Source organism: Grimontia sp. SpTr1 (assembly GCF_947387585.1).
GTDB lineage: Bacteria > Pseudomonadota > Gammaproteobacteria > Enterobacterales > Vibrionaceae > Enterovibrio > Enterovibrio indicus.
This window is the reverse complement of the sequence record NZ_CANDOD010000011.1, coordinates 115,343-173,013: the sequence shown is the minus strand read 5'-3', so window position 1 is coordinate 173,013 and position 57,671 is coordinate 115,343. Positions and strand designations below refer to the sequence as shown.

The 57,671-nt window shown below is 46.9% G+C and carries 50 protein-coding genes (2 of these 50 running past the window's edge); 22 read left to right on the top strand and 28 right to left on the bottom strand.

Going from position 1 to position 57,671, the window contains the following annotated elements; translation table 11 throughout:
* The 4 genes from thrS to rplT form a co-directional block, all read left to right on the top strand.
* A protein-coding gene (thrS, locus tag QL223_RS16315) for a threonine--tRNA ligase (protein WP_281545323.1) crosses the window boundary here: on the top strand, positions 1–821 show its 3' portion. Its footprint begins 1,108 nt before the window's first position; 821 of the gene's 1,929 nt are visible here — the last part of the coding sequence; its start codon lies beyond the left edge, outside the window; it ends in the stop codon at positions 819–821.
* Between the two features lie 3 nt (positions 822–824).
* Positions 825–1,370 carry a translation initiation factor IF-3 gene (infC, locus tag QL223_RS16310; protein WP_082111321.1) on the top strand — a complete coding sequence of 182 codons (546 nt, stop codon included), beginning with the start codon at positions 825–827 and terminating at the stop codon, positions 1,368–1,370.
* A 100-nt stretch (positions 1,371–1,470) separates the two neighbouring features.
* The gene (gene rpmI, locus QL223_RS16305) at positions 1,471–1,665 is read left to right on the top strand and encodes a 50S ribosomal protein L35 (protein WP_002540100.1); all 195 of its coding nucleotides are present in this window, start codon (positions 1,471–1,473) and stop codon (positions 1,663–1,665) included.
* 41 nt (positions 1,666–1,706) lie between these two features.
* Complete coding sequence (rplT, locus tag QL223_RS16300; protein WP_002540099.1) at positions 1,707–2,060, top strand: 50S ribosomal protein L20; 354 nt, start codon at positions 1,707–1,709, stop codon at positions 2,058–2,060.
* Between the two features lie 69 nt (positions 2,061–2,129).
* Here the strand turns inward: rplT and QL223_RS16295 are convergent, their stop codons facing one another.
* Complete coding sequence (locus QL223_RS16295) at positions 2,130–3,470, bottom strand: polysaccharide deacetylase family protein (protein ID WP_281545322.1); 1,341 nt, start codon at positions 3,468–3,470, stop codon at positions 2,130–2,132.
* A 496-nt stretch (positions 3,471–3,966) separates the two neighbouring features.
* Here QL223_RS16295 and pheS point away from each other — a divergent pair, with 496 nt between their 5' ends.
* The 6 genes from pheS to btuD all read left to right on the top strand — a co-directional run bounded on the left by pheS (position 3,967) and on the right by btuD (position 11,117).
* Positions 3,967–4,950 (top strand): phenylalanine--tRNA ligase subunit alpha, encoded by a 984-nt coding sequence (pheS, locus tag QL223_RS16290; RefSeq protein ID WP_046302616.1) that lies wholly within the window; start codon positions 3,967–3,969, stop codon positions 4,948–4,950.
* A 19-nt stretch (positions 4,951–4,969) separates the two neighbouring features.
* Positions 4,970–7,360 carry a phenylalanine--tRNA ligase subunit beta gene (gene pheT / locus QL223_RS16285; protein ID WP_281545321.1) on the top strand — a complete coding sequence of 797 codons (2,391 nt, stop codon included), beginning with the start codon at positions 4,970–4,972 and terminating at the stop codon, positions 7,358–7,360.
* A gap of 410 nt (positions 7,361–7,770) precedes the next feature.
* Positions 7,771–8,067 (top strand): integration host factor subunit alpha, encoded by a 297-nt coding sequence (gene ihfA / locus QL223_RS16280; RefSeq protein ID WP_002540095.1) that lies wholly within the window; start codon positions 7,771–7,773, stop codon positions 8,065–8,067.
* A gap of 198 nt (positions 8,068–8,265) precedes the next feature.
* The gene (locus QL223_RS16275) at positions 8,266–9,315 is read left to right on the top strand and encodes a succinylglutamate desuccinylase (protein WP_281545320.1); all 1,050 of its coding nucleotides are present in this window, start codon (positions 8,266–8,268) and stop codon (positions 9,313–9,315) included.
* A 63-nt stretch (positions 9,316–9,378) separates the two neighbouring features.
* A complete protein-coding gene (btuC, locus tag QL223_RS16270) occupies positions 9,379–10,365 on the top strand; it encodes a vitamin B12 ABC transporter permease BtuC (protein ID WP_002540093.1) in 987 nt (328 codons plus the stop codon).
* The gene (gene btuD / locus QL223_RS16265) at positions 10,362–11,117 is read left to right on the top strand and encodes a vitamin B12 ABC transporter ATP-binding protein BtuD (protein ID WP_281545319.1); all 756 of its coding nucleotides are present in this window, start codon (positions 10,362–10,364) and stop codon (positions 11,115–11,117) included. Before btuC ends, btuD begins: the two co-directional genes overlap by 4 nt.
* 107 nt (positions 11,118–11,224) lie before the next feature.
* On the opposite strand, the gene QL223_RS16260 is transcribed toward btuD, so the two are convergent.
* The 3 genes from QL223_RS16260 to QL223_RS16250 all read right to left on the bottom strand — a co-directional run bounded on the left by QL223_RS16260 (position 11,225) and on the right by QL223_RS16250 (position 13,416).
* Complete coding sequence (locus tag QL223_RS16260) at positions 11,225–11,674, bottom strand: TerB family tellurite resistance protein (RefSeq protein ID WP_281545318.1); 450 nt, start codon at positions 11,672–11,674, stop codon at positions 11,225–11,227.
* Between the two features lie 128 nt (positions 11,675–11,802).
* Complete coding sequence (locus tag QL223_RS16255) at positions 11,803–12,216, bottom strand: OsmC family peroxiredoxin (RefSeq protein WP_002540090.1); 414 nt, start codon at positions 12,214–12,216, stop codon at positions 11,803–11,805.
* 363 nt (positions 12,217–12,579) lie between these two features.
* On the bottom strand, positions 12,580–13,416 hold the full coding sequence (locus QL223_RS16250) for a calcium-binding protein (RefSeq protein ID WP_281545317.1): 837 nt from the start codon (positions 13,414–13,416) through the stop codon (positions 12,580–12,582).
* Between the two features lie 644 nt (positions 13,417–14,060).
* On the opposite strand from QL223_RS16250, the gene QL223_RS16245 reads away from it, so the two are divergent.
* Positions 14,061–15,404 (top strand): endonuclease/exonuclease/phosphatase family protein, encoded by a 1,344-nt coding sequence (locus tag QL223_RS16245; protein ID WP_281545343.1) that lies wholly within the window; start codon positions 14,061–14,063, stop codon positions 15,402–15,404.
* Positions 15,405–15,537: 133 nt separating this feature from the next.
* Here the strand turns inward: QL223_RS16245 and QL223_RS16240 are convergent, their stop codons facing one another.
* The 4 genes from QL223_RS16240 to QL223_RS16225 all read right to left on the bottom strand — a co-directional run bounded on the left by QL223_RS16240 (position 15,538) and on the right by QL223_RS16225 (position 21,069).
* Positions 15,538–15,894 (bottom strand): YibL family ribosome-associated protein, encoded by a 357-nt coding sequence (locus QL223_RS16240; protein ID WP_002537231.1) that lies wholly within the window; start codon positions 15,892–15,894, stop codon positions 15,538–15,540.
* A 124-nt stretch (positions 15,895–16,018) separates the two neighbouring features.
* Positions 16,019–17,695, bottom strand: coding sequence for a GMC oxidoreductase (locus QL223_RS16235; RefSeq protein ID WP_281545316.1), 1,677 nt, complete (start codon positions 17,693–17,695; stop codon positions 16,019–16,021).
* Between the two features lie 239 nt (positions 17,696–17,934).
* On the bottom strand, positions 17,935–20,718 hold the full coding sequence (locus tag QL223_RS16230; protein WP_281545315.1) for an immune inhibitor A domain-containing protein: 2,784 nt from the start codon (positions 20,716–20,718) through the stop codon (positions 17,935–17,937).
* Between the two features lie 81 nt (positions 20,719–20,799).
* Complete coding sequence (locus QL223_RS16225) at positions 20,800–21,069, bottom strand: hypothetical protein (RefSeq protein ID WP_281545314.1); 270 nt, start codon at positions 21,067–21,069, stop codon at positions 20,800–20,802.
* Positions 21,070–21,352: 283 nt separating this feature from the next.
* Between QL223_RS16225 and hrpA the strand changes: the two genes are divergently transcribed.
* The 4 genes from hrpA (at position 21,353) to QL223_RS16205 (ending at position 28,355) form a co-directional block, all read left to right on the top strand.
* Positions 21,353–25,255 carry an ATP-dependent RNA helicase HrpA gene (gene hrpA, locus QL223_RS16220; RefSeq protein ID WP_281545313.1) on the top strand — a complete coding sequence of 1,301 codons (3,903 nt, stop codon included), beginning with the start codon at positions 21,353–21,355 and terminating at the stop codon, positions 25,253–25,255.
* Positions 25,256–25,595: 340 nt separating this feature from the next.
* On the top strand, positions 25,596–26,207 hold the full coding sequence (locus QL223_RS16215; protein WP_046302625.1) for a murein L,D-transpeptidase catalytic domain family protein: 612 nt from the start codon (positions 25,596–25,598) through the stop codon (positions 26,205–26,207).
* Between the two features lie 177 nt (positions 26,208–26,384).
* Positions 26,385–27,242: a DNA ligase gene (locus QL223_RS16210; protein WP_281545312.1), complete on the top strand. Its 858-nt coding sequence runs from the start codon at positions 26,385–26,387 to the stop codon at positions 27,240–27,242.
* Between the two features lie 114 nt (positions 27,243–27,356).
* Positions 27,357–28,355 (top strand): substrate-binding domain-containing protein, encoded by a 999-nt coding sequence (locus tag QL223_RS16205; protein ID WP_281545311.1) that lies wholly within the window; start codon positions 27,357–27,359, stop codon positions 28,353–28,355.
* A 23-nt stretch (positions 28,356–28,378) separates the two neighbouring features.
* Here the strand turns inward: QL223_RS16205 and QL223_RS16200 are convergent, their stop codons facing one another.
* Genes QL223_RS16200 through QL223_RS16175 form a run of 6 tightly spaced genes read right to left on the bottom strand, consistent with a single transcriptional unit; the run spans position 28,379 to position 35,091 of the window.
* Positions 28,379–29,284 carry an SMP-30/gluconolactonase/LRE family protein gene (locus QL223_RS16200; RefSeq protein ID WP_281545310.1) on the bottom strand — a complete coding sequence of 302 codons (906 nt, stop codon included), beginning with the start codon at positions 29,282–29,284 and terminating at the stop codon, positions 28,379–28,381.
* 24 nt (positions 29,285–29,308) lie between these two features.
* Positions 29,309–30,883, bottom strand: a complete 1,575-nt coding sequence (locus tag QL223_RS16195; RefSeq protein WP_281545309.1) for an aldehyde dehydrogenase (NADP(+)) — start codon at positions 30,881–30,883, stop codon at positions 29,309–29,311.
* 2 nt (positions 30,884–30,885) lie between these two features.
* The gene (locus tag QL223_RS16190) at positions 30,886–31,836 is read right to left on the bottom strand and encodes a YncE family protein (RefSeq protein ID WP_281545308.1); all 951 of its coding nucleotides are present in this window, start codon (positions 31,834–31,836) and stop codon (positions 30,886–30,888) included.
* A gap of 11 nt (positions 31,837–31,847) precedes the next feature.
* On the bottom strand, positions 31,848–32,858 hold the full coding sequence (gene araD1 / locus QL223_RS16185) for an AraD1 family protein (protein WP_002537211.1): 1,011 nt from the start codon (positions 32,856–32,858) through the stop codon (positions 31,848–31,850).
* Positions 32,859–32,866: 8 nt separating this feature from the next.
* On the bottom strand, positions 32,867–34,039 hold the full coding sequence (locus QL223_RS16180; protein ID WP_002537208.1) for an L-rhamnonate dehydratase: 1,173 nt from the start codon (positions 34,037–34,039) through the stop codon (positions 32,867–32,869).
* Complete coding sequence (locus tag QL223_RS16175; protein WP_281545307.1) at positions 34,036–35,091, bottom strand: 4-hydroxythreonine-4-phosphate dehydrogenase PdxA; 1,056 nt, start codon at positions 35,089–35,091, stop codon at positions 34,036–34,038. The genes QL223_RS16180 and QL223_RS16175 overlap by 4 nt, the downstream gene beginning before the upstream one ends.
* A gap of 597 nt (positions 35,092–35,688) precedes the next feature.
* Between QL223_RS16175 and ugpC the strand changes: the two genes are divergently transcribed.
* The 6 genes from ugpC (at position 35,689) to QL223_RS16145 (ending at position 42,202) form a co-directional block, all read left to right on the top strand.
* Entirely contained in the window at positions 35,689–36,786 is a 1,098-nt protein-coding gene (gene ugpC / locus QL223_RS16170; RefSeq protein WP_002537204.1) for a sn-glycerol-3-phosphate ABC transporter ATP-binding protein UgpC, read from the top strand.
* 64 nt (positions 36,787–36,850) lie between these two features.
* A complete protein-coding gene (locus QL223_RS16165; RefSeq protein ID WP_039849710.1) occupies positions 36,851–38,194 on the top strand; it encodes an extracellular solute-binding protein in 1,344 nt (447 codons plus the stop codon).
* 53 nt (positions 38,195–38,247) lie between these two features.
* Positions 38,248–39,216, top strand: a complete 969-nt coding sequence (locus tag QL223_RS16160; RefSeq protein ID WP_281545306.1) for a sugar ABC transporter permease — start codon at positions 38,248–38,250, stop codon at positions 39,214–39,216.
* A 12-nt stretch (positions 39,217–39,228) separates the two neighbouring features.
* The gene (locus QL223_RS16155; protein WP_002537198.1) at positions 39,229–40,056 is read left to right on the top strand and encodes a carbohydrate ABC transporter permease; all 828 of its coding nucleotides are present in this window, start codon (positions 39,229–39,231) and stop codon (positions 40,054–40,056) included.
* A 2-nt stretch (positions 40,057–40,058) separates the two neighbouring features.
* Positions 40,059–41,027 (top strand): cytochrome c, encoded by a 969-nt coding sequence (locus QL223_RS16150; RefSeq protein ID WP_002537196.1) that lies wholly within the window; start codon positions 40,059–40,061, stop codon positions 41,025–41,027.
* The gene (locus QL223_RS16145; RefSeq protein ID WP_281545305.1) at positions 41,024–42,202 is read left to right on the top strand and encodes a cytochrome and DOMON domain-containing protein; all 1,179 of its coding nucleotides are present in this window, start codon (positions 41,024–41,026) and stop codon (positions 42,200–42,202) included. Before QL223_RS16150 ends, QL223_RS16145 begins: the two co-directional genes overlap by 4 nt.
* Positions 42,203–42,258: 56 nt before the next feature.
* Here QL223_RS16145 and QL223_RS16140 read toward each other — a convergent pair whose 3' ends face one another.
* The 11 genes from QL223_RS16140 to QL223_RS16090 form a co-directional block, all read right to left on the bottom strand.
* Positions 42,259–42,999, bottom strand: a complete 741-nt coding sequence (locus tag QL223_RS16140) for an FCD domain-containing protein (RefSeq protein WP_002537192.1) — start codon at positions 42,997–42,999, stop codon at positions 42,259–42,261.
* A gap of 228 nt (positions 43,000–43,227) precedes the next feature.
* Complete coding sequence (locus QL223_RS16135; RefSeq protein ID WP_281545304.1) at positions 43,228–46,059, bottom strand: FAD-binding and (Fe-S)-binding domain-containing protein; 2,832 nt, start codon at positions 46,057–46,059, stop codon at positions 43,228–43,230.
* Between the two features lie 2 nt (positions 46,060–46,061).
* Positions 46,062–46,736: a lactate utilization protein C gene (locus QL223_RS16130; RefSeq protein ID WP_281545303.1), complete on the bottom strand. Its 675-nt coding sequence runs from the start codon at positions 46,734–46,736 to the stop codon at positions 46,062–46,064.
* Entirely contained in the window at positions 46,733–48,163 is a 1,431-nt protein-coding gene (locus QL223_RS16125) for a LutB/LldF family L-lactate oxidation iron-sulfur protein (protein WP_281545302.1), read from the bottom strand. The genes QL223_RS16130 and QL223_RS16125 overlap by 4 nt, the downstream gene beginning before the upstream one ends.
* A complete protein-coding gene (locus tag QL223_RS16120) occupies positions 48,160–48,933 on the bottom strand; it encodes a (Fe-S)-binding protein (protein WP_281545301.1) in 774 nt (257 codons plus the stop codon). Before QL223_RS16120 ends, QL223_RS16125 begins: the two co-directional genes overlap by 4 nt.
* Positions 48,934–49,139: 206 nt before the next feature.
* Positions 49,140–49,964 carry an HDOD domain-containing protein gene (locus tag QL223_RS16115; protein ID WP_281545300.1) on the bottom strand — a complete coding sequence of 275 codons (825 nt, stop codon included), beginning with the start codon at positions 49,962–49,964 and terminating at the stop codon, positions 49,140–49,142.
* 135 nt (positions 49,965–50,099) lie between these two features.
* Complete coding sequence (locus QL223_RS16110; protein WP_281545299.1) at positions 50,100–50,819, bottom strand: DUF3581 family protein; 720 nt, start codon at positions 50,817–50,819, stop codon at positions 50,100–50,102.
* A gap of 78 nt (positions 50,820–50,897) precedes the next feature.
* The gene (locus QL223_RS16105) at positions 50,898–51,347 is read right to left on the bottom strand and encodes an NUDIX domain-containing protein (RefSeq protein WP_046302634.1); all 450 of its coding nucleotides are present in this window, start codon (positions 51,345–51,347) and stop codon (positions 50,898–50,900) included.
* An 80-nt stretch (positions 51,348–51,427) separates the two neighbouring features.
* Positions 51,428–53,056, bottom strand: coding sequence for a sensor domain-containing diguanylate cyclase (locus QL223_RS16100; protein WP_281545298.1), 1,629 nt, complete (start codon positions 53,054–53,056; stop codon positions 51,428–51,430).
* Positions 53,040–53,336, bottom strand: coding sequence for a hypothetical protein (locus tag QL223_RS16095; RefSeq protein ID WP_239643948.1), 297 nt, complete (start codon positions 53,334–53,336; stop codon positions 53,040–53,042). The genes QL223_RS16100 and QL223_RS16095 overlap by 17 nt, the downstream gene beginning before the upstream one ends.
* Positions 53,337–53,475: 139 nt before the next feature.
* Positions 53,476–54,729 (bottom strand): porin, encoded by a 1,254-nt coding sequence (locus QL223_RS16090; RefSeq protein ID WP_281545297.1) that lies wholly within the window; start codon positions 54,727–54,729, stop codon positions 53,476–53,478.
* 213 nt (positions 54,730–54,942) lie between these two features.
* Between QL223_RS16090 and cobB the strand changes: the two genes are divergently transcribed.
* Positions 54,943–55,659, top strand: coding sequence for a Sir2 family NAD+-dependent deacetylase (cobB, locus tag QL223_RS16085; RefSeq protein ID WP_281545296.1), 717 nt, complete (start codon positions 54,943–54,945; stop codon positions 55,657–55,659).
* 52 nt (positions 55,660–55,711) lie between these two features.
* On the opposite strand, the gene QL223_RS16080 is transcribed toward cobB, so the two are convergent.
* The 3 genes from QL223_RS16080 to potB all read right to left on the bottom strand — a co-directional run.
* Complete coding sequence (locus tag QL223_RS16080) at positions 55,712–56,752, bottom strand: extracellular solute-binding protein (RefSeq protein ID WP_002537170.1); 1,041 nt, start codon at positions 56,750–56,752, stop codon at positions 55,712–55,714.
* Between the two features lie 122 nt (positions 56,753–56,874).
* On the bottom strand, positions 56,875–57,645 hold the full coding sequence (gene potC / locus QL223_RS16075) for a spermidine/putrescine ABC transporter permease PotC (protein ID WP_002537168.1): 771 nt from the start codon (positions 57,643–57,645) through the stop codon (positions 56,875–56,877).
* Positions 57,642–57,671 carry the end of a spermidine/putrescine ABC transporter permease PotB gene (potB, locus tag QL223_RS16070; RefSeq protein ID WP_192815496.1) on the bottom strand. 828 nt of this gene lie beyond the right edge of the window, so the window shows 30 of its 858 coding nt (coding positions 829–858); its start codon lies off the right edge, out of view; the stop codon is at positions 57,642–57,644. The genes potC and potB overlap by 4 nt, the downstream gene beginning before the upstream one ends.

Sequence of the window (57,671 nt, the reverse complement as noted above, 5' to 3'; positions counted from 1 at the left end):
TGCACGGCCTGATGCGTGTTCGTGGTTTCACGCAAGATGACGCACACATTTTCTGTACCCCAGAGCAGGTGCAACAGGAAGTGACGTCTTGTATCAAGATGGTTTACGACACTTACCAGACTTTCGGTTTCGACGAGATCGTGGTTAAGCTGTCTACCCGTCCTGAAATGCGCGTAGGTTCTGATGAAATGTGGGATCGCGCTGAGAAAGCACTGGCTGAAGCACTGGAATCTATGGACATTAAGTTCGAGATTCTGGAAGGCGAGGGTGCATTCTACGGTCCTAAGATTGAATTTACTTTGCATGACTGTTTGGATCGTGCGTGGCAGTGTGGTACTGTGCAGCTCGATTTTGCTCTGCCTGAGCGTTTGGGCGCAACGTACGTTGGCGAAGACAACGAACGTCACACCCCAGTAATGATTCACCGTGCGATTCTGGGTTCACTGGAACGTTTTATCGGTATTCTGATTGAAGAATACGCGGGTCATTTCCCAAGCTGGTTAGCTCCACAACAAGCTGTAGTGATGAACATTACCGACAATCAAGCGGAATATGTTCAGGAAGTAGCGAAAAAACTGCAAAAAGCAGGATTTAGAGCGTCTGCAGACTTGAGAAACGAGAAGATTGGCTTTAAAATCCGCGAACACACTTTGAAGCGCGTACCTTATATGTTGGTTTGTGGCGACCAGGAAATGGAAGCTGGCGAAATCGCGGTACGTACACGCAAAGGTAAAGACTTGGGTAAATATAAAATTGACGAATTCGTTTCTCTGCTCGAGAACGAAGTTCGCACCCGAACTCTTAATATTTTGGAGGATTAAGGTATTAAAGGCGCAAGAAAAGTCCCGGCTAAACAAAATGCTCACCGTCTTAACGAAGAACTTCGTGGTCTGCGTGAAGTACGTCTGACTGGTATTGATGGTGATCAGCTTGGTATTGTTTCATATGATGAAGCGATTAAAGCGGCAGAAGATGCTGGTGTTGATCTGGTAGAAATTAGCCCTAATGCCGAGCCGCCAGTATGTCGTGTGATGGACTACGGTAAGTTCATCTACGAAAAGAGTAAGGCTGCGAAAGAGCAGAAGAAAAAGCAAAAGATTGTCCAGATCAAGGAAGTTAAATTCCGTCCTGGAACCGATATTGGCGACTATCAGGTAAAACTACGCAACCTGGTTCGCTTTATTGAAGAGGGTAACAAGGTCAAGGTTACTATCCGTTTCCGTGGTCGCGAAATGGCGCACCAGGATATCGGTGTTGACGTTCTGAACCGACTGAAGGAAGACACTGCTGAAATCGCTTCAGTAGAAAGCTTCCCTTCAAGAATTGAAGGTCGTCAAATGATCATGGTTCTTGCCCCTAAGAAGAAGTAATTTCGGCATACAAGTAACGAGAGGCTATGCCTTCGGGCATAGCCTCTTTGTTCGCCAAATTACACTGTTATTAATTGCATACAATGCGGAGTTATTCATCATGCCTAAGATGAAAGCAAACAAAGGCGCTGCTAAGCGTTTCAAGAAAACTGGTGGCGGTTTCAAGTTCAAGCACGCAACTAAGCGTCACATCCTGACTAAGCGTACTACTAAGAACAAACGTCAACTGCGTCCTAACTCAATTCTGCCTAAGTGCGAAATGGGTGCAGTTGCGCGTATGCTTCCATACGCATAATTTTCTTAGTATTTTTAACGAATTAGTTTAGGAGAGACATAATGCCTCGCGTAAAACGTGGTGTACAAGCTCGTGCACGTCATAAGAAAGTTCTGAAACAAGCTAAAGGTTACTACGGTGCACGTTCACGTGTTTACCGCGTAGCTTTCCAAGCAGTAACTAAAGCTGGTCAATACGCTTACCGTGACCGTCGTCAGAAGAAACGTCAATTCCGTCAACTGTGGATTGCACGTATCAACGCTGCGGCTCGTCAAAACGGTATGTCTTACAGCCGTTTCATCAACGGTCTGAAGAAAGCGTCTATCGAAATCGATCGTAAGATCCTGGCTGATATCGCTGTATTCGACAAAGCTGCATTCTCTGTTCTGGTAGAGAAAGCGAAAGCTGCTCTGTAATTTATTACAGAATAGACTTTGTGAGAAAGGGGAGCTTCGGCTCCCCTTTTTCTATTCTAAATCGAACCGTCAGTTCGCTGTACAAGAAGCCAGCAGCTCCCAAGGCGAGTTTTCGTAAAGCCCCGGTATTTGCTGGGTTGTCCACCATTTCGCCTGATAGTTTTCTCCCCCATACGTGACAACACTACCTTCAACATATGTTGTATATACATTCCAATCGTCTTTGGGGCATAAGGTCAGCGGCTCAGGGTTTTTCATCCAATCAATGATTTCAATGTGGCTGACAAACCGCACTTCAGATTTTGATAATGCGTACTCGATAAATTTGGAGAGGGCAGCTTGGCGGCTTTGGGTGTCCGAACCCGGCATTCCATATTGTTCTTGTCCATTCACCAACCCATAGAAGCCGGAATGTAATCCCAAAACCAAAGGTGCTCTGTTTCCTTTCAAACGTAAATCCAGGTTATAGGCATAAATGGCAAACACCTCATCTCCTGAGAGTCCAGCTGCGCCCCAAGCTGGCTCGGAGTATAGGTTCCAGTCGAAGTTGTCACCTTTGCCAGATTCACGGTCAAACCAAGGTACACGCTTGGCGATCTTGTCCCTCAAAGAATAATCAATGCCATATTCCGATGTCAGATTATCTGGTGGTACGATCAATGTGTGTGCAGGAACTTCCCACAAACCTGAATAGTTGGCTATTTGCGGTTTCCAACCACTATTAACGGCAAGATCATGCTCTGGACTGCCGTTCTCAAGAGTGTATGGCCAGTAATTGTTGGTTCCGTCATGGGCGGGTGTTATGCCTGCGGGAAAACTGACGTCGTAGGCTATACCGTTTTGAATGACTGCCTTTAAAGTGTTGTCATTGTAGGTAAGAAAAGGCGCTCGGAATCCATGCGCTTTTTCAATACCTATACCGCCATCTTCAACAGCGGAGGTGAGAAACTGATTACAGAGTGTCACTTCTTGCTGCCAAGCTTCTTGAGTCATCCAACTATCCAAGGGATTCCAGTTCACCTTGTCATCCGGGTGTGTTTCGGTGTGGTTTCCAATGTCATGGCCCGCTTGGTGGGCGCGTCGCCATAAGTTTAAAACGTCTTCGTTTTCCCTAGATTGGCCGCAAAGCATAAAGAATGACGCGGTAGGGTTGCGATTAGCATGTTTGTCCATGCCATTAGGATTTTTGTGAGAGGCCAGGGTATCGAGAACCCACTTAAGACCTTCTAAGTCGTTGTTATCATCAAAGCCTAGCGAGACGAACATAGGCGTTTTTGCAGTATCAATCGGTGATAATTGAGAAGGTGGGTAAGCATTTTCCATTGCGAGTACTTGTGCTGACATAACTATTGGAAGAAAAAGCGAGTAACTGGTTTTTTTACCCGTAATGTGCCAACTGAATTTTGCCATTGTATTGTCCTATTTTTAGCTTCTACGTTATTGAATGTGAGCAAGAGCTCATCCACTAGAAAATACATACTCGGGCCTGATTTCTACGAAATCTTGTACGTGCTGTTATCAAAGTTTGACTGTAACGATAGCGGAGGCTGTAAGTTGCATTCAGCGCAGAACAGATATTGGTATTTGATCGCACTAAGTGGTGAATCAATAAGCAATTTTCTGAGTCAATTGCGTTGCCATGGGCTTGAATCTGGGTAAATTCACGTCGTTGAAAAATATCAGGTGATAAAATCGCCGACGATTTAGTCATGACCGCCATTAAACGGCTATTTCAGATTGGATTTGAGGCGCGGTTTATTTACTATGTACCGTTACGTCTTATACCAATTCTCAGAGCGTGATCTGCCATTGCGAATTCGCACTGGAAAGACGGATTCTGCTACGAGAATTGGTATATCTTTTACTCCCCCGTAGGACACTGCCTAGACAGGCAGATGAGGAAACGATGCAACAACTAGAAGAGATTCTATCCAACGCAACGGCTGCTATCGAAGCAGTTGATTCAGTTGCGGCTCTGGATGAGGTGCGTGTTAAGTACCTGGGCAAAAAAGGTGAGCTGACCCTCCAGCTTCAGCAGTTGGGCAAACTTCCGCCGGAAGAGCGCCGTGAAGCGGGTGCAAGCATCAACAAAGCAAAGCAAGCAGTTCAACAAGCGCTGACCGAGCGTAAAGTTGCACTGGAAAGTGCAGAGCTTGAAGCGAAGCTGGCAGCTGAGACCATTGATGTGACTCTGCCGGGTCGTCGTATCGAGAACGGTGGCATTCACCCTGTTACCCGCACTATCGAACGTATCGAAAGCTTCTTTGGTGAGCTTGGCTTTAGCGTTCAAACAGGCCCAGAAATCGAAGACGCATTCCACAACTTCGATGCTCTGAACATTGCGGAAGACCACCCAGCGCGTACTGATCACGACACTTTCTTCTTCAACCCGGATCTGATGCTGCGCACGCACACTTCAGGTGTTCAAATCCGTACGATGGAAAACAACCAGCCGCCACTGCGCTTTATCGCACCGGGCCGTGTTTACCGTAACGACTACGACCAGACTCACACCCCAATGTTCCATCAGGTCGAGGGTATGCTGGTTGACGAAAACGTAAACTTTGCACAGCTTAAAGGCATCCTGAACGACTTCCTGTGTAACTTCTTCGAAGAAGATCTGGAAGTACGTTTCCGTCCGTCATACTTCCCATTCACTGAGCCTTCAGCAGAAGTTGATGTTAAAGGCAAAAACGGCAAATGGCTGGAAGTACTGGGCTGCGGTATGGTTCACCCGAACGTACTGCGTTCTGTTGGCATTGACCCAGAAAAATACTCAGGTTTCGCATTCGGTATGGGCGTAGAGCGTCTGACCATGCTGCGCTACGGCGTAAACGACCTGCGTGCGTTCTTCGAGAACGATCTGCGTTTCCTGAAACAATTCAAGTAAGCATTGGGGTAATTGATAAATGAAATTCAGTGAATCCTGGCTTCGCGAGTGGGTTAATCCTGCAGTAAACAGCGAAGAACTAGCACACCAAATCACCATGGCAGGTCTGGAAGTCGACGACATTGAAGCTGTTGCAGGTGAGTTTACCGGCGTTGTTGTTGGTGAAGTGGTTGAGTGCGGCCAGCACCCTGATGCAGACAAATTGCGTGTTACTAAAGTGAACGTTGGCGGTGAAGAGCTGCTGGACATCGTTTGTGGTGCACCGAATTGCCGTCTTGGCCTGAAAGTAGCCGTAGCGACTGTTGGCGCTGTGCTGCCAGGCGACTTCAAAATTAAGAAAGCAAAACTGCGCGGTCAGCCATCTCACGGCATGCTGTGTTCGTTCTCTGAGCTGGGTATTGACGTCGAGTCAAATGGCATCATGGAACTGCCTGCGGATGCAGTAATCGGTACTGATTTCCGTGAGTTCCTGAAGCTGAACGACGTGACTATCGATGTAGACCTGACTGCAAACCGTGCTGACTGTCTGAGCATCAAAGGTTTGGCACGTGAAGTAGGCGTTCTGAACCGTGCTGAAGTATGTCAGCCAGCGTTCGAGAAAGTCACTCCGGCAATCGACGACAAAATCTCTGTTGCGATCGAAGCGCCAGCAGCGTGTCCACGTTACCTGGGCCGTGTGGTTCGTAACGTTAACGTTAAAGCGGCCACGCCACTGTGGATTCAAGAAAAACTGCGTCGTAGCGGTATCCGTTCTATCGACCCAATTGTAGACATCACCAACTACGTGATGCTGGAACAAGGTCAGCCAATGCATGCATTCGATCTGGCGAAGATCGAGGGTGGCATCGTTGCACGTATGGCGAAACCAGGTGAAAAACTGGTTCTGCTGGACGGCAATGAAGCTGAGCTGAACGAAAATACGCTGGTTATTGCTGACCATAATAAAGCGCTGGCGATTGCAGGTATTTTCGGTGGTCAGGATTCTGGCGTAAATGCAGAAACCACGACTGACGTTCTGTTGGAAGCAGCATTCTTTGCACCAGACGCAATCCGCGGTCGCGCACGTAGCTATGGCCTTCACACTGATTCTTCACACCGCTTCGAGCGTGGTGTTGATTCAACGCTGCAAAACTACGCGATGGAGCGTGCTACTCAGCTGCTTATCGATATCTGCGGTGGTGAAGCAGGTGAAATCGTAGGTCAGGAGTCTGAAGAGCACCTGCCTAAAGCGAACACCATTGCATTGCGTCGTACCAAGCTGGACAACCTGCTGGGTCACCAGATTTCTTCTGAAGACGTGGTAGAGATCCTGAGCCGTCTGGGCTGCGAAGTTGAAACGACTGAGCAAGGTTGGACTGCGAAAGCGCCTTCATGGCGTTTCGACATGGCGATTGAGCAAGACTTGATTGAAGAAGTTGGCCGTATCTATGGCTACGACAACATTCCAAACCAAGCGCCTGTAGCCTCTCTGAACATGAATGAACACAAAGAGGCGAATCAACCTCTGAAACGTGTTCGTGATCTGCTGGTTGACCGTGGTTACCACGAAGCGATTACTTATAGCTTTGTTGAACCAAACCAACAGAAACTGATTGTGCCAGACGTAGAGCCATTGATTCTGCCGAACCCAATTTCAGCAGACATGTCAGCCATGCGCCTGAGCCTTTGGACTGGCTTATTGAATACCGTTGCTTACAACCAGAAACGTCAACAGCCACGCGTTCGTCTGTTTGAAGCAGGTCTTCGTTTTATCCCTGAACAAGCCGCAGAAAACGGCATGCGTCAGGAAATGATGTTGGCAGGTGTGATTGCAGGCCCTCGTTCAGAAGAGCACTGGGACATCGCAACAAACACCGTCGATTTCTTCGACCTGAAAGGCGATCTCGAAGCGATTTTGGAGCTGACTGCAAACGAGCTGAGCTACAGCTTTAAAGCTGCTAAGCATCCAGCACTGCACCCAGGTCAATCAGCAGCAATTGAAGTCGATGGCAAAGTCGTGGGCTACATCGGTACGGTTCATCCTGAACTTGAGCGTAAGTTTGGCCTGAACGGCCGTACCATCGTATTCGAAATCGAATGGTCAGCGATTAACACTCGAGTCATTCCAGAAGCGGTTGTTATCTCCAAGTTCCCGGCTAACCGCCGTGACATCGCTGTGATTGTTGCTGACGACGTTGAGTCAGAGGCTGTGGTTCGTGCTTGTTTGGAAACCGATAATGCACTGATCACCGGTTCTAAGCTGTTTGACCTTTACAAGGGCAAGGGCGTAGAAGACGGCAAGAAGAGTTTGGCTATCGCTTTGAGCCTGCAATCCACTGAGCGCACCTTGGAAGAAAGTGATATTTCTGAGGCGGTTGCATCGGTTATAGCATTGCTTGGCGAGAAATTTGGCGCGCATCTTCGCGACTAATTACAAATTTATTAATAAAAAAGCAGCCCAATGGCTGCTTTTTTTATGTCTAAAAGTTCTAACACGTATCATTCTGATAAATCTATGTTTTATCATAATCTTAACAAGTCTCGACTTGCAAACGATTAAAACCCCAGTAAAAACATCACTTAATGACTATATTCACAATATCGTGTCTCGGTTTTTATGCATGACTCGAGAATGAAAAGCTCATAAACAGAGCACTGTTCTAAATAATGATATGGAAAAAAGTTGGCGCAAATCAGCCAGTTGGCTTACACTGTTCGATAGTTGCTGCTGGAGATTATGCTGCCCGACGAAGGAGCAAGTGAATAATTTCTTCGCAGTGCAATCGTGGTGTAGATACGACGTATCACATTTGTGTTCAACATTTCTTGAGGGAATGACCTATGGCGCTCACCAAGGCCGATTTGGCTGAGAACCTGTTTGAGAACGTCGGGATGAGCAAGCGGGACGCCAAGGAAACTGTCGAAGCGTTTTTCGAAGAAGTTCGTAAAGCGTTAGAAAGTGGCGAACAAGTCAAATTGTCTGGCTTCGGAAATTTTGATCTTCGTGACAAGAACGAACGTCCTGGCCGTAACCCAAAGACGGGCGAAGATATTCCTATCACGGCGCGTCGCGTTGTTACGTTCCGTCCGGGCCAAAAACTGAAGGCACGTGTCGAAAAAGCCAAAGTAGACAATTAATCGTCGTACGAGAGTTTTCCAAAGAACCGTGGTTATTTAACCGCGGTTTTTTATTGCCTGTAAGTTAGGGGCTTCGGCATTTTCGCATGGCGATATAGGCGTCTAATTGCGTTTGTTATCAGAGTGTTTAATTTGTATATTGGGGGTCAGATACGAGAAGAACACATAAAACAAAATAATCAAAAAGGACAGCTTGAAATGGATAGTCAACTCTCCGGGGGCTTTCTAAAGCACACGTTATATCCACCCAGCAATTTCATCCCTAGCAGCATAACTCTTTCTAACGGTGTCAACGTCAGCCATAACGCAATTGGTGTTGTTGAAATCACGCCACCAATGGCTGATAAAGCCATTGTGATCTCGTCAGGTATTCATGGTGATGAAACCGCACCTATCGAACTGGTCGACGATTTGGTCTCCAGCGTTCTAGATGAAGCCTTCGTGCCTACATCACGTTTACTGTTTATCATTGCCCATCCTGATGCCATTCACGCACACACACGCTTTATAGAAGAAAACCTCAACCGTTTGTTTGCGGGTATAAACCCTGAAAGAAACAAAGAGTGTGAAATGGCCAATGAGCTACAGGCGCAAGTTCAGTCTTTTTTTGAAAAGGGTAGTGAAGAGCCTTGGCATTTTGATCTGCACAGCGCAATCAGAGCGTCTCAGCATTACATGTTTGGTGTTGTACCGGCTTCGTCGAAAGCCACTGATATCAGACCGCTGGTCAACTTCTTAAAAGCGTCTCACATGGATGCAGTCATGTTGAGCCGCACACCATCATCGACATTTAGCTGGTTCAGTGCCGAAAAATTTGGCGCATTGGCAGCGACTTTTGAGATGGGGCGAGTAGCTCGTCTGTATGAAAACAACATGGAAGAATTTGTGCCACTGCGAGACGCTTTAGTCGCATTAATGTGTGGTAAGGCTTTGCCTGCACCTTCTGCTGTGAAAAGCTTCTCAAGTTATAAAGTGACGCGAACTATCACCAAGACTGATACCGCTTTTAATCTGGCATTCAGTGATGATGCTGCAAACTTTACCTATTTTGCAGAAGGGGCGCAGTTAGCAGAGGAAAACGGTACCGTTTATTCAGCGATCGCTGGCGGTGAGGCGGTGGTGTTTCCAAATTCAAAGGTAGCGATAGGGCAGCGTGCAGCTCTATTAGTTCAACCGTTTGAACCTGATCTTTCTAAGCCGCTCTACGTCAATGTGGAACGCGATCCGGGGCCTGTCGCCTTAAGTTAGCGCTTTTCATTTTCATCTGTTCTATGTATGGTTGGCGGCAATCGCGATTAAAACCCGAAAACCATGCATTTACTTCAACTTGTCCAGCGTCGGGAAAGGCGCTGGCATGCCGCACTTATCACTTCACTTTGCCTTCTCACGGTTAGTGCGTTCGTTTCCTTGTCCGTTGGTGAAATCTGGATATCTCCTTTTTCTGTCAGTTCGCAACTCGAGCAGCAACTTCTTGTTGAATTGCGTGTTCCGCGAGTTATTGCAGCGGTTGTCATTGGCGCCTCGCTGGCGGTGTCCGGTGGGGTATTGCAAGTGTTGCTTGGTAATCCACTGGCAGAGCCTGGGGTGTTGGGTATATCAGGCGGGGCGAGCCTTGCTTTAGTTGTTGTGCTGTTTCTCTTTCCTGCACTGGCCACGCCTTATGGGTTAATGGGTGCCGCCATGTTGGGAGCATTGGCATTTACGGCGATTTTGGTCATGTTGGCCAGAAAGCGGACGATGTCGACAGCAAGGTTGCTTTTGATCGGCGTCGCGCTCGGGATCTTATCTGGTGCGATTGTCACTTGGGCGTTTTACTTCAGTTCCGACCTTAACTTACGTCAGTTGATGTATTGGTTGATGGGAAGCTTGTCAGGTGTTCACTGGCCCCAACTGACATTGACTATCATTGTTGTCCCTGCGCTTATCTGGCTCTGTTTCCAGGGTAAAAAGCTTGATTTGATGATGCTTGGTGAAATGCAGGCAAAGCAACTAGGTCTGGATACAGACGCCTTAAGATGGCGTTTGATCCTTTTAGTGAGCCTTCTGGTTGGGGCATCTGTGGCGATGGCTGGCGTGATAGGTTTTGTTGGTCTTGTTGTGCCACACTTTCTGCGTCTTTGGCTGGGAACGGAAAACAAATTCCTACTTCCACTTGCTGCCATTTCCGGCGCCGCTTTGATGTTAATTGCTGACACAATAGGCCGAATGGCAATCGCCGAAGCTGAGCTACCCGTGGGCGCCGTAACAACGACCATTGGCGCTCCACTGTTTATCTGGATGCTGTTGAGGCGCATATGATCATTGCAAGCAATATTGCGTTGGGTACACGCCTGTTACCGCTTAACTTCCGAGCCGAAAAGGGAGAAATTGTTCATCTATTAGGGGCTAATGGTAGCGGGAAAAGTACACTCCTCGAACTCCTATCCGGTTTAATTGAAGGGCAGGGTGATATTGAGCTGAATGGCAAGAATATGCGAAAAATTGACAGCATGTCTCTCGCCCGTCAGCGGGCTTATCTTAACCAGCAACAGAAGCCCACTTTTGCAATTGGTGTTTACCAATATTTAAGCCTTAGCCTGTCTGCTATCCATCAATTGGACCCCTCAGCCGCTGAGCGAGCTGTCGTTGACGTTTGCGAGGTATTGGGCATTGCAGACAAGTTGAATCGCAGTACAGACCAGCTTTCTGGTGGTGAATGGCAGCGTGTCCGTCTGGCTGGTGTGTGTTTGCAGATATGGCCGGATATCAACCCTGAAGGAAAACTACTGATACTTGATGAGCCCGCCACTGCGCTCGATATTGCCCAGCAAAGCGTGATGTACCAAATCGTCAGGAATATAGCAGACAAAGGTATCGCGGTAGTGATGTCTAATCATGACATCAACCGGACACTATCCGATGCAGACCGAGTCGTGTTACTGAAGCATGGTCATATCGTTGCCCAAGGTGAACCGGCAAAGGTTATGGATGTTTCTAAATTAGAGGAGACCTTTGGTACAAGGCTCAAACGAGTAGAAGTGGATGGTCAGATTCTTATGTTGAGTCAATAGACTGCATCATTCAACGGAGGGATTTTAATCCGTTTCAATTGGTTCAGTGTCCAGCATTGGTGCTTGAATAATGCAGCTGTATATCTGTAATCGAGTGGCTTGCCGCTTTACTGCTTAGTAACCTCCAATTTCGCTTTAATAAATAGCGCGTGATCCAGGTAAAGTAGTTCTGCTGTTTTTCGAATAACGGAATCCTCCAGTGGGTCAACCTTGCCGTCTGCATACGCGACTTCCCACATCGCCTTGACTAAATCGTACCGTTGGCCCTGCTCTAACTGTCGCAGTTTGTCTGTATAGTCATAGAGCGATACGGAGTGTTGGCTATCCTTTTGTGCTTCTTCGACTAGGGTGTTTGCCTCATCTTGCTTAATGTCTAGTAGCGAGCAGAGTAGGCTGACTTTGGCGGCTTCTTCTCTGGGGTCTAGTTGGTGATCTGCACCAGCCACCTCGCACAGTAGTCCCGCCATTGCTCGCTGATAGCGCATTTCATTTGAAGTGGCGCTACCACCTTCTTCCGAAAATACTTCTTTTAAAATAGAAGACAGTTTTGAAAACATAGCCGTCGTTCCTCGTGATCTTTTGTCTAATCAAAGAGTACGCGACAAGGAAACGTGATGTAAACCGTATTTACAAAGCGAGTTTGAAAGACGCTCCTCAGTGAATCGCATAAGGAGCGTCAGTAACGTTAAGCGAGGGTCAGTTGAAGAGTCACTTCAGCACCAGTCACAAGACGAGATACAGGACATTTCTGCTTGGCAATTGAGCCTAATTCTTGAAGTAAGCTGTCTTCCAGGCCATCTGCAGACACTTCAGATTCCAATTCAATAAGCGTGATTTTGGGGCCATCCTCATCACCTAAGTGAACTTTGGCTTGTGTAGAAATGGTTGGAACCAGACCTTTTTCTGATAGAAGGGCAGAAAGGAACATAGAGTAGCATCCAGCGTGAGCTGCACCTATCAGTTCTTCAGGGTTCGTGCCTTCACCATGTTCAAATCGGGAAGCGAAAGTAAACGGCCCAGTAACATCACCGTATTTCATTACGCCTTTACCTGACTTTAAGGTTCCTTCCCATACTGCATTGGCTTTTTGTGTTGGCATTATTTTCTCCTTGTTTGAATTTACCCAGTCAAGTGGTAGTAACGGGGCAATAACCTACTGACTTTATTGTGCAGTAGAATTTTTCCAGAGCAGGGGAGCGGTAACAACAAATGAAATATTGTTCGCGGAGAGAGAAAAAATAGGTTGGAAAGGAATAAAAAAATGCGCGCCATTAGACGCGCAAAGTAGTATTGGCAGACGACCGCACTACAAAACCGATTTCGGACTCAGTGTGCTCTATTTCGCCATAATTCTTTAGGATTTATTTTCTCACTATAAAGACATTATCCTAAAGTCGTAGAAGTCGTTCTCAGCATTGATGAACAGCCTTCTTAGGTATAGCGTATATTCATACCGGCTAAATTAGAGATTGTAAAAAATGAAATCGTCTGCGGTGAAGTTTTCAACTTGTGAGTTATTGAAAATGATGGTGTGGTTTTCACTGACCTGAATTTCAACGGTAGGCCCTGACTGATTAAAAGCAAGATCTTGAAAATCAGTGGCGATATTAAAAAGCACCACCTTGTCTGTTCCCTGTTCAAAATCCACGATACGATCTGTGCTTTCTTCGATGTCTAACAACCTTGTAAACATAAAATAGTCACTACCTTCACCGCCAAAGTAAAAATCTGACCCGCTAGTGCCAACCAAATAATCTTCGCCGCTATTTCCGTAAAGTCTATCGTTTCCAATGCCTCCAGTGATGACATCACTTCCTTCACCACCTAAAAGTAAATTATCGCCGGCAAAACCGATCAACATGTCATCTCCAGAGCCTCCGCGTATGACATCATCACCTGCACCGCCATAAATCATGTCGTTGCCAGCACCGCCGATCAGCATGTCGCTGTCGCCTTGTGTTGCAAGAACACTTAGAAATTCGGGGTTTTCGACAATAAAGTTTTGTACTTCAAACAAAGCATATTGGATATCTTCGATTGAAAAGTCGCTTAAATCACGCGACTGAACGGACTCGTAAAGTGCAACCAGCGCTTGTTGGACCGCTTCACTGTTAAGATCGATGTAGTCTTCAATAGGTATGTCATCACCCAGGATCAGGTCGTTGCCGCCAAAACCTACAATAGTATCCTGGCCATCCAAACCATTAATAAATCCGTCACCGTTACCACCATTGAGTGTGTCGTCTTCGTTCGTACCAAGTTTTAGATAATCAAATTCAATTCCATATACTGTTGTCATTTTTTAATCTCCTAAAAGGCAAATCTGAATATCGACGAAAGAGAAACTCCACTTCATTGTATTTGCCCGTGGATAATAAAATGTTTCAGTTCGCTGACTTTATGCTGTAAATGGCCTTCTGAAACAATTGAAAGATATGTGAGAACGCGATTTTTAATAATGAGAAAGAATTAGTCATCCATATAAGTGGCGGGTTGGAATCGTTTTTTCTTATTTTTCTTTCAATAGTTCAACTAACATGAATTGTGAAAATTGAACCAAGGTTAAATATTCATCATCGGTTAATTACTGTGTCAATAACATCAGTTAATTTCGACGGTTGCCCGAGCGCTTATACCCAAACGAACTGAAGATGCTTGAGTTCAGAGGTCATCAATGCGTTCAATTCGAGGCAAATTTCGCGAGGAATAGTCGTTCTATTTCCGTGGAATTTAACGAAGAAGTGGGCGCATTGAGGCCCTCCCTTCGGGCGAGTTGACTGACGCCGTGCCCTTTGTTGTTCCTTTTTGATGGAGATGACTACACCGGCAAAGGAACGCCGCGATCACAACGCCAGTCAATCTCGCTGAATCCTGCATCTTCAGGTTGTTTGGGTATATTCAAAAAGGTCGGGCATCACTACCTTAATCAATGAGGAAAAGATGATGAAGGACCTCAAGTTAAAGATTTTGCTATTGCTCTCTTTCCTGATCTTAACAGGATGTATGAACGAGAAAGTCACCATTGCGGCGTTCAATCTCTCATTTGACCGCGCCACTTTTGAGCAACTCCAGGATGAAATGGCAACCTCACAAGAAGAGCAGGATGTGCTTGTTGCTGCGTATGTTGAAGACAAAGATGGGATGAGTGATGAAAACAAAGCGAAAGCGGAGAAAGTGATCCAAATCCGTAACGTCGCAGCAATCATCCAGCAAAACCGACCGGATATCCTGATGATGGGCGAATTCAACAATGAAGGATATGGGCAGGATCTCAGTGCCTTGCATGGCTTTCAGGATAACTACCTGTCAATTGGACAAAGCCTGAACAGTATTGATGGGGGAGACGTGCTTGAGCCTATTTCATATCCCATCATAGAAAGCTTTTCTACCAATACTGGCCTGAACAGTGGATTGGATTTAGACAACAATGGCAATGCAGGCCAGTTGCCTGGCGATGCATGGGGCTTCGGTTTTTATCATGGCCAGTACGCGTTTGCTGTTATGTCTAAGTTCGGTATCAGGAAGAACAAGGTAAGAACATTCCAAGCCTTCAAATGGAAAGATCTGCCCACTGCGAGTATTCCAACTATTACTAACTGTGACGATGAGAACAACCCAATTCCTGAAGGACTGGCTTGCGGTGATAACTGGTACACCGATGCAGAATGGGAACAAGTAAGGTTGTCTTCAAAAAATCATGTTGATCTTCCGATAGTCATTCGTACGCCTTATGGCAAAGAGATTGTGCACCTTCTGTTGTCACATCCCACACCGCCTGTGTTCGACACCGTGACCCAAAATAACAAGCTGCGGAACCGTGATGAAATTCAGTTTTGGATTGATTACATCAATGGCGAGAAGTTTATCTACGACGACAGCGGCAAAAAGGGCGGGTTGAAGAAGAATGCACACTTTGTCGTCATGGGAGACTTAAATGCCGATCCTGAAGCGGGTGATGGTGTTCGAGAAACTATTGCTGGGCTGCTTGAACACCCACGAGTCAATCAATCCGCGACAGTGGGTGAATTTGTGCCAACAAGTGCTGGTGCTTTAGAGGAAGCAGTTGATGCCCCGTTTCCTGAACGTGTTACCAGCACCTTTGGACTTCGTGTTGACTATGCATTTCCGTCGTCAATGCTGAAAGTAGAAGACTCCGGCGTATATTGGCCAGCAAGCGATGAACCGGGGCGACTACTGATGAATGACGATCGTGTGGGGCGCTTTGGCAACGGCAAAGATATTTCTTCGGATCACCGGATGGTTTGGTACACACTGGAACTGTACTGAACGAGTGATGAATGATGATAAAGCCGGGCGAAAGTCTGGCTTTTCTTTTTGCGGTTGGGGAATGTTTAGTGCGATGAAAGAGGATGAAGAAGTTGCCACTCTTTCTCAGAAGAACGGCAACGCTTTTGGGGAGTTAGAATTGTTTCGGTGCAAAGCCGGTAACGACTTCCAGTTTCAACTCTTTACCCAGTTTAGTCAGAGGATGAACGACGACCAGACCACGAACTGATTTCTTCAGCTTGCCCATGTCTGCTTGCTCTTGTTTGGTGATTTCACGCGAGAAAGGCATATCCAGCAGCGCCTTACGCTCCTTGTTCAGGGTAAAACTTTGCTTGTGCGTAAGTTGGCTGATTTTCTTGTTCAAATCTTCAATGTCGTTGGTGAACTTAGTCACCATCACGTCGTCACCACGAGACTTAGCAGCATCAAGTTTGACTTGGCTTTTGTTCAAACGGTTTTTCAGTTGTTGTAGTTCTTGTTTAATGCTCATGGTAATCGACCACTCAGATTGACTTGGGCGCGGAGTGTACCACAGGCAAAGCAAGATGGTAATGACATTTCCAGAAGCAAAAACGGCACCTATCGGTGCCGTACGTTTTCTTAAGCGCGGAGGCTCAGAAATCTTCCTGAATCACTCTTTCGATGTTTCTCTCCGCCAATGCAGCGATGGTGAGCGATGGATTTGCGCCGCCGGTGTTACCCGGAATCAGTGAACCATCCATCACGTAGAGGCCTGAGTGATTTATTACCCGTCCAAACAAATCCGTCGCTTTGCCAATTTCCATACCACCAACCGGGTGAGCGCCCGTGAAAATAACATCGTCAAATCCTGGCGCTCCAAGCTTCTGCCAATTAACCCAAGCCATCTTGTTGTTTACTGCACGAACAGCGTTGGTGGCGTCTGCTTGCAGCGTTTTAGGGTAATGCAACACCGCATCGTCTTTTGCGGCGTCGTAATAGAAGTAACCGCGGTTTGTGAAGTCTGCGGTCACTGCCAACGTCATGGAAACCCCAACTTCTGCGATAGCAGCGTTGGCCCAGTTTTCTGCGACAACTGGGCTTTGACCCGCATTGGTCACGTAAATCGCTGAAGGTGACGGTGAGGCTTGAGGGCCGCCTTGTGGCAGTCCAAACCAAGATTGACGGAAAGCCATCCGGTTTCCGTTGTCGCCCCAGTTCTTACCGACGAAATCGTTCAGCTCCGGAAGTGTTCCTTTCGCTTTCGCACGGACCAGCATTCTTGGGGTGTGATAAGCGCCAGCCGCCATGATAAGTTTGTCACAGGTGACTGTTTTGGCGCTAATTACGTCACCGTAAGGGTTGTATTCGACCACGTCTAACTCGTAAATATCGCCGTTCGGCCGAATTTCTCTCACTTCATGATTGTGATGAACGGTGACATTCCCCGTCGCTTCCGCCTTCGGAATGTAGTTTTGATCCAAACTGTTCTTACAACCATTACTGTTACCGAAATTCGTTAGGCCAATAGTGCTGGAAGGTAACGAGTGTCCGGTTAATTCGTCTCTCACTGTCCCCCAGTTCCAGTTTCCATCAATTTTGTAGGACCGATAGCCCGCTCTCGCGGCTTCTCTGTCCCAATCCCTGCAGTGTTTAAATGGCAGACTATTGTATATGTCGTCCGGCATTTGGGAGAAATTGAGCACTGATTTCACCCGTGGGTAATAAGTGTTCACCATGTCGCTGTAGGAAATGTCTGAGGGGAACAGGCGTTCAAAGTATGCCTGCTTTGGAACCGCTTTCACGCCGGTGTAAATGACAGATCCGCCACCCACTGCGGTGCCAAGAAGAAGGTCAGAACCGCCTGTATAGTTTTCTCCTGGTCTGTCGATGATATCCAATACACCACAGAAGTTATCAATGGCCTTTGAATCGATAGCATTGAAGAAAGGCAGTCGGTAAGTCAATGCAGGGAAAGTGGTAGTGGTGCGATGCCAGAACATTCTGCCATCAGCAAACATATCGTGAGCAAAAATTTTCCGTGATGGGCTTAGCGGCCAGCGATTCCCGCGCTCTAACACTGCGGTTTGAATACCTGCTTCCCCAAGGCGAAGCGCACTAACCGCTCCGCCAAACCCACTTCCGATAATTATGACAGGATAGTGGTAGGAAAGACGGGGTGGCGAATTGAATAGTTCTGGCAATAAAGTTTCGTAATTAAATAGCAGGGGAACGATTGATGCTTGGGTATTGCTGGCGTAAGGGGCAACAGCCGCTGCAACAGATACGCCCAAGGCTGATTTGACGAATTTTCTTCGCGCAGGGTTATTCATTTGTTCTCTCCTTAATACAGAATCCATGATGAATGCCTAACTGCTCGTGCAATTAGATGATGAGGGACAAAGTACAACTGAGATAAGTCCTGTTAACTAGATGAAGTTAAAGCTCCCGCATATGAGGCTGTGTGGAAGGCGTGTCCAGATTAGCATTCATTTTAGGCGGGATATTTTGCATGTTTAAGAAATAAGGAAAGGAAAAAGCCGGCTTACGCCGGCTTTGATAAGGTTTTTACTTACCACCCTTTGGAGATTTTTTTGACGGTCACTGTCATTTCAGTTCTGTCACTTGCTCCATCGTTATCTGTCACTTTCAATGATGTTTGATAAGTTCCGCGTTTGCGGTACTTATGGAGAATAATGCTGTTTCGAGTATCAAAACTTGTACCGTCACCAAAATCCCAATGGTGCTGTTTGATACTGCCATCTTTATCGGTGGAGCGGGAAATAAACAACGCCCATTTGTGGAATTGAAGGACATCGTAGTCAGCTTTCGGTGCCAGATTAAGTGAAATGGTTTTGGTGATGGTATGAGTTTGACCAAATTGATCCGTCACGGTCAACGAAACAGTGTAATCCCCACCCTGTGTATAGACATGTACCGGATTGGTCTGGTTTGAAGTATTTCCATCCCCATAATCCCAAAACCATGCGGTGATTGGACCTTCACGGTCAGTAGACTGGTTGATGAAACTAACCTGATAGCCATCAACTTCGAATTCAAAACCTGCTAGGGGTGCAACATCATCCAGTGAAATTTCAATGATACCGAATTGGTTATCTTCGGCTTGCTCAACAACGGAAATCATCAGACCGTATTCTGGAATGTTGCGGCCCGCATCGGGTTGATCGGCATTGGAATAATCATTTCGATCAGAAAAATGAGCGTTGGCATTGAGAGCATCGTCTATCAGAGAGCCAACGTCTTCACCACTGACATCAATACCGGCAAACTGATCCTGTAGGCTGAATGTTGCATCGTGGATTTGGTAGTGTGTTGAAGCAGCATTGCCAGTCTTGCTCCAGGTGACGGCAGATTGGTCTGCGTCAACGACACCAAGCCAACCGTAGCCGGGATGTTGTCCGACCCAGTTATCGCTGTATGAGTCATCCGCATACCAGATCACCAGTCCCGGTTCGTACTGCCAGACTTTCCCGTAACGGTTTAGATGTTTAAGCCCTTGATCAACGTCGGCATAGCTGCGCCATTGCAGCATGTAGTAATGGTCGTAAATACCGAAGCCATCATTGAGGGTGTAACCGTTAAGTGAAAATGCGCTTTCACCTTCTGCGTCGTCTGAAAAGAGTGCGCTTCCATCGGCAATTATTTGGATGTTATCAGCGTAAAAACCTTGTTCGATCCACCCACCGTCTGTGATGTATTCAAACGTGAGTGTGACATCTTTACCTGCAAATTGTGAGAGGTCAAAAGTTGCGGGTACCCAGCCGTCGACATTGTCAGGGTGATCTTTTGAATAACTGTGTACAGCAGGAACCAATCCGGATCCCAGTGGATCTTCATAAGTGGTGATATTCCCGGGAATTGCTTTGCCGTCAATCAAGACTCTGGCAAAGTCGTAGTTGGGTTCAACATCGTAGTGGGAGTCAAATGTCAAAACGATGCTTGCTGCATCAGGCAGTGATATATCTGCTGACATGCTGGTGTGAAGGTCATCCCCTTTGCCGGAATAGTACTGGTACTGTCCCTGTTTTGGAGGGATTTCCGGAATACGTTTTCCCGGTAGGTTGATGCGAACATGATTAGTGCCGTCGTTATTTTCTGTGGTTTCTGCCAATCGAACCGTTTTCGTGTTTCCTGCCAAATCCTCTAACGAATAGGTTTCCGGTGATAACCAGCTTCCCCCCATTTTGGCAAACAGGAACTCTTTTGCCCAGGCACTGAATGCTACTGGTTCTGAGCCGGGAATTTTTCCAGCCCATGAACCGGAAGACATAATTGACCATGCGGAAACTGGCTCTCCACGCCCTGAATATCGTGTGTCATATTCGTCGGGCAATCCCAGGTCATGGGCATACTCGTGCGCCGTCACTCCTGCTGCGGCATCAATCGGCTGCATAGTGTAATCGTAGGCTGCGTATTTGCCATTCCAGTAACCCAAACCGCTGTCAGTTCCTTCAAGTTCATAAACGGAAGATAGGCTCCAACGGTGAGACCAAATTGCATCAGTGCCAATAGCTCCGCCGCCAGCTTCCTCGCCGACAGATGAATGGAAGATCATGAGATGATCTATTAAGCCATCCGGTTCGAAGAAGTCACCGTCGCCATCCTGGTCATATCGGTCTTCTTTATCGAAATCTGCCAGATTAATGGAAGGGTCTTTCGCGAGCGCATCCAGTGCTTCCATCACTAACGCTCTTGCGTTGATATCGCTGCCACCAGAATCAGTTCGAGCACCGTAGAAAGCCGCTGGATTTTTAGCGCGATACCAACCTGCGACCAAGCCATCAACGCTATAAGAGCCTCCAGATTCTTTTTCGTAATAAGCTTTCATGGTGATGAGAGGATTTCCGTCTGGCCCTTCATAAGAGTCGCCAAACAGTAGATTCTGATAATGCGATGCCGGATAGCTCTCGTAGTACATATCCGTTAAATCTGGCGTTAGCTGGTTATCGTCAAAGGGAAGATCAGGAAAATCAATCAGGATGCCGAGCACTTTATCCGTACGTTGACTAGTAGCAAGTAGCGAGAAAAGGGCACGCTTATTCTGATCTGGAGCACTAAGCGACTCTTTGCGAGCTAATACATCGTGCTTGAGCTCTAAAGACTTTTTGGAGAAGACACCATCGTCTTTGGGCTCGGAACGGTTAAGGTATTCGGAGAGGGCTCTTTCTATTTCGTTTTTTGTTGAGTGGTTATTGATGACTCCAGTTCTACGAAGGTACTCAATGATTTTCTCTTCATTGACGATAGCCCGATCGCTCGGTGTTTGCCCATGAGCCTGATAAGCCATCGCGATGGAGACTAACAGGAGCAGGGAGGTAGCTTTGACGTTGTTCATAAGGTGAAGATCCTTCTCTTTGGTTATGTTGTCGTATCTCTTTGCTTTGTATCGAGAGCCATTTGGGGCACTCAATTCGTTTTATCCTTTGGCAGGGTCTTTTTTGTGGTGTGGAGGCTTAGGCTGATTGGGTTCTTTAGGAAATTGTCCGAGGTATTTTCTGAGTTGGTGTTGGATCTCTTCTTCACTCATGTCCTTGGTGATAATGCCTTTTTCTTTCAATGAATTGATAATCATTTGGTCGTTGGCCGGCATGGCAATTGAAAGGCGCGGAGTGGTGACGGGTGCAATGAATACGGTAATCAGCACTAAAGCAATCCAAAGTGATCGATGAAGTAACGCTGAAATCATGAAGAGCCCAGAAAAACATATTGTATGCATTTATAAATAGGCACAATTAAGGGCAGGGAATGAATAGGAAATGAGAAACGGGATCCTCTGTGGAAAATAAACAGAGATTGGGATTATCAATAAAAGTAAGTAGCCAGAAATTTGGAAGAAAGATTGAAGATCGAGCTTGCTGCGTGTTGTGGTAGAATCTTCGCAATTTTTCAAACGGTACTGAGCCTTATCGAGTCTTACGCTCGTATCGTGAGTGGATTTTCTTCAAAACAGCATTTCTTTGGATATCGATTTGACCGCTTCAATCCATCAAAACAACGCTAAAACGCTTTTCGCTGCGCTTGATGATTGCATGCTGAAAGACAAGTTCCGTCTCAGCAAACGCATCAAGGGAGCACAACGCATTAAGAAAGACGAAGCCCGTCAGGCTGTCTTCGATGAGATCGCGCTGGACATCGCTAAGTCGATGCAAATACGCATGCAACGCTTAGCCAATAAGCCAAACATCACTTTCCCTGAGCAACTGCCAGTCAGTCAGAAAAAAGACGATATTGCAGAGGCGATTGCCAACAATCAGGTAGTCATTGTCGCCGGTGAAACCGGTTCAGGTAAAACCACGCAATTGCCTAAAATCTGTATGGAGCTGGGACTTGGTGTATCAGGCGTCATTGGCCACACCCAACCCCGCCGTCTGGCTGCACGTTCAGTAGCAACCCGTATCGCTGAAGAACTGGAAACTGAACTGGGTAAAACGGTCGGTTACAAGGTTCGATTCAACGACCAGGTGTCGGAAGAGTCCCGTGTGAAGCTGATGACGGACGGTATTCTGCTGGCGGAAATCCAGCATGATCGTTTTCTGAATCAGTATGACTGCATCATCATCGATGAAGCGCACGAACGCAGCCTGAACATCGACTTCATCCTTGGATACCTGAAACAGCTGCTGCCAAAGCGTCCAGATCTCAAACTGATCATCACATCGGCAACCATCGACCCTGAGCGCTTTTCTAACCACTTCCGTGGCGCGCCGATTATCGAAGTCTCTGGCCGCACCTATCCAGTGGAAGTGCGCTACCGCCCTCTAGTTGAAGACAGTGAAGATACTGATCGTGACCAGCTTCAGGCAATTTTCGATGCAGTCGATGAACTGCATGACGAAGGGCCGGGCGATATTCTGATCTTCATGAACGGTGAGCGTGAAATCCGTGATACGGCTGATGCGCTGAATAAACGCAATCTGCGTGATTGCGAGATTTTGCCGCTCTATGCACGTCTGTCATCGGCAGAGCAAAATCGTGTGTTCCAGTCCCATTCTGGTCGACGCATTGTTCTGGCAACTAACGTAGCAGAAACCTCGCTGACGGTTCCCGGCATCAAGTACGTGATTGACCCGGGTACGGCGCGTATTTCGCGTTACAGCTACCGTACCAAGGTTCAGCGTCTGCCAATCGAACCCGTTTCTCAGGCGAGTGCGAACCAGCGTAAAGGTCGTTGTGGTCGTGTGTCAGACGGTATCTGTATTCGTCTTTACTCAGAAGAAGATTTCCTGTCGCGTCCTGAATTTACCGATCCGGAAATTCTGCGTACCAATCTGGCGTCCGTTATTCTTCAAATGACGGCCATTGGCCTGGGTGACATTTCTGCCTTCCCATTCGTTCAGCCGCCTGACAGCCGCAACATTTCTGACGGTGTTCGACTGTTGGAAGAACTTGGTGCGCTGAAAGAAGGCAAGAAAGACGATGATCACAAACGTCTGACCGAAACGGGACGTAATCTGGCGCGCTTGCCAATTGACCCGCGTTTGGCGCGTATGGTGCTGGAATCAGCCCGTCTTGGCTCATTGCATGAAGTCATGGTGATTGCGTCTGCGCTATCAATCCAGGATCCGCGCGAGCGTCCATCGGATAAACAGCAGCAGTCTGATGAAAAGCATCGCCGCTTTAATGACAAAGAATCAGATTTCCTCGCTTATGTGAATCTTTGGGAATACATCAAAGAGCAGCAAAAAGAGCTTTCCGGTAACCAATTCCGCAAGCAGTGTAAGAAAGACTATCTGAACTACCTTCGTGTTCGTGAGTGGCAAGACGTTCATTATCAAATTCGCCAGGTGGTGAATGAGTTGGGCTTTAAGATCAATCAGGAACCGTCTGATTATCAGTCCATTCATATGTCACTGCTGGCTGGCTTGCTCTCTCATATTGGTCTCAAAGATCAGGAGAAGAACGAATATCAGGGTGCGCGTAATGCCCGTTTCAATATCTTCCCAGGATCAGGCATTTTCAAGAAGCAGCCGAAGTGGGTGATGGTCGCCGAGCTGGTTGAAACCTCTAAGCTTTGGGGCCGTGTTGCCGCTAAGATCCAGCCTGAATGGGTAGAGCCACTGGCGAAACATCTTATCAAGCGAAGCTATTCCGAGCCGCACTGGGAGAAGAAACAGGCAGCGGTATTCGCGTTCGAGAAAGTCATGCTTTATGGCATTCCAATCGTTCCAAAGCGTAAGGTGAATTACGGCAGCATAGATTCGATTGTCAGCCGCGAGATCTTTATCCGCTCTGCGCTGGTAGAAGGGGACTGGGATACCAAACACAAGTTCTTCCATCAGAACCGTAAAATGCTGGCGGAAGTCGAGGAGCTTGAGAAGAAATCACGTCGCCGCGATATTCTGGTTGATGATGACACGCTCTACGAGTTCTACGATCAGCGTATCGAACATACCGTAGTTTCCGGTCGTCATTTCGACAGCTGGTGGAAGAAAGCCAGCCGTGATGAACCAGAAAAGCTGACCTTCGAAAAAGCCATGCTGTTGGCAGGCGATGCCAGCCATGTGACTGAGCTGGATTACCCCAACTTTTGGCATCAAGGCAATCTGAAGCTCAAGTTAAGCTATCAGTTTGAACCAGGTGAAGATCACGATGGTGTAACGGTTCATATTCCGCTGCCGGTGTTGAACCAGATTGATCCTGAAGGGTTTGATTGGCAAATCCCGGGATTACGTCACGAGCTGATTGTTGCGCTTATTAAATCGCTACCTAAGACGTTACGTCGTAACTTTGTTCCGGCGCCAAACTATGCGTCTGCATTCCTGCAGCGTGTGACACCAATGGAAATGCCCTTGTTAGATGCGCTGGAGAAAGAGCTCAAACGTATGACTGGCGTGAACGTGCTTCGTGAAAACTGGCAGCTGGACCAGTTGCCTGAGCATTTGAAGATCACTTATCGCGCGGTGGACCATAAGAATCGCAAGCTGAACGAAAGCTACGATTTGTATGAGTTGAAAGATGGCTTGAAAGAGAAGGTTCAGGAAACCTTGTCTCAGGTTGCGGATGACGATATCGAGCAACAAGGGCTCACCACCTGGAGCTTCGGCACGCTGCCGAAAATGTATCAGCAAAAACGCGGTGGTTTTGAAGTAAAAGCTTTCCCTGCGATTGTTGATAACAAAGATTCGGTGGGCATTAAGCTTTACGAAACCGAAGAAGAGCAGCGTCAGGCGATGCAACAAGGTCAGCGTCGTTTGATCCTTCTGAACGTACCATCGCCAATCAAGTATCTGCACGACAACTTGCCGAACAAGTCCAAACTCGGTTTGTACTTCAACCCTTACGGTCGTGTGCTGGATTTGATTGATGACTGCATTGCCTGTGGCGTGGATAAGCTGATTGAGTCGCAGGGCGGTTTGAAGTGGCAACCTGAAGAGTTTGAAGCACTGAAGGAATATGTTCGTGCAGAACTGGGTGACACCGTGGTGGAAATCGCCAAACAGGTAGAGCAGATCCTGACGACGGCATTCAGCATCAATAAGAAGCTGAAAGGTAAAATCGACTTCACCATGGCATTCGCACTTTCCGATATCAAAGCTCAGGTAGAAAGCTTGATCTTCAAAGGCTTTGCGACGGAATGCGGCTGGAAGCGTTTGCCGGATATTCAGCGTTACCTGAATGCGGTAGAGCGTCGTCTGGAAAAACTGCCGATTGATCCTAACAAGGATCGTCTGCACATCCTCAAGATTGAATCTGTCACTAACGACTACAAAGAGCTGCTGAACAAAATCCCGAAAGGGCAGCGTGTTCCTGAGTCAGTGAAGGAAATCCGCTGGATGATTGAAGAGCTTCGTGTTAGCTACTTCGCCCAGCAACTTGGTACGCCTTATCCGATTTCAGATAAGCGAATCAAGAACGCTATCGACGCTATCTAGCTCTGCTTTACAGTCATGCTTCATCTTAGAAGCACTTATCTATAAAAATAGAAAGCCAGCGTTGTCGCTGGCTTTCTCACCTTTTGCCGCTATGGCAACATTCCTTCATACAGGTGATGACAAACGGCAAGCATATGCCTTTCTCACTGACCACATGCAGGTTACGCACGAAAGGAAAAATGCGCAGCTTGTAAACTAAAAAAAGCTAACTTACTGAAAAAATATAATTAATCGTTTCAGATAAGGCTCTGGCACGAATTTTGGTATGACATAAATGGGATTAGCCGATTTGCATTGCTCGGCACGCATTTTTAATCACATACCATTTACGGGGAATGTTATGTTTAAGGCGTTGAAAGCGACTTTTGCGCTCATTTTATTACTGTTTTCTGCGAACGTATTCGCAGCCATTCTGCCAGATGCACAGTCTATGTATCGGCAACTTAGCCTCTCTGACGAGGTATCGTTCGACAAATTCCAGAAAGCCTACAATCACTTCCGCACACACAGAACAGGAAAATCTGTTTTCACTCTCATTGACTACGGCAAACCTTCTTCAGAAAAACGTTTTTGGGTCGTTGATGCAGAAAAACGCAAGGTGCTGTTTGCTTCTTATGTCTCTCATGGCAAAAACAGCGGCTCACTGTACGCAAAGAAATTTTCTAACGTGGTGAATTCGCGCCAAACCTCTATCGGCGTGTTCCGTGCTGCGGAGACTTACTACGGGAAACACGGTTACTCATTGCGTCTCGATGGTTTGTCTAAAGGTGTGAACGACAACGCGCGTCGCAGAGCGATAGTGATTCATGGTGCGGCATATGCTCATCCAAATGTCATTGCGAAAACAGGTCAGCTGGGTCGTAGTTGGGGTTGTCCGGCGCTGCCGAATTACTTGTCGAAGAAAGTGATTAATACCATCAAGAACGGGACTTATATTTACGCTTTTGCTTGATGTTCAAATACGAATTTAATGGCGGCGCATTCAGACGAATGCGCCGTTTTTTTGTTTGTATCTGCAACAGCAAACAAAGTTCTTGATGAGATATCTCAAATACCTCATCCAAACTGGTAATAGGGCGCTTCGCAGGAAAAATGGATATCTACCTTCTGAATATATTGTGTAGAAACCATGAAACCTGCTCCATTGCTTTTAGCCATCAGTTTAGGTCTGGCAACCAGTCAGCATGTCCATGCCACCACTTGCTTGCACTATAAGCCACAATTAGCGATTCCATTTGAAGAGTCTGAAATCAGTCACTGGGAAAACTATGTGTTCAGTGAAAAACTCGATGGTATTCGAGCTTACTGGAGCGGCCAGTACCTTTTTACACGACAAGGCAAACTGATATACGCACCGAAATGGTTTATTGATGCGTTACCGGAAATACCTCTGGAAGGTGAGCTTTGGATAGGCCGTAACCGCTTTGAAGAAACGATGGCGGCGGTCATGGATGGCAAGCCTGATGACAAAGAGTGGAAGAAGGTGAAATTTATGGTCTTCGACCTTCCTGCCAGCCTTGATAGCTTTGATGTTCGCTACAAGCAGTTTAAGAGCATGGCGCAAGGACTGAATATTCCTCATCTTGATTTTGTTGAACACAAACCTGTTGAAAGCAAAGCATCTCTGTTGGCATTACTTGAGACAATCAATGATGCAGGCGGTGAAGGTTTGATGCTCAGAAAGCTAAGTGGTATCTATCAGGCCGGGCGCTCGGCAAATGTCATCAAAATGAAAGTGGCTGATGATGCCGAAGCTGAGGTGATTGGGTATGTAGACGGCAAAGGAAAGCATGAAGGCCGGTTGGGTGCATTAGTAGTGAGGATGCCCAATGGGAAGGAATTTAAAATCGGCACTGGCTTTTCTGATTTTCAACGGGAAAACCCGCCAGCTCTTGGTGAGCTGGTGACATACCGTCACAATGGGTTTACCAAAAATGGTATTCCGAAGTTCGCGCGTTTTATGCGGGTGGATGAGAGCAAACAATAGTCATAGCTGTGTGAGCTGAGAGTTAATGTTATGGGTCACACTTTGCATATTCCTATTGGCGAATAACTGAATCGTCTCAAAAACTTATTGGAAGCGTGTTTTGAGGAGATTGCTATGGGAAAGAATCGTCGTCCTACCATGAGTGACGTGGCCGAGCGCGTTGGTGTCACCAAAATGACCGTCAGTCGCTACCTCAAACATCCACACAAAGTCGCTAAGAAAACAGGCGAGAAAATCCAGATTGCCCTCGATGATTTAGGCTACATCCCAAACCGGGTTCCCGATATTCTTTCCAACCGCAGCAGTAAAACGCTTGGCGTCATCCTTCCTTCTCTTCGTCATCCTGTTTTCCAGCAAGTGATCGCAGGTATAGAAGCCATTACAGAAGAAAACGGTTACCAACTGATGCTGGCTCATGGCGGCTATGAGGCAGAGATTGAACAGCAACGTATTGAGTCATTGCTTTCGTTCAATGTGGACGGGTTGATCTTGGCTGACAACGACCATACAGAGAAATCTCTGAAAATGATTCACACCGCGGGCATCCCTTATATCGAAATCATGGATGCGACGGAAAATGAAACTGCCCAAAGCGTTGGAATCGATAACGAGCTGGCGGCATTTTCTATGGTCACCCTGATGATTGAGCGCGGCTTCGAACACATTGTTTGTCTGAATGTGAAAAAGGGGATCCGAACCTCAAGCAAGCTTCAAGGTTACGTTGACGCGATGGAAGACGCAGGGCTGACACCAAGGAGCATTACCGCCAAGGCCGAATCGTCAGTATCCTTGGCCCGTAAAATGACGACTAAGGTTTTGGAACGCTACCCGGATACCGATGCTTTCTTCTGCACAGATGATGAACTTGCGGCTGGCGTATTGATTGAATGCCAAAATCAGGGATTGTCGGTTCCAGAGCAAATTGGCATTGCCGGTATTCATGCACTTGATATCGGGCAGTCTATGATGCCGAAATTGGCCAGTGTCATTACGCCTGATAGAGAAACTGGCGAACATGCTGCACTGGCTTTATTCAGTCAAATTCATGGAACCCAAATTGACATGGAGCCGCTGGGCTTTGATATTGATGAAGGCGAGAGCCTTAGCTTATAAACCAACCTAAACGGCCTTAAAAATCATGTTGTTTGGGTGTATTGGATTCCCTGCGTATTCAGTTTGATACCATAAAGTGACGTTGTTGCAGTGATGAACAGGTAGGACTGATCTTTACCGCCAAAAGTGCAGTTACTGACCCGCTCAGGTACGGGTATTAATCCAAGTTTCTCGCCGGTTGGTGTAAAAACGGCAATTCCTTCATCGCAGCTGCAGAAGATGTTCCCTTGAATGTCTACTCTAAACCCATCTGGGATCCCTGGCTCGACAATACAGAGGGTGTCCCCTTTACCGAGTGAACCGTCTTCTTCGACAGTAAACTGGCGGATTTCTCGTCTGCCCTTGGTGGGAAATTCGACTATCGACATATCGGCTACGTACAGCGTCTGTTCATCCGGCGAGAAAGCGAGGCCATTCGGCCTCTGCACGTCCGTCGTCATGATATCCAGATCACCTGTTACCGGGTCGAAGCGATAAACATAACATCCAATCATCTGGCTTTGTGCCTGAAATCCCTCGTCATTCCCTAAAATCCCATATGGCGGATCCGTAAACCAAATGCTGCCATCTCGCTTAACCACAACGTCATTTGGGCTGTTCAATCTTTTTCCATCAAAGTTATCAACGAGAATAGTGCTGACACCGTCTGGTGTAGTTTTGCTGATGCAGCGCCTACCATGTTCACAACTGATAAGATTGCCATCTGAGTCAAGATAATTCCCGTTCGAAAAATGGGAGTAATCTTTTTCTATTCTGAGGCCATCCGCTTCACTCCATCGATAGAGCTTGCAGCCTTTGACATCACTAAAAAGTACCTCATTAGTTTCCCTCAGCCAGACCGGACCTTCTGCCCATATTACGCCAGAGCAAAGTTTCTGCGGTGTTTTTCCTTCAGCGAAAATATCATTGAAATGAATGGTGTAATCCATGAAGCGCTATCCTGATTCTTTATTTTATTCTGGCTTGCCATCTATCGTTCTGCTGACATTCAGTGGGTTATCTGCTTTCAACTCATCAGGTAGAAAAGCCTCTGGAACGTTTTGATAACAGACAGGACGAACAAATCTATCAATCGCGAGTGTACCCACAGATGTGGTTTGACTGTTCGATGTTGAAGGATAAGGACCGCCGTGAACCATCGCGCTTGATACCTCAACCCCTGTGGGGAATCCGTTAAACAGGATTCGCCCAACTTTGAGCTCCATCGCTGACACGATGCCATGAACACACTCAGTGTCATCATCAGAATCGGCATGCACAGTACCCGTCAGTTGACCTTCAAGGCGTTTAATAACTTGGATCATATCTGTTGTGTTCTTACAGGTAACCAGCATGGAAAAAGCCCCAAATACCTCTGCATGTAGGCTTTCGTCTTCAAGGAAAGCTCTACTAGATACTTCGATAAACGCGGGCTGACAACTGTTTGGGCTGTCTGCTTTTCCCTCGACGATTACGTTTACCTTTGAGTGACCCATCATTGTGTTTCGCGCACTGTCGTAATTTTTAAAGATATTACTCGTCAGCATGGTCCCAGCACTACAGTCCGTAAGTTGCAGCTTTACTTGTTCAATAAACAGAGACAACGAGGGGCTAGGAGTTGCGAGTATCAAGCCTGGGTTGGTACAAAATTGTCCCGCACCCATCGTCAAAGATGCGGCAAACTGATTAGCTAAACCTTCAGGGTCAGCCTCAAGAGCTTTCGGCATTAACACCACTGGGTTAATACTGCTCATCTCTGCGTAGACTGGAATAGGCTCCTTCCTTGATTGTGCTGTTTGCATCAAAGCCAGACCAGCAGCTTGAGAGCCGGTGAATCCAATAGCTTTCACACTAGGGTGAGCAACAAGTTCATGTGCGATGGAGTTACCATTTGCAAAAACCAAAGAGAAAGTCCCGGGGTGTAACTCACATGATTTAACAGCCTCTGCGATACATCGCCCAACTAATTCGGATACCCCCATGTGTGCCTGATGTCCTTTTACAATGACTGGGCAACCAGCCGCCAATGCTGATGCGGTATCGCCACCTGCAACAGAAAAAGCAAGTGGAAAGTTACTGGAACCAAAAACAACCACTGGTCCTAAAGGCAGCTTCGTCATACCAAGGTATGGGCGGGGAAGTGGGCTTCTATCGGGGAGAGCAGAGTCAATTCTGACATCCTGCCAACTGCCACTTTCAAGAACATCTGCAAAGAGGTTCAACTGCGAACAGGTCCTTCCTCTTTCACCCACTAGCCTGGCTAGCGGTAGACCTGTTTCCAAAGTCCCCCGCTCTATAAGTTCGTCACCGAGCGACATGATGTTTTCAGCTATTTTTCGTAGAAATCTCGCCCTATGTTTCGGTGATGTGTGCCGATAACTCCCGAATGCTTTATCTGCATCTATACAAGCTGCCATTGCTTGTTCACTGGATGCGCCAGCGAAGGGAGGACTAAAAGGTAAAGCGGTCGCAGGATTGATTGAATACATCTGACCGGTTTGGCCATTGACTTCTTCGCCAGCAATAAACATTACGCCGTTTACAGACATACTCAGACTCCGTTTTGAGTTGAAGAGGATTGAAGGACCATTGAAACGTCGGGCTCCGCGAGGCAAGAGAATGAACGCTTCACGTTTAAATTATTCGCATCGAGCGCTGCAACGGTGTCATTAGTCAATGAAACAAAAACATCACCGCTCGTTGGATGGAAGCTGACAGCAATTGGATCGGCAGGTAAGTCAATTATCCCTATATTTTCGAGTGCTAAGGTAAAAATACTGATGGACTGACCGCCGTAATTGGTGACATAAAGATGGTTGTCAGGAGACAGGTAGGCTCTGGTGGGATCGGCCCCTGTGTCTGCCCGCGCAGTCACTTCTAGCGATGTTGTATCAACCGCGACAACTTGGTTATCAAGGCGGTTGGTCACAAATAGTGTCTTTTCATCACGGGTTAAACAATTACCCTCGGGCTTTTTACCCGGACATATGGCAACGGGGGCAAAGGCAGGGTCCCAAGGTTTAATCTTTGTCACAGTATGGCTGAGAAGGTTCAGACAATAAGCGGTACTGCCATCCTTTGTTAGTGAAAACAGGTGCGTTTTAAGACCACCGGAAGGCAGTGCTCTATCAGGTGCGCAGGCCGTTCTGGGTGACTCAAAGATGACCATGACATTTTGGGATTCACTCATGGCATAAAGGCGGTCTTGGTTATCAAGCGCTAAGCCATGAATACGATAATATGGCCAAGTACTAATGGTGTGGACGTGCTCCTGAGTTTTCAAATCAATCACGAAAATACTACAGCCGCCATGGTCTTCGGTAATCCCAGAGTTTTGCACGCCGTAATGGCCTACATACGCAAACTCATTTTTAGAATCTACAACAAACTCGTGAGGAAACTGGCCCAACTCTATTTGCTTTACCGCTTCACCGCTTTCGACATCAAAAAAGCCGATTGTGTGCGCGCTCTTTTGGTTCAATAGCAAAATATCTTTATTCATGCCTAATCCCTTCAATACATCACATCAACAATCACAACTGAGTCTGTACTTGGGCTTTCCTGCACCAATTTGTTGCTCAGTGGTCTGCCGAACTCAGGCACTTCAATTTCAAACACGTCACCGTCTATGGTCTTTACCGAATCTGCAAAGCTGAGCGTCGACGTACCGAAAAAGTGTATATTGACGTCACCGGGACGACGGAAAAGACTGTACTTGAAATGGTGATGTTCAAGATTACGGATGTTGTGGGACATATTGCTTTCGCCTGTCACAAATGGCTTTTCCCAGATGACTTCGCCATTTCTAAGAATCCTGCTGGTACCTTCAAGACTCTCCGGAATTTCGCCAATCAGCAGTTCTGGTCCAAAGCTACAATTCCGGAGTTTGGAATGCGCTAGCCACAGGTAGTTGTGACGCTCGGTGACATGGTCAGAAAATTCGTTTCCTATTGCAAAGCCGATGCGATGGGGGTTCCCAAGACCGTCATTAATATATGCGCCTACGAGTTCGGGCTCTTCCCCTGCATCTTGCGCGAAAGAAGGGGAGGCCATCGCACCAAATGGCATTTGGACAATACTGCCGTTTCCTTTGTAAAACCATTCGGGTTGAGAGGCATAACGTGTCTTTGTCGCGATACCGTCTTCTATGCCCATCTTGAACATCTTCATGGAGTCCGTCAGTGTCGACTCATCCTGCTGGATTTTGCTATGCATCGAAGAACGTGTGTCCGCGCTGCCTAAGTGAGTTAGGCCAGTGCCCGTGACAAAGGCGTGGGCATCGTCCGGATGATGAAAAGGAGGAAGAATCAGACCTTCATCAATCAGTTGCTGATAGCTGATGGCTTTATCCGACAACAAACCGTCAATCAAGGATGTTAATGGTATTGAGCCTTTTAAAGCCATTAAAGCTACGTCATAGGTGGTCAGTGTCTTCTTTAGAGGTATCACCTCGTCAGCATTAATAACCTTTGCTAAGCAAGGCCCTTCGTTCGACAGAAATTGGATTACACGATAGTGGGTCATGTTGGCACCTATCCGATGATATTAAAGTGGTCCAAATATTTGGTTGATATTGACAAGCCCAACCCAGGCATATTGTCATCTAAATCCAGATATCCATTGACGGGAGCAGGGTCGCCTTCAAATATGTAGTAGAAGAGTTCGTTACCAACTTCTACATCATGAACAGGGAAGAACTCTGCAATAGGAGACGCCAGTGTGGACATCGTCAGGTGGTAATTGTGCATTTGCCCCGCATGAGGAATGACAGGTACGCTATAAACCTCGGCTAAGGCATTAATTTTACGTGCGGCTGTGATACCACCGACGCGATTGGTATCGTACTGAATGACAGAAATTGCTCTTTTGTCTAACAATTGCTTGAAACCATGACTGGTAAATTCATGCTCTCCACCGGAAATCGGGATACTCGTCAACTGATTCAGTTCAGCATAACCGTCGATATCATCTGGGATCACTGGCTCTTCTAACCACCTCGGTTCAAAGCGCTCAAGTTTTGGCAAGATGCGCTTCGCGTATTCCAGATTCCAACCCATGTAGCATTCAAGCATCAAATCATTGTCGTAGCCGATAACTTCCCGAACTGCTTCAACGGACATTAGGTTTTGTTTAACGCCTTGAGGGCCGTCGTTTGGGCCGTAACCGAAACGCATTTTCATCATGTTGAAGCCTTGATCCAGATAAGACTGCGCTTCTCTTTGCATTTCATCTAAGTCAGTTCGGTACAGCTTTGAGGCATAAACAGGGATTTTTTCCTTCGTTCTGCCTCCAAGCAGTTTAAATACCGGTTTATTCGTGGCTTTGCCCATGACATCCCATATAGCGATATCAATGGCAGAAATAGCGGCCATACCGATTCCTTTGCGCCCCCAAGCAATGGTGGAGCGATACATGCTTTGCCAAATATGCTCGTAGTCAAAAGGGTCATGACCGATGACAAGTGGAGCCAGGTAATGGTCAATGATGTTTTTAGCGATGCGCGGTGCCAGGGCAACATTACCGATGCCGACAATACCGGTATCTGTTTGTATCTCCACTACCGCCCAATCATGAAAGCGGAATGTGCCCATTGAATCGCCTGAACGCCAAAGCATATCTGTTGCGTTCGAACAGAAGTTAGAAGAGGGTGGAACAGTGTGACCCTTCCACTCGAAAACTCGGGTTTTAATCGATGTAATTTTCATTGGCTTCCCTCTTTAAGATCATCGATTGGAGGAGGATTTTCCCTAAATTGTGATTCACCCATGACACAGGCTAAATTGAATGCTTTGCGCATGGCATTAAAGTTGGCTTTGTTTTCTCCGGCGATGTCGAAAGCCGTTCCGTGAGCTGGGGTAGTAATAGGAATAGGGAGCCCACCTTGGACAGTCACGCCATTTTCAAAGCCCAACAGTTTTATAGCGATCTGTCCTTGGTCGTGGTACATGGTGACAACCGCATCGTATTCACCGTCCCTGACTTTCAGAAATATGGTGTCTGCTGGGAATGGACCGTATGCGTTGACGTTCATCTCTTTCAGGAGACTGACCGCTGGAGCTATGATGTCGATCTCTTCTCTGCCACACGTACCGCCATCACCACCGTGGGGATTTAGTGCTGCTACCGCTATTCTTGGATTGGAGATACCGGCTTTGATGAGGCTATCGCTGATTAAACAGCCTGCGTAGATGATACGTTCGCTCGTTATGTACTGTGAGATATCTGTCAGGGGAACGTGTGATGAAATTCTGGATGTCCAGATGCCATCTAACGTATTGAACTCACAAAAGTAGTTATCGACATCTAGAAAATCCGCGAAAAAATGGAGTTCGTCTTCAAAAGCCATTCCAGCCAATTTCATGGCATGTTTGTTGAGTGGGGCAAAGCAGATGGCGTCTATCTTTCCGTCTCGCGCGGCCTCGAGACAGAGAGAAAGTGCATCGAGTACTGATCTTCCGCTTGCTTTGTTTGCAACAGCAACCTGCAAAGATTCTTCCGCCATCGTGTTGATTGGCAGGAAGTAAATCTTGTTTTCACAGGCTTGCGCTAAATCATCAAGATTGGCGATGTGTGCCGTGTCTATTTGGACACCGACGTTCTTCTGCGCTTTGCTAAACAGCCATTCGTCTCCAACGATCACGATTTTGCATCGTCCGCGATCGAAGTGAGGGTCTGCAAAGTTCTTTACAACTAATTCGGGGCCGATACCTGATGGATCCCCCAATGTCACCGCCACTATTGGCTCATTTCTCGCCATTCTATCTTTCCTGTTATCCGCTTTTCCCTGTCGGATCCCACCAACGCGCTGAGTTCTGTGAGGCATGTTCTCGGCGGTATGGGTCGCCGCTGGGTGCTCAATATTTATACTAAATGGTATTTAAAACGTACCAGTTGATATTTTGTCTGACAAGGTGAAAAGACAGGCTCTTACTAGTTTTAACCACAGTTTATGTAGACTTTTGGAGATATATTGCCGGATAAGTTATTGATATTTACTGATGGCATTATTACCAACATGCGTTGAAATACCAATGGTATAAATTTAAAATGTTGTTATTAAAGGATTAAAATATGGATTGTCGATTTTTAACCAAAAATAATTAAAGAATATTGCTAATCGTCTCATCAACAATAAATCATTCATGTATTGCGTTATCAAATTTGATCAAAAGCCAATTATGAACAAAAAATGATCAGGCGACGATCTGAAAATGAATTCTTCTGGTACTTTTAATAGACCAGTTACGCTTAAGCTCGTTTTTCTGGGCGACAGCAGACTGAGAGGTGAAGTTGTTCTTTTACTTCTCGAGACAAAAGCACCGCAGGTTGGTTGTTACATTTTCAAGGACTGAACATGCCTCAAATCAGAATTAAAGAACTCGTGAAACGTTACGAACACGTCGAAGTCATCCATGGGCTGGACCTGACCTTTGAAGACAACGAGTTCACCGTGTTAGTCGGCCCATCGGGTTGCGGTAAATCAACAACACTTCGCATGATTGCCGGTTTAGAGAGAGTCTCTTCTGGCGACATCTATATAGGTGATAGAGAGGTAAGCCAACTAGAGCCGAGAGATAGAGACCTTGCCATGGTGTTCCAAGACTATGCGCTTTATCCGCACATGAACGTAGAGAAGAACCTCTCTTTCGCGCTTCGCCTTGCCAAAGTGGACAAAGCCGAAATTGCCCAACGGGTAAGAAGCGTTTCTGAAATGCTTGGTCTTGATCATCTGCTCCATCGTAAGCCTGGGGAATTGTCGGGAGGACAGCGCCAACGTGTCGCAATGGGAAGAGCCTTGGCACGTGATGCTTCTACGTTGCTGATGGATGAACCTCTTTCCAACCTCGATGCAAAGCTGAGAGCGCAGATGCGTGCTGAGCTCATTCTTATGAGAAAAAAGGTCAACAAAAACATTATCTACGTTACCCATGATCAGATAGAGGCCATGACGCTAGGAGATAGAATTGTGGTCATGAACGACGGGTACGTTCAGCAACACGGCACGCCAGAAGAACTCTTTTGCCGACCGGTGAACAAATTTGTTGCGGGCTTTATGGGTTCGCCTTCAATGAACTTCTTATCTGGCGAAGTAAGGCAAACAGAAGACGGGATCTTTATTGACGGTGATGGCTTTCAATTCCAAGTAGATCCGGTGCTTGAGCATAAAATAAAACAACTACCATCATCTTCTGTCTATGTAGGTGTTCGTCCGTCTTCATTTTCTACAAAGCCTCTGGAACACGCGAACAAAATAAGCCTCCCAGTACTAGTTACAGAGTACTGCGGTTCTAACTCCATCATTGTTTCTGAAATCGGCGGCAACCGGGTTGCTATTGAAGTGACATCCGAATGTTTGCCTAAGAGAGACGAGTACGTTGATTTTTACTTCAAGTATTCAGACCTCTATATCTTCGATGCAAAAACCGAAAAAGCACTTTACCCAGACAACTGATCGAAGACAGGGAAGTGTTATTCATTACTCACCAATTACCCCAAGCAGTTATGCGGGAGGAGAAATGTTAAGGAATGCAAGAAATCTGAAGAGTTGTGCCATTTCGTTGCTGGCTTGCACAGGAATGATGTTTTCGGCCAGTTCGCTAGCGAACCCTTACAAGCCATATGAGGGTGAAACATTGGTCGTGAATTTCCCAGCACACCCTCACTATGATGCCGTGATGAAGGTGCTCCCGGAATTTGAAAAGCAAACTGGGATAGATGTTGAAGTCGACCAACTTCAGTATTTGGCCATGCGCCAGAAGCAAACACTGGAGCTTACAAAAAGGAAAGGTGACTACGATCTGATCGCTTATGTTGTTTTCTCAAAAGCGGATTATGTATCAGCTGACCAGATAGAGCCGCTTGCTCGCTTCTTCATGAATCCAAAGCTGTCTGATCCCAACTATGATGCCGATGACCTCATTGATGGCTACGTTCAAAACGTAGGTGTTGCTGGGGGTAAGAAAGGTTACCTACCGGGCCCTACAGGTGCTTTGTTCGGTATTCCATTTGGCTCTGAAACCTCCGTACTTGGCTATAGGAAAGACATTTTTGACAAGCATGGCCTTAAAGTGCCTGAAACTTATGAAGAGCTACTTGAGACCACTTGTAAAATACAAGAACTCGAACCAGGAATGGTTGGCTTAGCGACACGTGGTAAATCAGGGCACCAAATTTCTCATGCTTATCTGCTCCACCTAGCACCGTTGGGTGGGAGGATATTCGATGACGAGTGGAATCCCACCATCAATAGCCCAGAAGGCATCAAAGCCGCTGAAGCGCTCAAGAAAATTCTAGAGTGTGGCCCCGAAGGTGGTACGTCGTTTGGATTGTCTGAAGCGAAAAATGCTTTCTTGCAAGGAAAGGCTGCGATGTATCTAGACACGACAATTGTGGCTGGAGAAGTTGACGATCCAGAGAAATCAAAAATCGTAGGTAAGGTTGGTTGGGCAAAACACCCTATGGGTGAGCGACGGGCTTCGCAAACCGGTGGGTTTGGTCTGGCTATTCCTAAAAATGCTCAAAATAAAGATGCGGCGTTCTTATTGATGCAATGGCTGACCTCCAAGGAAGCAGACAAGATGATCGCGCTAGCAGGGGGCAACCCATCACGCTTCTCTACTCACCAAGATCCTGACGTCGTCGCTAAATTCCCCCAAATGGAAATTTTCGGAGAGGCGCTCAAGGACGCCGACCCCGACTGGCGACCAATCATCCCTGTATGGGGGCAAATTAATACTGAGTTGGGCACCAATCTATCCAAAGCGATGACGGGAGAAATCACTATCGAGGAGGCGTTGGATAGAACTAACAACACCGCCAAATCGATCATGGAAAAAGCAGGCTATTACACTTATCAATAAAAATAGGGAGGCAGGCTAACCGCCTGCCTCTAACTATCCAACGGAACTGGAAAATGCAAATTATGAGTTCATTGTCGTTGGGCAAAAGCGAAAAAACGGAGCGGCGGACATTACGTCACTTCCTTAACAACGCTGCCCCTTACCTATTCATGGCACCTGCAGCAGTCATTCTGATTTTCGCCCTGGTCTATCCGGTCGGCTACATGATGTTTGCCAGCTTCTTTGACTGGAGACCAAGCCAGCCTTTTTCCGATGCCGAATTTGCAGGGCTGGATAATTATATTTGGCTGCTTCAGGACGCTGGATTTTTAGAATCTTTCTTTGTCACTGTCACTTTCGCTTTCACCGTCGTGCTACTGGAGATGGCATTAGGTGTTGGTTTGGCGTTGATGCTGGAAAGGCCAATGAAGGGGATGTCCGTTTACCGGACGATATTCATTCTCCCAATGATGATTGCCCCCATCGCCGTTGGCTTAGTTTGGCGCTACATGTACAACCCGCAGTTTGGAATATTTAACAAAATGCTTAATGCCATGGGCTTTGAGAGTGTCCCTTGGTTGTCCGATCCGTCTTGGTCTCTATTTTCTATCATTCTCGCGGACATCTGGCAGTGGACCCCCTTTGTCATGATCCTTTCCTTGGCGGCACTCCAGTCTCTGTCCGGCTCCGTGGTAGAAGCCGCGCGCCTGGATGGGGCGAACAACTGGAATTTGATTTGGCACATCAAGATTCCACTTATGCTTCCTGTTCTTATCGTTACGTTGCTATTGAGGCTAATCGATGCATTCAAGGTACTGGAAGTCATCATGATCCTTACCAATGGCGGGCCAGGGTTATCAACTGAAATACTGTCCCTGAGGATTTTTAAAACGGTCACCGATAGTCAAGAGCTTGGTCTTGCAGCAGCACTTTCAAACATGCTTCTGGGCTTGGTGTTAATCATCACCATTGTGATGTTTGTCTTTAACAAAATGCGTGAAACACGTAGCAGCAAAATGAAAGCTGCAGCAGAGAAGTATTAGGGAGATTGGGACATGAAACGAAGCACAGTAAACACGGTCCTGTACTACTCGGTACTCCTCTCACTTGTCGTTTTTTCATTGGGGCCGATCGTCCTGATGTTCATGACGTCTTTCAAGTTGAAAGTGGACATCATGAGCGATAGCACGGCATGGTTTTTTATTCCAACGTTGCAGAACTACGCAACTATGCTTGATGACCGTTCGTTGGTGAACAACGTCAGTAATTCACTGTATGTGGCTATCGTATCAACTGCGATAACGTTAGTGGCGGGTTGCATGGCAGCTTATGCCATTGTGCGGTATCGGTTCTTCGGCAGGGATGTGGTCTCAATGACGACGTTGGTGATGCGAATGGTTCCACCGGCTGTGTTGCTGGTTCCTGTCTTCGGTATATGGACTTTCGATTATCAGATTGATGGCACTCTCAACGGTATTGTTCTCATCTACACAGCGATGAACTTACCATTTGTTATATGGATATTGCAGAGCTTCATTACTCAGATACCCATTCAGTTAGAGGAAGCAGCAAGGATGGATGGTGCAAATCCCTTCCAGGTTTTTTTCCACATCATCTTGCCCGTGATTCAACCAGGTTTAGCCGCAGCTTCGATCTTCACATTCAGAATTGCATGGAATGAGTTCCTTATTGCCAACGCTATTTCGGACCGAAGTACGAGGACAACCCCCGTGTATATTGTGAATTCATTGACGGAATACAACATTGACTGGGGGGCCATCATGGCCATGGGTGTGCTGTTGGCGATTCCACCCATCATCTTTACCTTTATTGCGTCGAAACAGATTATCTCGGGGATGACTGCCGGTGCTGTGAAGGGGTAGCAATGAGGTGGTTGTTAGACAAACTCGCTATCAAACCTCTGTGTCGTTGGCAGAAAAGGGTGATTGCATTTGCATCGATTGTGTTAGCCATGGGGGCGTGCATATTTGTCACGTTACTCGTTTACCCCAATATCGCTATAGATGCTAAAAATCCTGATCTCGCTTTACTGACCCCAGACATAAAAAATGGCGAGTATGTTTATCATTTGTCCGGATGCGCAGCGTGTCATACGGGTTTAGGGAATAGCGCAAAAGCTGCAGCGGGTGGGAAGAGGATAAAAACGCCATTTGGGACGCTTTTATCTTCCAATATCACGCCGGACGAGTCCTTTGGTATTGGGAAATGGAGTGTCGCCGAGTTTGAAGGGGCGATGAGAAAGGGTATTTCACCTGATGGTCATTTTTACTATCCGGCATTTCCATACACCACATATTCGCGTATGAGCGACCAAGATATCGTTGACCTTAAAGCATATATCGATGCCAGCATTGCTCCAGTGGCCGAAAAAGTAGAAGAGAAGGAACTCCCGTTTCCCTTTAGCATCCGCTCTGGGCTAGGAATTTGGAATGCCCTCTATGCCGGCCACGACGACATCGCTTTTTCATTGAGAAACTCGGTATCTCCTGAACTATTGCGTGGAGCATATTTAGTGGAAGCACTGGGCCACTGTGGCGAGTGCCATACCCCAAGGGATGCTTTGGGAGGCATTGTGCGTGACGAATGGATGCATGGTGTGGAAATAGGAGAATTCAATCCAGCGCCGAGTTTGATGAATTCTTCAGATGCGCTCGGAGAGTGGTCCAAAGAGGATTGGCGTCGCTTTTTGAAAACAGGGTTGTTACCAGACGGAAACTACACTGGTGGAGAGATGGCACTTGTGGTTGACGAGATTACCTCAAAGCTCAGCGATGAAGACGCGAATGCAATGACGGCATACTTTCAGTCACTTCAGGAAGGAGGAGAACGGTGAAACTTTTACTGACAATTCTTATGCTGTTTTCTTTCTTATCTAATGCAGAGGAAGCCACGCAGTGTAATACGTACCAGAATCAGGCAAGGCTTATCGACAGTGACCTCACTCTCTGCTGGTCGTTGGATGACGAGGCCATAAAAATTAAAGCGTTTCATCCTGGCGAAGTCTGGATTGGACTTGGCTTCGGTAAGACGATGACAAATGCCGATGCGGTTATTGGATACATAGATAAGGCTCTCGTTGTCGATAGTCACATGTCGGGCAGACTTCAGTTCGATATCAATGACGACCCTGAACAGAATATCACCGGCTCATCCATTGAGTTCAAAGATAACGAGACCATACTGGTATTTGAACGCATGCTGGATACCGGCGACAGCATGGACGTGGTGATTAATCCATCTCAATTTACTGACTTATTGTGGGCCGTTGGTGGGAACAAGTCGTTTGGCCTCCACCCAGAATATGGGGTACAGCAAATTCATTTTGAGAGTGGTGAGCAAACGCAAAGAAGCTTTTCAAACCTTATTATCCTTCATGCGCTTTTACTGGTACTGAGCTGGGGGATCTTGTCTCCAATCATTATTACAGTCACACGTTATTTCAAGGTTACCCCTGGGCAAAACTTTCCAATTGCTCTCGATAACAAGTTTTGGTGGGTCACTCACTGGTTAGGTCATGCCGGTGTTATTGTTTTGTCTATCATTGCATTTGGATTTAGTGTTTGGAGTATTGGCGGTTTTGACCTTTCAACCCTACATGCAAAGGTAGGCATAGCAGTGTTGGCACTATCAGTTATTCAGGGAGGATATGGCTGGGCAAGGGGAACAAAAGGAGGACCTGTTGATGATGACGGGAATCCTGTGCCCAGAAACATGTGGTATGGCGATCACTACAACATGACACTGTATCGTCGGCTCTTTGAGTGGTTACACAAATCGATGGGCTATGTTGTGCTAATAGCCTCACATCTATGTTTGTACACAGGATTCTTTCTCTTCAACCTTGGCGCCTGGGCTTATATTTCGTTGCTTGTTATGGAAGTACTCATGGTTGGTGCGTATGTGCTATTCAGTCTCCAGCACCGTTGGATAGATACGTACCACGCTATATGGGGCTTTAGCCGGTCTCACCCTGGCAACAGATTTAGTAAGCGGCCATACGAAGAGTAATATACCCAAACTCACTGAAGCCTAAGTCTCCAGGTTGTTTGGGTATCAATACACCCTCAAAAACCACTTTTACCACGCATTACCTCTAGTGTCGTGTCGTAAACGCTATTGAGGTGGTTGACCATCATCTCTTCCGCTCTGTCTGGGTCTCGGTTTTCTAAAGCCTGATATATCCTCACGTGTTCTTTATAACTCTTCTCGATGCTTCCATCGACAGACAGCACAACACGCCTGAATTGAAGGCCAAAGGCATAGAGCTCTTGGGCGTATTTGTTGAGTAATTCGTTAGGAACGCATTCGGCAATTAAACGGTGGAACTGTTTATCAGACAGTTGAAAGTGGACGGGTTGATCGAAGAGCTTTTGTTGTTGTTCAAGCAGCGAGGCCATGGTCTTGAGGCCAAACTCATCGATATTCAAAGTCGCTTTTCTAACAATCGCCCGTTCAATGATTTTCCGGGTTTCAAATACGGTATCTATATCATGATTGTTTATCTGAAGATCTGACAGGCTGGGATTCAGCTCCTGACATTTTTGTAGGAGGTCTGTTGTTCTGTTAATGGTTGTTTTTGCACCGTGTGAGATGTTAAGCAAGCCGAACTCGGATATCAGCCCTAATGAGCCGCGAACCGTTTCTCTACTTACACCAAAAGTGTTTGATAGCTCTCGTTCGCTGGGGAGCTCGTCACCGTCTCTCAATAGTCCAGTGAAAATCATTTCCAAAATTTTTTCAGCAAGAATTTCTTTTTTGGTTTTGTTTCTTAGTTTGTGTTCATTATCTAAAAATAACAGAGACATAATGGGCAAGCCTTTTACTTTCTTCGCGGTAGCGTCGACTAAAAACAAAAGCAGATTGATGGTTAACTGGTCTTTAAAGCATACCAGAAAACGAATGGATTTTTGTAGTACTTGCGAGATTTGTATGGATATCAATTGATCAGGCGTGATCGTGATGAGGAGACAGTTAAAAGAGATAAAGAGCAGAGACGTTGTCCGCTGCTCTTTGGTGAGTAAAAATCAATCTATTTAGTTTGTTGGCGTGGAAGCCTCATCCAATAGGTACAAGATGTTACGATATGGGATACCGCTGTGATGAGTTAATCCAATCTCACAGGTTCTGCTGTTGCTGAACCCCCGCGTACAACCATCCGGAATTTGAGCTTTGAGCGGTGAAAGGGCAGATTCATTGAGCTCTGGAGTGAAAAAGCCTTTGTCGCCGGCAAAGCCACAACACTCAATATGTTCCGGCTCAATCACATCTTTCGCACAGGCTTTGGCAGCTTTCAGCAAGGTGTCCGCCAATCCCATCCGCCGCGAACTGCAGGTGATATGAAGCATGACGGTTTCATCCAGTGGCTGGATATCCAGCTCATCAATAAGGTGCTCCATGATAAAGCCTGCTGGCTCCATGATATTCATGGTTTGGGAAAAGTGTTCCTTACTGAGTTTGGTGCAAGGGCTGGTATCCATCAGAACCGGAATTTTCCCGTGCTGGCTTGCATGCCAAAGTACGGCTTCCAGTTCTTGGCTTTTACTCTTGGTGATCGACGTCATGCCTTTGCTGTCATAGGGCATACCGCAACAAAGTGATTTGAGTGAGTTTGGTGTAATGACCTGATATCCCGCTCGCTCAAGAAGTGACAATGTCACTTCTGTTAGTGAGCGTTTGTCATCACTGGTCACTTCATTGCCCATATTGCGAGAGGCACAGGAGGGGAAGTAAACGACTTTTTTCTCTTTAGCGACAGCAGATGGCTCGACCGGGGCACTATTTGCAACAGGAAAGCTTTCATGCCAGGTTGGGGTTCTTCCTTTGGTCAGTTTACGAAGTCCATTGACGGTCGAGCCAAGCGCTTTATTGCCCAGCGTTTTCTGCATCACTCTATTGGTGCTCAGACCGAATCGCGTCATGGCTGTAACTGCGGAGAAATGATCAGCGGTCCAGGTCGCAATCGGCGTAAAGCGTTTGTACTTTTCTGCGCGCACTTTCTTGATGAGATCGCCGGTGTTGATGCCGACAGGACAGCGGTCAGCACATAACCCCGTTGCGGCGCAAGTATCTACACCAAGGTAATCGAAAGCCTTCTGAAGCTCTGCATATCGCTCTTTAGAACCATCGCGCTCTAAACGACTAAGTTCACGATACATGACGATACGCTGTCTTGGGGACAGTGAAAGTGTTCTTGAAGGACACACAGCCTCACAGAAACCACATTCGATGCAACGATCAACAAGATCATCCGCTTTTGGCATGGGTTTCAGGTTTTTTACGTGAGCATTAGGGTCATCATTGATAATCACGCCGGGATTAAGCAACCCTTTGGGGTCGAACAAGGTTTTAATGCGTTGCATCAGTAAATAGGCATCAGTTCCCCATTCTAATTCGACATAAGGCGCCATGTTACGGCCTGTACCGTGTTCTGCTTTCAAAGAGCCGCCATATTTCACGGCAACGAGTTGCGCTACGTCGTCCATAAATTTGCCATAGCGTTCAACTTCTTTTTCGCAATCAAACCCCTGTGTGAAGACAAAGTGCAGGTTACCCTCAAGTGCATGGCCGAAGATGATAGCTTCGTGGTAATCGTATTGGGTAAACAATGCCTGCAGTTCACGCACGCCTGATGCTAGACGTTCAACGGGGAAGGCGACATCTTCGATAATTACCGTTGTACCCGCTTCACGGACAGCGCCAACGGCAGGGAACATGCCTTTACGAATCCCCCATAATGTTGCGACGGTGTGAGCGTCTGAGGTGAATTCGACTTGATGTGGCACTTCATATTGAGCGATGGACGAGAGAATAGCGTCGCATTGCTGGTCGAGCGTTTCCTGATCCGCGGCGCGGGACTCCACCAGCAAGGCACAATGTTCGAGTGTCAGTGACGGCAGAAAATTAGGCATGCCGGGCTTGTCTGCCACGGAACGCAATGCGCGTCCATCCATCATTTCTACCGAAGAAACTGGCGTTTTAGAAAGTGCGGTGACGGCATTGGATGCGGTTTCGATATCGTTAAACACCAACAAGGTTGATGCTTTGTTCGGGTGCTCTACCACGGTGTGATAAGTGATCTCAGCGATAAAGCCCAATGTGCCTTCAGAGCCCACCATCAAGTGCGTCAGCACATCGATAGGGTCAGAAAAATCAATCAAGGCGTTGAGTGCATAGCCGGTGGTGTTTTTTAAGCGGTATTTATGAGCGATGCGGGACTTCAACTCGTGATTCGCGTTCACGTCATCACAGAGTGACTGAATACCTTCAATCAGATGCTGGTGGCTTTGTTTAAATTGGTCGACCGATTGACTATTTGCGGTATCGAGAAGGGATCCATCGTGAAAAACGATCTTCATCGACTCGACGGTTTTATAGGTGTTCTGTGCAGTACCACAGCACATGCCACTGGCGTTGTTCGCCGCAATACCACCGATTTTGCAACTATTGATAGAGGCAGGATCCGGCCCAATCTTTCGGTCAAAAGGGGCGAGATAGCGGTTGGCATCAGCGCCGATCACACCTGGCTGTAGCCGGATTTTCTCACCGTCTTCGAGAATGGTGTGGTTACGCCAGTTATCTGTGAGCGTAATTAACACCGAATCTGACACCGCTTGACCGGAAAGGCTGGTGCCTGCTGCGCGGAAGGTAAACGGAACATTTAGTTCGCCACAGGTTTGAATGATGAATACCACATCCTCTAAATTATCCGCCTGCGTGACAATTTTAGGGATTAAACGATAGAAGCTGGCATCCGTACCATAAGCTAAACGACGGGTTTCATCCGTGATGAGGCGTTGCAGTGGAATCCTTTGTTGCAGCGCTTCTTGAAGGGTATTGTAGATTGAGTCAGCCAATGTTTGGCTCATGGTTACTCCTTAACCAAAATCAGGATCAGGCGCTTCGGTCCGTGAGCGCCGTAGGCGAGTGTCTGTTGGATATCTGCTGTTTTTGAAGGGCCAGAAACCAATACCAAATTGGTTGGTGGTTGGGTCTCCCATCCCGCTTCTTTCCAAAAAGTAGAAGCCATTAACTCGCTGAAATTAGACACAATGTCAGATTCATGAAGGATAGCAATATGAACAGGGGGAACCAGTGACAGGGCTCGCGGTTCGTCTTCGCCAGTAACAATGGCGAGGGTGCCAGTATCGGCAATAGCGGCTTTAATCACATTAACGCTGGCATCGACCTCTTGGAACAAGGTGGTTTTCAGCGCTTCCATAGTTTGGTCATATTTGATCGCCGTTGCGTTAGGGCATTGATTTGCGACGGCCTCCTTCAACGGACTGTTTTTCGAAAACAGCACTTTGCCGAATCCATTACTTTGAATGCATTCTGTCAACGCAGTCTCAATGCTTCCTTTCTCGGTGCGGATAATTTCCGTGTGGCTTGCCTCCATGCATCCCAGTAAGCGTTCAACGCGTGTTTGACTGTTTTCCGATGACCAGGCTTGCCACGCTGGCAATTCATTGCTTTTCGGCGCTCGTGGTGCCGCGTTCAACTTAGCGAAGATTGAAGCGCGGGCTTGTTGACTCTGTGCTTTCATTTTTGGCCTCCGTTGCGCTGTGCGAGCTTGGTTTTAAGCGAGGTTTTGGCGAGTTTCGGCTTCACGCGACACTGCGTCCAGTTACCGAGATGATTCGGGATGAGTCCGTTCATCTTTCTCGCGGCATCGAGGCCTGAGTGGTAGAGCGATGGGTGAGTGGCGGCGAAAGCGAAACTTTTCATCGCAGCCTTTTCTAGCGTATTGCTGGCCGCATTTTGTCCCTTTAAAGCATCATGACTTGTTTCCGGCTTGTTCTTAGATTCCTGACGTAAACGCTGGAGTAGGGAAGGGATAGGAATGCGAACCGGACACACTTCCTCACAGGCACCACATAAGCTGGATGCGGTAATCAGCTCCTTGGTGCTGTCTATGCCCATCAGATGCGGGGAGATAATCTTCCCTATGGGGCCAGGATAGACTGTGCCGTAGGCGTGGCCACCAATGCGGGTATAAACCGGACAGTGGTTCATGCAAGCACCACAGCGAATACATTGGAGTGTTTTACGCAGTTCTTCATCGTGATAAGCCTGAGTCCGGCCATTGTCCAACAAAATAAGGTGGACTTCTTTAGGGCCATCGAACTCGCCCTCTTTACGTGGACTGCTGATCATATTGAAGTATGTTGTGATGTTCTGGCCAGTGGCGGAACGGGTTAGGGCACTGTAGAGCGGTGGTACGTCAGACAGGAACTCGACCACCTTTTCGATACCTGTAATGGCAATATGGACGCTGGGAATAGTGGTACACATGCGACCGTTGCCTTCGTTCTCGACCAAGCAAAGGGTTCCCGTTTCAGCCACGGCAAAGTTAACACCTGAAACACCAATCTCAGCTTCTTGATAGGCCTCACGAAGAGCATTGCGGCCAGTTTGAATTAAGGTATCGACATCGGTCGTTGGCTTGAAATCGTTTAGGTTGTGCTCGAAGGTATCCGACACCTGCTGCTTGTTCTTGTGAATCGCGGGCATGATGATGTGCGAAGGGGTATCACCGTCCAATTGTACAATGTACTCGCCCATGTCGCTTTCCAAACAGCGTACACCTTGCTTTTCCATGTGGTGGTTGAGGCCAATCTCCTCACTCACCATAGATTTCCCCTTTACCATGATCGTGGCTTGGTGCTTCTCCGCAATTTCACTGAAAATGGCATTGGCCTCATCAGCGTTGAGTGCCCAGTGAACATGAATGCCGTTACGGATGAGCTGGGTTTCTAGCTTTTCCAATAGCTCAGGCAGCTTGCTTAAACAACGCTGACGAATCGCTTCTGCACGGTCGCGCACGGCTTTTTCTTCGGCTGCATCAGGAAAGGCGTCACGCCGTTTGCCACGAAGGTAGTCCATCGCTCCACGGAAATTCTGTCGAAGCTCTTTGTCACCCAGCGCTTCTTGTGCCTGCAGGTGGAAATGTTCAGGCGTATTGTGACTCATTGTTCACCTCCTGCGGTTCCGGTGCGCTCGGCCAAAAAACGGGCGATATGTTTACCCTTGAAGGTTTCGCCTTTGTATTCCAGTGCGCCATTGATATTGAGCATGCAACCCCAATCTGCGCTGACGAATTCAACGCCGCCGGTGTTTTTCAGGTTGTTTGATTTGTCATCCACCATGGCTTCACTGATGTTCGGATGGCGAACAGAGAAAGTGCCACCGAATCCGCAGCACTCTTCTTCATACTGGGGATGTTTCACTTCCACATTGTCGAGTTGTCCCAGCAAATGTGCGGTGTAAACGTGTACGTTCATTTCTCGTCGTGCGGCACAAGAGGTATGCATAGCGACGGTGGTTTGTTCTCCTTGGTCTTTGAATTGTGCGCGACAGACATTGGCCAGAAACTCGGTGAGCTCAAAAACACGTGCCGAAAAAGACTTTGCGGTAGCTTCAAGGGGATGATCTTTAAACAGGCGAGGATAGTGATGAACCATCATGCCACCACAGGAGCCGGAAAGAATGACCACGGGAATGTTTTCTGGAAACAGAGCCATTTGGTGTTCAGCAACGGCTCTGGCTTCTTCCGTATAGCCCGAGCTGTAAGCAGGCTGTCCACAACAGGTTTGTTTAGGAACAAACTCGACGTCTATGCCTTGTTGCTCTAACAGAGATATAGCATCTAACCCAGTGTCAGGGTCAAAAGCATCCACCAGACAAGTGGCGTAGAGGTAAACCTTCCGTGGCTTTGCAGGGTAAATCCGAGGTTGTTCCATTTGCTGTCCTCGCGACATTGCTTTCATTGAGTTCTAGTCACTCTTTCGGCGACTGGATTTTCTAATTATTAGAATTTGAGAATATGCACCGACTACCTTTCGATAAATAGCATTAAATGAATTTATTGTTTCCAAATGTGCCTTAATGGATGCTAGATGTGCGAAAAGCGCCAAAAGGCGCTTTTCAATCTGTTGCGGGGAAAGACTTACAGCAGCGAGTCTGCCATTTCTCGACCTGCACCGCGGATGTCATCTATGGTCTCTACAATGCTTTCATTCAGGCCAAGCATGCTGTATTCCAGTTGATGGTTAAGCCAGGTTATTTTGGCTTCGCCATCTACAAGATCATCCCATTTATCATCGACTTTTGATGAGAAGTTGATAATAGCAGCCAATTGAGAGAAGTTGTCGCCTTGAACAGCCCCATATTGGTGAGCGATTGCATCGACGAGGGTATCTGCGAATTTCCAACTTCTTGCCAGTTGACCGCCAAGCTCTGCATTGTCGGTATTTAGGACGATTTGTTGCGCCTCCGGCTTGGTTTTGCCCGCTTCCATGTGTAACTCGACCTTTTGAGCTTTATCAGGGTAAACGGTGTAAATCAGCAGGTCGCCAATGTTATGAAGCATACCCGCGGTAAAGGCTTCGTTTTGATCCGCCTTCAATTCCTTAGCCACGGATTTACATAAGGTCGCAACTTCGAAAGTGGAGCCCCAAAAGGCATTTAAGTCCAGTCCTTCAATTTTGGGGAAGGTACTCATCAGCGCTGATGCTGTGACCAAGGTTCTAATTGGGCCAAGTCCCAGGCGAATAACAGCTTCGTCGACAGAACTAACGCTTCTTCCACGTCCAAAATGAGCAGAATTCGACAGGCGTAACACGCGGGCACTTATCACCTGATCCATTGCCATTTTTTCAGAGATTTGGTTCATGTCAGAACCGTCACTGTTCACCAAATCCATCAGTTCCTGAACGACCTTTGGAATCTTTGGGAGCTTATCGATATGAGAGAGTAGATTCGCAGTTGCCATATTTAACTCCAGCGCGCTATTGATAAGTTAAATATAGAACAGTGTGTGAAAAGTGTGACTAAATATTGAGCATAAGACATTGACGCAAATAAAAAACCCCGAATGAATCGGGGTTCATATGGTATGTCGTACAGGTTATGCAGGCAGTGCTGATAAAAATTCGGATTTTCGGCTGTTAAATTTATCAACTAGCGCATCGACTGCTGTTGTTTCAAATTCTCTTAAGCCGCTACACACCATTTTCTTTTTCCCTTCGCCAATCACTTCACCATTTTCTTTAAAGGCGAAAGCCAAAATGACAGCTCCACGCTTACCTGAAACTTCCATGCTGGAGTGGGTCAGCTCTACAGTAGGGTTAGAGAAATTAAGGTGCTTGAAATTGAGCTCCATGCTCTCATACATCACCAGCGGGCGGTCTGGATTGATCATCATGCCGCTTTCTTCCATCAAAGGAACCATGATGTGTGGAAAGTTCATGCCGGAAAACTTCACATAGTTTTCAGCGACGTTTGCCGCCAGCTTCTCGTCAACAAGGTTTTCACCTTCACGGTGCATGGTGAGATAGCATTTATCATTCGCGTCGACCACATCGAGGTTCCCGTTGTCGTCTTCACGAATATTGAGACCGAGGTTATCGGAGATCATGCCTGCGAAGCTCACTTTCATGTTCTGACTGATACCCGCTTTTGCGAGGAGAACAGAGAACAGAAGGTCGCCAGGAACACAGAATCGCTTCGAGTCTTCATCGTGTATTGGGTTGAAGTCACCGGCAACGAGTTTGGCGAAATGGCTGGCTTGCTGGCGAGTGAAAACGAACTGGCCATCTTTTTGGCTGAAGTAGTTATTTAACTGCATGATCTCTTTTGGTGGATGTCCACTGTTAATCTTGCTGGGCATTGTAACTGAGTGAATAGTACTAAATGGTCTAGCCAGTTACAGAATGTGTCCTTGATATATGCGATCGAAGGATTTTGTTTGCAGTGCTTTGACCATGGTTTTCGGAAAAAACAATAATTCAGGCAACTTATTAAGAGGCATCCAAACCATTCCAATTTGGTCTTTGTCGAGTTCAGAGGCTTCTGTCACCTGACGAAAGTTAGTCGCTTCCACAAACAATTCAATTTGATGAAGGTGTTTAGGAAGGTAAGTTGTGTCTAATTCATCAGCAATGACTTCGCGAACAAACAGAATGTCTCCCATGTCTGCTTCGCCACCGGTTTCCTCTAAAAGTTCTCGTTTAAAGGCAACGTCCAGCGTTTCATTGTGTTGTATACCGCCACCGGGAATGATGTACCAAAGGCCGCGTTCATCGCGGTGTTCAGCCAGCAAAATCGTATTTTCGCGATAGCAGACAGCACGCACAGAAACTCTAAGGGGATGCATCACAAGCTTCCATTCCATTTGAAGATTCAAAGAAGAATACAGAGTAGGAGAGTAAGGATCTATTTCCTTGTTGAGATAGTTTAACGATTTGCAGATGCAGTCGCTTCTTCCGCTTTGTAGAAACGGAAGAAGTTTTTACCGTTATTTTTCACGTAGTACATGGCTTCATCGGCTTGTTCGATAAGGGCACTGATGGTCTCATCGTTATCGGGATAAACGCTGATACCGATACTTGAACCGACACTGGCAGTCTGCTCGTGGCCGATTTCTACAGGAAGAGCAATCTGGAACTGGAGGTCTGACGCGATATCAGACACGGCCGTTTCATAATTCGGGTTGTAAGAGAAGCCAATCAAGAACTCATCACCGCCCCAACGGGCGACGACATCTGATCCACGGAAGAATTGCTTGATGCGTTTAGCAACTTCAATAATCACCTTATCACCCGCATCATGCCCGTATGTGTCGTTAACATGCTTAAAGCCATCCAAGTCAATCATCAGTACCGCAAACTTACGCTGTTTCTTTTCAGCTTCTTCCAGAGACACTTCCAATTTCGCCATGCCAGCCCGTCTGTTGAGCAGTTGGGTAATTGGGTCATGTTCTGCTTCATAGATAATGTTTTGCTCTCGTTCAGCGCGCTCGGTGATGTCATAAAGCACGATTTCAAGCAGGCTATCATCTGGATTATTAATGTCTTCGACTTTTGAGAACAGACAATGCACCCAGCGGTCGGCGGCACGGACTTTGTGTTTAAGTTGAATGTCCATGGCGCTGAACTGGTTACCTGGCTTGAGCCAAAACTCTTCAATGAACTCTTTAATTTCGGCAGGGTCGTTGAAGTAACTGGTGAAGTCAGTCTTATTGAATCGCTCTGCATCGACGATAAAGGTTTGACCAAGCAGTCTGAGTAGCGCTGGATTGGCAACGATGAGTTTATTGCTGGCATCGATTAAACCAATGCCGGCACTGGCGCGCTCGAATATAAAGCGGAATTTTTTAGAGAGATTTTCCGTTTCTGCCCTTAGCTCCCGCTCATTGTCTATCTGGTTGTTTACGGCGTCTAACAGGCCATTGATGTCGCCAACCAGCGCACCTATTTCGTTTTCTTTGTGGCCGATAGGCACATCAATCCTTGTGGCGTCGCCGGGGGTTATTAAGTGGAAGCGGTTCGCGATGTTTTTCATTGGCTCCGTCAGGATGCGGTTGACGATAACCAGAGTAAGCAGGGCGATGATCACCGAATAGAAAACCAGTACGATAACCTGAATCTTTGCCAACGATATCGCATTGTTTTCGATATACCTTTGGTTTGGGTACACCAAAAGATCACCAACGAATTCGTTTTCATCAAAAGGAGAAATAATAGGAAAAATGATGGCTGTGTCGGTTTGGTCAAGTTCGCTGTTTCCGGAAAACGAGGCGGATAACCCATCTTGGCTAGTTAGTCGCGCGGCAGAAATAATGTCATTCGCCTCAAGCCCTCTAAGTACTTCTTCTGCCAGTTCTTTGTTACCTAAATACATCGCTATCGAGGCAGTTTGCTCAATGGTGGTGATAACCTGGCGTATCTGGCTGCGTGACCGGTCAACTTCCTGGTGGTAGGAGATGTAGAACCAAGTGATGGAAGCGAAGATCGAGAAGAGTAGCGCCCCTGTGGCCACCCCGGTGGCAACCCGAATGTGTATGCGTTTATTGAGTATTTTCAAATCGATATACCACTTTCAAACCATCAACCAGATCGGCTTCGTTGATATAAGCAATCGCATTCTTGTTGTCTTTTACTAAAGCAATGACGTCAGCGGAAGAACGAACGGTCTGTGGAGGCTCTGACTTACCAGTAAAAAGTAACCTTGCCCAGTAAGCGTTAATTTGCGCAGCTGATTTGCCGACTAGCATCCGATAAAAATACTCACGTTCTTTGCTTTTTTCGGGAAGATCGGTTGTGTTCGCTGATTCTCCATTTGGATAGGAGTTGTAACGACCCATGTACAAATCTATCAACTGCCGAGAGGACAAAGAGCTTAGCGGGTTTTCTGCATTCACAACCACAACCAACTCTGCACGGACTCCTGGAGACCATGCTAGCCATATCAATGTGAGTATCGCGAATACAAATCTTTTCATGTCAGAACACAAAACTCAGGCTTATAGAGAAGGTATCGATGTATTCAGGTACTGGCTTTGTTAGGCTTTTTTCAGTTACTGACCAGCCCCCGATCCTATCGTTGTTCAACCAAGTTCTTTCTATTTGTCCTTTTAGTGATAGCTGTGGATTGATGTAATAACGCGCTCCAACACCGAGCGTCTCCTGGTCGATCACTCGTGCATCTAGGTTGGACTTGATTACCCCATATGCAGAACTGATCTCTGGCACTGATAAAACGTTGCCAGGTGGTGGTTCTAATTCGTAGAAGTTGCCTACTGATTTTGCTTTTGAAACGAAACCGTAAATGGTGAGGTCATCAACTGTTTTTCCAAGGCTGGTATATCCCGCCATCAAATCTGGAAAGAAAGGCCAGTCTGCATCCGTATAACTCAATTCGGTTTGTACGTTCCAGTCTCCGGTTTCATATTGAGCGCCGACCGAATAGTAGCGAAACCATGTTGATTCAAATTCAAAGTCCTGCAATGTGCCTTGAAGTGAGGGCCACGCTGCTAAAATTTGCGTGTTCCCTCCAGCTAAAGCGATCAAAGACGCCGCTGGGTTTCCCTCATCAACTTTGGCCGAGGCTGCCGACGCTGAGAGGTTCCATAGATCAGACAGAAAACTAACCTTTGCTCCCACCAGAGGTGACAATGTCACCTCGTACGAGCTAAATACGGTGTTTATGGATACTTCGGACTGCCCACCAAACACTTTGGCTTCTATGACGCCATCTGCGAATGGGGTGGTGTAAGCAATGTCACCACCATTCAAGCTGGTAACAGGAATATTGGCGTAGAAATCCGTGATAGGCTTTGTCCATAGGTAAGCAAAACCTACATCGCGGTATTCTGACAACATATAAATCGGAGTGGCGATACGTCCGACTCTGACGGTCACATCTGGAGAGATTTTGTATCGAAGAAAGGCCCAGGTAATGCTCTTATTTAAATCGTTTTCTATGCGTTCCTGAACAACCCCCTGAATCACGAAGTCCCAATTATCGAAGAGATTGGCATTAAGTTGTAATCCGACCGCAGAACCCGCTTTAAGGCTCCACTCGTCAAAGACACCTTCTTTGGTTAGGTCATAAACGAAACCAAAATCTTCGGAGCCTGAGTGAATGGCAGATATATTTCCGAACCCACTGACCTTGACGTGCTCATTAGCCGCAGCATGACCTGAAGCTAATGTAGCTGCTGAAGCGGCAAGTAATGTGAGTTTGAGCGGTCGCAATTAGTCGTTCCGATTCATGTTTGGGACACTTATTAAATATAAGACATATTTCTGGTTTCTCTCGTTAAATCTTGTTTTATGTGGAATTTCGACCATGGTCTAGTCCCGTCACCCTGTTTTGCCAATACCAACAGTGATATAAAGGATTAAAGCGCTAGCCAAAGAATGACACGAATAAGCGCGCAGAAATCACGACCAGAAAGGAAGCCCAACATGCAATTTCCCTATAAAAACATTGTCATATTGACTGGTGCAGGTATCTCGGCGGAGTCGGGGATTCGTACCTTTCGGGCGCAAGATGGTTTATGGGAAGAGCATCACATCGAAGACGTTGCCACACCGGAAGGTTTCGCGAGAAACCCAGCATTGGTGCAAACCTTTTACAATCAGCGACGCCGACAGCTTCAGTCTGGTGTTGCTCCCAACCCTGCTCACGAAGCATTGGCAAAGCTGGAACGGGAGCTTGAAGGTTCGGTGATGGTCGTTACGCAAAACATCGACAATCTTCATGAGCGCGCAGGAAGCGAAAACATTATCCATATGCATGGCGAATTATTGAAAGCGCGCTGTAGTGGCTCTAATCAGGTGTTGGACTGGAAAGATGACATCATGGTCGATGACCTATGTCATTGCTGCCAAATGCCATCGCCCATGAGGCCACATGTTGTCTGGTTTGGTGAAATGCCACTTGATATGGACAAGATCCATACCGCTTTGGTAGAAGCAGACCTGTTTATTTCGATTGGTACGTCGGGCTCTGTTTATCCTGCTGCAGGGTTTGTGCACGAAGCGGCCATTAATGGTGCGAGAACGATTGAAGTGAATCTGGAGCCAAGTGCAGTAGAGAGCGAATTTGATGAAAAGCGCTATGGAAAGGCTAGCGTTTTGGTTCCTGAACTGGTTGAAGAGATTCTTGCACTGCAAGATTGACCTGGTTTCAATTTGAGTGAAAAAAAAGCGGCCACTGGCCGCTTTTTGTGTGTTACTGACCCGCTTTCAACTTCTGGAAGTACTCTTCATAAAGCACATTCGCTTCGCCAACTGAGCTTTGCCATTCACCTTTTTCCATCACATCTTGTGGTGGATAAACGCTTGGGTCGTCTTTGAACGCCTTCGGCAGGAGAGGGTAAGCCGCTTTAACCGGTGTTGGGTAACCGATTTCGATAGCCAGTTTCGCTGCATTCTCTGGACGAAGCAGGAAATCGATCATCTTGTGTGCAGCGTCCACGTTTTTAGCCGTTGCAGGGATCGCGAGGCTATCCATCCAGAAAATCGCGCCTTCTTCCGGCCATACGATGTCTACAGGTGCGCCTTCGCTACGAGCGATGTAAGCAGAACCGTTCCAAAGCATACCCAGTGCAACTTCACCTGCCATATAAGGGTTTGCTGGGAAGTCTGAGTTGAACACCAGCACGTTTGGCATGATCTTCTTCAGCTCTTCGTAAGCCGCTTTGATTTCTTCCGGGTTGGTGGTGTTAGCCGAGTAGCCGAGTTTGGTCAGAGCGATATGGAAGAATTCACGAGCGTCATCCATCATCAGCAGTTGGCCTTCGTAGTTAGGACTCCAAAGGTCGGCCCATGAGCTAACAGAATCTTTTTCAATAAAGTCTGTATTTACACCAATACCTGTAGCGCCCCAAATGTAAGGGATAGAGTATTGGTTATCTGGGTCAAACGGCTTGTTCAGGTTGTTTGGATCAAGGCCGTCGAAGTGGCTGAGTTTGCTTTTATCGATTTTTTGCAGCATGCCTTCGTCGCGCATCTTCTTCACATAGTAAGTCGATGGCACAACCAGATCGTAACCTTCAGGGTGTGTTTTCAATTTTGCATACATGCTTTCATTTGACTCGTAGGTTGAGTAAATGACTTTGATGCCAGTTTCCTCTGTGAACTGCTCAAGCACTTCGGTAGGAATGTATTCAGACCAGTTGTAGAAATAGAGCTCTTCTTCTGCAATCGCAGCGTGAGAGAAAAGAGAGAAGGACAGTGCGCTTCCCAGCACAAACTTAGACCAGGGTTTCATCGACAACTCCTGTAGTTTTTCATTGGTATTATTGAGAATAACGGGTGGTTCAAGCCATCCGTGACTGAAAAATGCGAAAACAACAGAGGGGAGCAACCTTCAAGATTGCTCCCCTCGTATCATTATCGCACTTTGTCGCGTGCCAGCATTTGAGAGCAAATAACCAGCACGAGAGAGACGATAAGCATCAGCGTCGCCAGAGCATTCACTTCCGGAGAAACGCCAACCTTAACCATTGAGTAGATTTTCAGTGGCAAGATTTCATAGCTTGGACCCGTCACGAACGAACTAACAATGACGTCGTCCAAAGACAGGGTAAAGCTCAACAACCAGCCCGCAGCAACCGCAGGTGCAGCTAGAGGCAGAATGATTTTCGTCAGAATCGTCCACTCGCTCGCAGCTAAGTCTTTCGCTGCTTCAAGCATACGCGCATCAAAACCATTCAGTCGGCTGTAAACCGTCACCACTACAAACGGCAAACAGAAAGTAATGTGCGATAACAGCAGGGTCAGGAACCCCAATTGCGCGCCCATCAACACGAACAGCGCCAACAGCGAGATTGCCATCACGATGTCAGGAGACATCATTACCACGAACAGCATGCCATTCACGAAGCCTTTACCGCGGAAGCGATAGCGGAACAGGGCAACAGCAGTCAGACTGCCGATAACTGCCGCTGCAGTTGCAGAAAACACTGCGATTGTCAGTGAGTTCCACGCCGCCTGCACCAGGCTGTCGTTATTCAAAAGCAGGGTGTACCACTTGGTAGTAAAACCCTTCCACTCCATACCGAATTTACTTTCGTTAAACGAGTTAACGATAAGAATGACGATAGGGATGTATAAGAACGCATAGACCAGCGACATAAAGCTGGTACGGAAAAACTTACTCATTCCAGCTCTACCTTCTTGTTAATCAG

Excerpts from the sequence above, each read along its gene's own strand:
- QL223_RS16175 (WP_281545307.1), bottom strand. The coding sequence starts at position 35,091 with ATGGCGAGAAATGAGCCAATAGTGGCGGTGACATTGGGGGATCCATCA.
- QL223_RS16130 (WP_281545303.1), bottom strand. The coding sequence starts at position 46,736 with ATGAAAGCACAGAGTCAACAAGCCCGCGCTTCAATCTTCGCTAAGTTG.
- QL223_RS16240 (WP_002537231.1), bottom strand. The coding sequence starts at position 15,894 with ATGAGCATTAAACAAGAACTACAACAACTGAAAAACCGTTTGAACAAA.
- QL223_RS16235 (WP_281545316.1), bottom strand. The coding sequence starts at position 17,695 with ATGAATAACCCTGCGCGAAGAAAATTCGTCAAATCAGCCTTGGGCGTA.
- QL223_RS16195 (WP_281545309.1), bottom strand. The coding sequence starts at position 30,883 with ATGTCTGTAAACGGCGTAATGTTTATTGCTGGCGAAGAAGTCAATGGC.
- QL223_RS16250 (WP_281545317.1), bottom strand. The coding sequence starts at position 13,416 with ATGACAACAGTATATGGAATTGAATTTGATTATCTAAAACTTGGTACG.
- QL223_RS16150 (WP_002537196.1), top strand. The coding sequence starts at position 40,059 with ATGAGGTGGTTGTTAGACAAACTCGCTATCAAACCTCTGTGTCGTTGG.
- QL223_RS16260 (WP_281545318.1), bottom strand. The coding sequence starts at position 11,674 with ATGTTTTCAAAACTGTCTTCTATTTTAAAAGAAGTATTTTCGGAAGAA.
- QL223_RS16165 (WP_039849710.1), top strand. The coding sequence starts at position 36,851 with ATGTTAAGGAATGCAAGAAATCTGAAGAGTTGTGCCATTTCGTTGCTG.
- QL223_RS16135 (WP_281545304.1), bottom strand. The coding sequence starts at position 46,059 with ATGAGCCAAACATTGGCTGACTCAATCTACAATACCCTTCAAGAAGCG.
- QL223_RS16160 (WP_281545306.1), top strand. The coding sequence starts at position 38,248 with ATGCAAATTATGAGTTCATTGTCGTTGGGCAAAAGCGAAAAAACGGAG.
- ihfA (WP_002540095.1), top strand. The coding sequence starts at position 7,771 with ATGGCGCTCACCAAGGCCGATTTGGCTGAGAACCTGTTTGAGAACGTC.
- QL223_RS16210 (WP_281545312.1), top strand. The coding sequence starts at position 26,385 with ATGAAACCTGCTCCATTGCTTTTAGCCATCAGTTTAGGTCTGGCAACC.
- QL223_RS16155 (WP_002537198.1), top strand. The coding sequence starts at position 39,229 with ATGAAACGAAGCACAGTAAACACGGTCCTGTACTACTCGGTACTCCTC.
- btuD (WP_281545319.1), top strand. The coding sequence starts at position 10,362 with ATGATCATTGCAAGCAATATTGCGTTGGGTACACGCCTGTTACCGCTT.
- rplT (WP_002540099.1), top strand. The coding sequence starts at position 1,707 with ATGCCTCGCGTAAAACGTGGTGTACAAGCTCGTGCACGTCATAAGAAA.
- btuC (WP_002540093.1), top strand. The coding sequence starts at position 9,379 with ATGCATTTACTTCAACTTGTCCAGCGTCGGGAAAGGCGCTGGCATGCC.
- QL223_RS16295 (WP_281545322.1), bottom strand. The coding sequence starts at position 3,470 with ATGGCAAAATTCAGTTGGCACATTACGGGTAAAAAAACCAGTTACTCG.
- rpmI (WP_002540100.1), top strand. The coding sequence starts at position 1,471 with ATGCCTAAGATGAAAGCAAACAAAGGCGCTGCTAAGCGTTTCAAGAAA.
- QL223_RS16190 (WP_281545308.1), bottom strand. The coding sequence starts at position 31,836 with ATGAATAAAGATATTTTGCTATTGAACCAAAAGAGCGCGCACACAATC.
- QL223_RS16205 (WP_281545311.1), top strand. The coding sequence starts at position 27,357 with ATGGGAAAGAATCGTCGTCCTACCATGAGTGACGTGGCCGAGCGCGTT.
- QL223_RS16245 (WP_281545343.1), top strand. The coding sequence starts at position 14,061 with ATGAAGGACCTCAAGTTAAAGATTTTGCTATTGCTCTCTTTCCTGATC.
- QL223_RS16095 (WP_239643948.1), bottom strand. The coding sequence starts at position 53,336 with ATGGGTCGTTACAACTCCTATCCAAATGGAGAATCAGCGAACACAACC.
- ugpC (WP_002537204.1), top strand. The coding sequence starts at position 35,689 with ATGCCTCAAATCAGAATTAAAGAACTCGTGAAACGTTACGAACACGTC.
- QL223_RS16275 (WP_281545320.1), top strand. The coding sequence starts at position 8,266 with ATGGATAGTCAACTCTCCGGGGGCTTTCTAAAGCACACGTTATATCCA.
- QL223_RS16230 (WP_281545315.1), bottom strand. The coding sequence starts at position 20,718 with ATGAACAACGTCAAAGCTACCTCCCTGCTCCTGTTAGTCTCCATCGCG.
- QL223_RS16120 (WP_281545301.1), bottom strand. The coding sequence starts at position 48,933 with ATGGAACAACCTCGGATTTACCCTGCAAAGCCACGGAAGGTTTACCTC.
- QL223_RS16180 (WP_002537208.1), bottom strand. The coding sequence starts at position 34,039 with ATGAAAATTACATCGATTAAAACCCGAGTTTTCGAGTGGAAGGGTCAC.
- QL223_RS16115 (WP_281545300.1), bottom strand. The coding sequence starts at position 49,964 with ATGGCAACTGCGAATCTACTCTCTCATATCGATAAGCTCCCAAAGATT.
- pheS (WP_046302616.1), top strand. The coding sequence starts at position 3,967 with ATGCAACAACTAGAAGAGATTCTATCCAACGCAACGGCTGCTATCGAA.
- QL223_RS16110 (WP_281545299.1), bottom strand. The coding sequence starts at position 50,819 with ATGCAGTTAAATAACTACTTCAGCCAAAAAGATGGCCAGTTCGTTTTC.
- QL223_RS16125 (WP_281545302.1), bottom strand. The coding sequence starts at position 48,163 with ATGAGTCACAATACGCCTGAACATTTCCACCTGCAGGCACAAGAAGCG.
- QL223_RS16215 (WP_046302625.1), top strand. The coding sequence starts at position 25,596 with ATGTTTAAGGCGTTGAAAGCGACTTTTGCGCTCATTTTATTACTGTTT.
- QL223_RS16200 (WP_281545310.1), bottom strand. The coding sequence starts at position 29,284 with ATGGATTACACCATTCATTTCAATGATATTTTCGCTGAAGGAAAAACA.
- QL223_RS16080 (WP_002537170.1), bottom strand. The coding sequence starts at position 56,752 with ATGAAACCCTGGTCTAAGTTTGTGCTGGGAAGCGCACTGTCCTTCTCT.
- potC (WP_002537168.1), bottom strand. The coding sequence starts at position 57,645 with ATGAGTAAGTTTTTCCGTACCAGCTTTATGTCGCTGGTCTATGCGTTC.
- pheT (WP_281545321.1), top strand. The coding sequence starts at position 4,970 with ATGAAATTCAGTGAATCCTGGCTTCGCGAGTGGGTTAATCCTGCAGTA.
- QL223_RS16140 (WP_002537192.1), bottom strand. The coding sequence starts at position 42,999 with ATGTCTCTGTTATTTTTAGATAATGAACACAAACTAAGAAACAAAACC.
- QL223_RS16105 (WP_046302634.1), bottom strand. The coding sequence starts at position 51,347 with ATGCATCCCCTTAGAGTTTCTGTGCGTGCTGTCTGCTATCGCGAAAAT.
- cobB (WP_281545296.1), top strand. The coding sequence starts at position 54,943 with ATGCAATTTCCCTATAAAAACATTGTCATATTGACTGGTGCAGGTATC.
- QL223_RS16255 (WP_002540090.1), bottom strand. The coding sequence starts at position 12,216 with ATGCCAACACAAAAAGCCAATGCAGTATGGGAAGGAACCTTAAAGTCA.
- araD1 (WP_002537211.1), bottom strand. The coding sequence starts at position 32,858 with ATGACCCACTATCGTGTAATCCAATTTCTGTCGAACGAAGGGCCTTGC.
- QL223_RS16225 (WP_281545314.1), bottom strand. The coding sequence starts at position 21,069 with ATGATTTCAGCGTTACTTCATCGATCACTTTGGATTGCTTTAGTGCTG.